We start from the raw sequence: 56,695 nt of genomic DNA on the forward strand, positions 1-56,695 counted from the left end.
GTTCAGTTGACCGGTACTAATAGGCCGAGGACTTGACTACTAAGCTGCTACGCGTCCACTGTGCAACTCTCGATAAACGAACAACAGACCACACGCGTGTGTGTGGTGTTGTTTGACATGTCGATAGAGTTACGGCGGTCATGGCGGAGGGGAAACGCCCGGTCACATTCCGAACCCGGAAGCTAAGCCCTCCAGCGCCGATGGTACTGCACTCGTGAGGGTGTGGGAGAGTAGGACACCGCCGGACAATCTTTCGTCAGGGCCACCCCCTCGGGGGTGGCCCTGACGCATTTCCCCCTACACGACGGGGCCACCCCTCGGGGCTGGCCCCGTTCTGCGTTCCCCACCTCAACCTGCGCTTGATCGACTCCATATCGCCGATCTGGCGGTGACCCCGCCACGGGATAGGCCCACATCGGCGATACGGAGCCGATCAACCAAATGGTGGCGCGACCGGTGATCCGGCGCCTGGGTCAGTCCCGCGACTGCATATCGGCGCGCAGATTGCGCAGCAGCCCGCCGGCGTCGCTGACCGACCGCCCCGGGAACATCGCCATCACCACGCTGCCGTGGTCGGCCCAGCCGCACACCGCGAAGTCCCCACCCTCGCCACTGGTGCTGCCGCACTTCATCACGCCGCCCAGATCGCCCGCGGGCACCTCACTCAGGCCAGTCACCGCACCAGTCTCGTCCGACATGAGACCAAAGAGGCTGTCCAGGTCCCGCTCCGGCTGCCAGAGCAGAGTGGTACCCCCGAAAATGAGCACCGAACGCTTGTCGTCGGCCGGGTCGCGGTAGACCGTGCCGAAGCTGCGATCCAGCTCAATGTCCGCAGCGAAGCCGCTACGCAGGTAGTCGGCCGTACTCTTCGCCCGCTCGCTGTCGTCCCGGGTCAGGCCCGCCACCTGCTCCGGCGAGGTGAGCTGTGTGTCCTTCTGCTGTGCCACCCGCCACCCACCGACACCCAGCACCCCGGCGCCGGCGAGGCCGACCACCAGCGCGACCGTCCAACCCACCTTGCGCCGTCGGGACCAGCCACCGGAACCCCCGTCGGGGTCGCCCCCGGAGTCCCGGGTGCTCAGCTGGATCGGCTCTTCGGTCAGCTCCACCGGCTCGCGACCGCCGTCGAGCGACCGCTCGGTGAGATGTGCGTCGGACATAGCCGACACCGTACGCGAACCACAGGTGGCGCACGTCCGGTCCGCGGAAGCCCTCCGTAGACTTGTGAGGTGACCGAGAGACTGGATGCCCGACGCCCCGACGCCCCCACCCTTGCCGGCCAGTACCAGCCCGGCGAGGTCGAGCAGCGACGGTACGAGCAGTGGGTAGCCGCCGGACACTTCCGGGCCTCCGCCGACAGCGACAAGCCCCCCTTCACCATCGTCATCCCGCCGCCGAACGTCACCGGCTCGCTGCACATGGGCCACGCGTTCGAGCACACGCTGATGGACGCGTTGACCCGGCGTAAGCGGATGCAGGGCTTCGAGGCGCTATGGCTGCCCGGCATGGACCACGCTGGCATCGCCACCCAGAACCTGGTGGAGCGTCAGCTCGCCGCCGAGGGCCTTTCGCGGCACGATCTCGGCCGGGAGAAGTTCGTCGAGCGGGTCTGGCAGTGGAAGGCCGAGTCCGGTGGGACGATCCTGGGGCAGATGCGGCGCCTCGGCGACTCCGTCGACTGGGACCGTGAGCGCTTCACCATGGACGAGGGGTTGACTCACGCCGTCCAGACGATCTTCAAGAAGCTCTTCGACGAGGGCCTCATCTACCGGGCCAACCGGATCATCAACTGGTGCCCGCGCTGCCTGACCGCGCTCTCCGACATCGAGGTCGAGCACACCGACGACGACGGTGAGCTGATCTCCATCCGGTACAGCGACGAGGTCGTGGTGGCCACCACCCGGGCCGAGACGATGCTGGGCGACACCGCCGTGGCGGTGCACCCGGACGACGAGCGCTACCAGCACCTGATCGGCACCGAGGTCGAGGTGCCGCTCACCGGCCGCCGCATCCCGATCGTCGCCGACCCGCACGTGGACCCGTCCTTCGGCACCGGCATGGTCAAGGTGACCCCTGCCCACGACCCGAACGACTTCGAAATCGGCCAGCGCCACGACCTGCCCGCGCTGACCGTGATGGATGAGCGCGGTGTCATCACCGTGCCCGGCCCGTTCGAAGGGCTCGACCGGTTCGAGGCGCGGCCCGCGATCGTGGCGGCGCTGCGCGAGCAGGGCCGGATCGTGGCCGAGAAGCGGCCGTACGTGCACGCGGTCGGGCACTGCTCGCGGTGCAAGACGACCGTCGAGCCTCGGCTGTCGCTGCAGTGGTTCGTCAACACCGCGCCCCTCGCCCAGGCTGCCGGCGACGCGGTGCGCGACGGTCGGGTCCGCATCGAGCCGGCCGAGCTGGCCAAGCGCTACTTCGCCTGGGTCGACAACATGCACGACTGGTGTATCTCCCGCCAGCTGTGGTGGGGGCACCGGATCCCGGTCTGGTACGGCCCGCAGGGCGAGATCGTCTGCGTCGGCCCCGGCGAGCAGCCGCCGACCGGCGAGGGCTGGCGGCAGGACGAGGACGTGCTGGACACCTGGTTTTCCAGCGCGCTGTGGCCGTTCTCCACCCTCGGCTGGCCGGAGCAGACCCCGGACCTGGCCAAGTTCTATCCGACCAGCGTCCTGGTCACCGGCTACGACATCCTTTTCTTCTGGGTCGCCCGGATGATGATGTTCGGCCTGTACGCGATGGACGGCAAGCAGCCGTTCGACGTGGTGGCCCTGCATGGCATGGTCCGCGACGAGCACGGCAAGAAGATGTCCAAGTCGTTCGGCAACGTGGTCGACCCGCTGGACTGGATCGACCGGTTCGGCGCGGACGCCACCCGGTTCACCCTGGCCCGGGGTGCGAACCCCGGCCAGGACGTGCCGGTCAGCGAGGAGTGGTGCCAGGGCTCGCGCAACTTCTGCAACAAGCTCTGGAACGCCACCCGGTTCGCCCTGATGAACGGTGCGCACACCACGGGCGACCTGCCCGCCGCCGAGCAGCTCTCGACCGTGGACCGGTGGATCCTGTCCCGGCTGGCGCACGTCACCGCGGAGGTCGACGAGCAGTTCGAGGCGTACGAGTTCGCCAAGGTGTGCGACCTGCTCTACCACTTCGCCTGGGACGACGTCTGCGACTGGTACGTCGAGCTGAGCAAGCCGGTGCTCGCCGAGGGCGGCGAACGGGCGGACGCCTCCCGCCGGGTGCTCGGGCACGTGCTCGACCAGCTGTTGCGGCTGCTGCACCCGGTCATCCCGTTCGTCACCGAGGAGCTGTGGCTCGCGTTGACCGGCGGCGAGACGGTGCAGCGTGCCGCCTGGCCGGTGGCCGACCGTTCGCTGGTCGACGACGCCGCCGAGGCCGAGCTGGTCAGTGTGCAGCGGGTGGTCACCGAGATCCGCCGGTTCCGTTCCGACCAGGGGCTGCGCCCGACGCAGCGGGTGGCGGCCCGACTGGACGGGCTGCCCGGTGCGGGCATCGCCGCCCACGAGCCGCTGATCCGTTCGCTGGTCCGGCTGGACCCGGCCGGCGACGACTTCCAGGCCAGCGCGACGCTGGCCATGCCCGGCGCGGTCGGTGTCGCGTTGGACACCCGGGGGTCGATCGACGTGGCCGCCGAGCGGGCCCGGCTGACGAAGGACCGCGCGGCGGCCGAGAAGGAGGTCGCGCAGGCCCGGGCGAAGCTCGACAACCCTGCCTTCATCGGCAAGGCCCCCGAGCCGGTGGTCGCGAAGATCCGCGACCGGCTCGCCACCGCCGAGACCGACCTGGTCCGGATCGACGCTGCTCTGGAGACGCTTTCCTCGTGACCGACCGTACCGATTTCGCCGCCGTCGAGGCTGAGCTGGCCGCCCGCGGTTTCACCCGCATGGTGTTCGAGCTGGACCGGATCGAGTCGCTGCTCGATCTGCTCGGCAGTCCACAGCGGGCGTATCCCGCGATCCACCTGACCGGCACCAACGGCAAGACCTCCACCGCGCGGATGATCGATTCGCTGCTGCGGGCGTTCGGGCTGCACACCGGGCGATACACCAGCCCGCACCTGGAGACCGTTCGGGAGCGGATCAGCCTGGACGGTGAGCCGGTCAGCGAGGAGCGGTTCGCGGCGGTGTACCGGGAGATCAAGCCGCTGGCGGAACTTGTCGACGCGCAGTCGGACGAGCCGCTGACGTACTTCGACATGACCACTGCGCTCGCGTTCGCCACGTTCGCCGACGCGCCGGTCGACATCGCGGTGGTCGAGGTGGGCCTCGGCGGTGCCGAGGACGCCACCAACGTCATCCAGGCCGGGGTCTGTGTGATCACCCCGATCGGGCTGGACCACACCGAGTGGCTGGGCGACACACTCCAGGACATCGCGCTGGCCAAGGCCGGCATCATCCACCCGGGCGCCACCGTGATCGCGGCGGCTCAGGAGGAGGAGGCGGCGCGGCCTCTCCTCGAACGCTGCGCGGAGGTCGGGGCCACCATCGCCCGGGAGGGCGCCGAGTTCGGCGTGCTGAGCCGGGCGGTCGCGGTCGGCGGCCAGGTGCTCAGCCTGCAGGGCCTGGGCGGCGTCTACGACGACGTGTTCATCCCGCTGCACGGTGCCCACCAGGCGCAGAACGCCGCGGTGGCGCTCGCCGCCGTGGAGTCGTTCCTGGGTGCCGGGACTCGACGGCAGCTCGACATCGAGGTGGTCCGGGAGGCCTTCGCCTCGACCAGCTCCCCAGGACGGCTGGAGCGGGTCCGCAACGCCCCGACCGTCCTGCTGGATGGCGCACACAACCCGCACGGCATGGCCGCCACCGTCACCGCCCTCCAGGAGGAGTTCGCGTTCAGCAAGCTGGTGGCGGTGATCGGCGTGCTCGCCGACAAGGACGCTGCCGGCCTGCTGGAGCTGCTGGAGCCGGTGGTCGACCAGGTGGTGGTCACCCGCAACAGCTCGCCACGGGCGATGCCGACGGCGGAACTCGCCGAGCTGGCCGCCGAGATCTTCGGCGAGGAGCGGGTGGACTCGGCCGAGGAGATGCCGGACGCGATCGAGCTGGCCGTGGCGCTGGCCGAGGAGAACGTCCCCGGTGAGCTCAGCGGGGTCGGGGTGCTGGTCACGGGTTCGGTGGTGACGGTGGCCGACGCACGTCGGCTGCTGAAGCGATGACCGGCCCGGAGCGGGACCCCCGCGCCACCGAGGACCTGACCGGCTCGCCGGCCGACCAGGGCGTAGTCGGCTCCCCGGCCGATCAGCCCACCGGGGAAGAGCCCGCCACCGAGCAGTCCGGGGCCGGGCAGCCGCGACGCTCCGGGTTGCGCAACCCGGAGCGGGCGGTACGCGGCCTGGGCGCTGGCACGCTCAGCCTGGAGGCGCTGGTGCTGCTGCTGGCGATCCAGCCGATCCGGGTGGTCGGCGGTGACCTGAGCGGCGCGGCGATCGGTGCCGTGGTGGCACTGGCGGTGGCCGCGGTCGTACTCGCCGGCATGATGCGCCGCGCCTGGGCCTGGCACGCCGGCACCGTGCTCCAGGGCCTGCTGCTACTGGGCGGCCTGCTGCACTGGTCGCTGTTCGGGCTGGGCATCATCTTCGCCCTGGTCTGGGCGTACGCGCTGCACGTCCGCCGGGTCATCCTCGGCTGACGCCCGACCCGGTTGGCGGCACCCCGAGGGGAGCGGGCCGGGTCAGGCGTCCGCGCGTTCGCGCCACTGGGTGAGCGCGATGCCGTGGCTGTCCGGGTCGCGGAACGCCGCCGCCCACACCTCCAGCTTGGTGCCCCGGTTGACCACCCGGGGCGCGTACGTGAAGCGGATGCCCGACTCGCGTAACCGCTCGTACGCCGCTTCGATGTCGTCCACCTCGAGGTTGACGTGCACCAGCCGGCGGCTGATCGGCGCCGCCCCGGTCACCTCGCGCAGGACGAGCCGGGTCGTGCCCGAGGCGAGTACGGCGTTGCGGGCGCCCTGGTCGACCTCGGTGAAGCCGAGCACGTCGCGGTAGAAGCCGAGCGAACGGGACAGGTCGGTCACCAGCAGGGTGAGGCCCACCCCGCTGATCGGGGCGGCCGGGTCCGCTGCCGCGCCCGCGTCGAACCCGAAGATCGCCTCGTCCAGTTGCTCATCGGTGACGGTCTCGCGCGCCGCCCCGGTCGGGGCGGGATCGTCGAGCGGAAGGTCGAGTGGATCCAGCGGGTCTGTCACGCCCGGGCCGGAGCGCTGTGCGGGCGGCTGGTCGAAGCGCTGCGCGCTGGGCTCGTCGAAGCTCTCCGCGCCGGGCGGGTCGAAGGAGTCCCCGGCGGACGGGGGCACCCGGTCGTCCTCCGGGAGGTCGAACCGGTCGGCGCCGGGCTCGTCGAAGCGCTCCTCGGCGGGCGGGCGCGGCGCCGGGGTGGCCCGCCGGGGCAGCCCGCCGCTGGCCTGCTGCTCGACGACGACGCCCTCCAACACCACCGGGCCGCCCGGGCTCTGGTGCATCACCACGGGCTCGCGCTCCTCGGGCACGACGCCCGGGTCGTCCCGCAGGGGGTCGTCCCGCAGGGCGTCGGTGCGCAAGTGGTCAGGGCGCAAGTGGTCGGGGCCGAGTGGGTCGCGGAACGGGTCACCGAGCGGGTCGCGGAAGTCGTCCCGGAAGTCGTCGTCCGGCGCGCGGTCGGCCCACGGCGGGGCGTCCTGCTGGATCAGCACCTCGTCCACGACGTCTACGTCGGCGAACTCCGGCGGGAGGTCGGCGACGGCGGCGGCGGTCTCGGCGTGGGTCGGCACCTCGTCCCAGAGGACCTTGACGTGCCGCTGGTCGTCCAACGCGACCCGGATCGGCAGGGTCTGGCCCAGTGACGGCCATTTGGAGACCGGCACCCGCGGCTCGATGATCTTCTTGGACCGGGGCGGCAGACCGGGCGCGTCGATCACCAGTTGCAGCTCGCAGCGGCCGAACGCGTACTGGGTGGGTGGTTCGGAGGCGCTGTGCACGTGCCCGACGCCGACCACCCAGGTGCGCCCGCCACCGCGTACGGTGGCCAGCGCGATCGCCAGCACCAGCAGGGCGACCCCGAGAGCCACGATGGCCCAACTGGTCATGCCCAGCCCGAAGAGGACGACGAACGTGGCCACGGTGCCCAGCACCGTGCCGATCAGCTTGCGTACCGGCGCGATGGGTCGGTTCCCGCCATTCGCCACAGTGGACCTCCCGGGGGTCAGGGCCAGGCTAGGCCGGATCGGCCACCGGGGGGAAGACCGGCCGCCGCGCCGGCGCCGGGACCGGGTCGCTAGGCTGACCGTACCGATCCCAAGCGTTCAGCGCGTACAGGAGGAACCCAGCGTGTCCAGCAACAGCCCGGATGAGCGCAGCCTCGTTCTGATCAAGCCGGACGCGGTTCGCCGCGGCCTGGTCGGCGAGGTCCTCTCCCGCTTCGAGCGCAAGGGGCTGCGGATCGACGCGATGGTGCACCGGACGATGGACGCCGCGCTCGCCGACGAGCACTACGCCGAGCACGTCGACAAGGCGTTCTACCCGCCGCTGAAGGACTTCATGACCGGCGGCCCGCTGGTCGCTCTGGTGCTCTCCGGCGACCAGGTCATCGACGTGGTCCGTGGGCTGGTCGGCGCGACCGACGGCCGCAAGGCCGCCGCCGGCACCATCCGGGGTGACCTGTCGCTGTCCAACCGGGAGAACCTCGTGCACGCCTCCGACTCGACGGACAGCGCCAAGCGCGAGATCGCGCTCTGGTTCCCCGAGCTGGGCTGACGCGACCGCACCGGCGTCAGTCGACCTGCGGCAGCTTCTCCGGGTTGCCGACCACGTAGACGCCGGTGATCCGGCCGTCGGCCGCGCTGACGGTCAAGGTGTACCGGCTGCCGTCCCCACCGGTCATCAGTGCGGCCGGTTCCCCGTTCAGCTCCACCCGCCGCATCGTCCACGGGCGGCTCGGGCCGTAGATTCCGGCGAAGAACCGGGCGATCCGGTCCGCGCCGGTGACGGGGTTGCGTGCGGCCTTTACCCGACCGCCACCGTCGTTCCACGCGGTGGCGTCGGCGGCGACCAGGCCGGTGAGCGTAGCCAGGTCACCGTCGCGGGCGGCGGCGAGGAACGCGTCGAGCAGCCGTTCCCGTTCGGCACGGCTGGCGGTGAAGCGGCGCTGCTCCTGGCGTACCCGGGCGGTCGCGCGGTGGTGGAGTTGGCGGCAGTCCTCCGGGGACCGGTCCAGGATGTCGGCGATCTCGGCGTACGGCAGATCGAAGGCCGTGTGCAGGACGTACACCGCCCGCTCCGGCGGGGTGAGCCGCTCCAGGACGTGCAACAACGCGGTGGAGAGCGAGTCGCGTAGCTCCGCGCGGTCCAACGGCCCGAACGGCGAGGGCGCGGTCGGCACCGGCTCGGGCAGCCAGGTGCCGACGTACGTCTCGCGGGCCGCCTGCCGGACCCGCAACCGGTCCAGAGCCAGCCGGGTGACGACCCGCGACAGGTAGCGGCGCGGCTCGGCCACCGTCGAGCGATCCACGCCCAACCAGCGCAGGTACGCCTCCTGGAGCACGTCCTCCGCGTCGTGCCGGCTGCCGAGCAGGCGGTACGCGAGCCCGAGCAGCATGGGCCGGTGCTCCTGTAGAGCACCGGCCGCCTCTGCTGCCTCGGTCGTCACGCCTGGGCGGGAGGCTCCAACCGCATCGTTACCCCAATCCGATTCCACACGTTGATTGTGGCAATCGCGATGACGAGGTCGGCCAGTTCCTTCTCCGACCAGACCTTCGCGGCGGCGTCCCACACCTCATCCGGCACCCCGTGCTCGCCGAGCCGGGTGACGGCGTCGGTGAGGTCCAGCGCGGTCCGCTCCCGCTCGTCGAAGAACGGTGACTCCCGCCAGGCGGCCACCGCGAACAGCCGCCGGCTCGACTCGCCGGCACCGAGCGCGTCCCGGCTGTGCATGTCCACGCAGTACGCGCACCCGTTGATCATCGACGCCCGTAGCTTCACCAGCTCAAGCACGGTGTGGTCGACGTTCGACTGGACGTACTTCTCCAGCCCCATGACGGCCTGGTACGCCTTCGGCGCCACTTCACCGGGATTCATTCGCTGCATGACTACCTCCCCTGATCGGTTCGACACCCGCACGACGGATTGGCCGGGGCGAGTCGTGACAGCCGAGGCTGTGACTCCGGTCATGCCGACCGGACAACCGGCGTTCCGGCCAGCGTCACCCGCATCGCCGATCACGGTCATCTCCGGCCGGTAGACCGATGGGGTCAACCCCGGGCCAACACCTCCCCGGCCGAAGGTTTCCAGCACTTCGGCGAGGTCTCCATCAACGGCGAGTCGGAGGCCCTGACGGTCCACCGGTTGACGCGCGCCATTACTCGGCGGCGGAGTGGTGGGCGGGTCTTGTATCGTTGAGCACCGTAAGGCGATGACCCGGCCATCACCGGTGAGCCTCCGGAAGAACAGCCGGGCAACCGGCCCAGTAGAACCGGACGGGTCCGGCCCGTCACAGCCGGCCAATGAGCGGGCGGTCGCACGTTGACCGCCAAGCGGGGTGGTACCGCGGACCACCCGGGAGCGCCGTTCCAGGCGTACCCCCGGAAGGTTCGTCCTCGCAGACCCACTGATGAGTGAGCTGCGCGAGGAGAGCGACCCCCGATGGCCTATCCGTTGCACGACCCGACCGCCGCCGGTGTGCCGGCGAGCCCGGACCTGCCCGCGGTCGAGCGCCGGGTGCTGGAGCACTGGACGGCCGACAAGACCTTCGAGGCCTCCATCGAGGCGAGGCCGACCTCCGGTCGGCAACCGGAGACGACGGGCTCCGCCGATGGCGGCGTCGCAGGCGACGCCGAGAACGAGTACGTCTTCTACGACGGCCCGCCGTTCGCCAACGGCCTCCCGCACTACGGCCACCTCTTCACCGGCTACGTCAAGGACGTGGTGCCGCGCTACCAGACCATGCGGGGTCGGCACGTCGAGCGGCGCTTCGGCTGGGACTGCCACGGCCTGCCCGCCGAGGTGGTGGCCGAGAAGCAGCTCGGCATCACCAGCAAGGCGGAGATCATCGACCTCGGTGTGGCCCGGTTCAACGATGCCTGCCGCGCGTCGGTGCTGGAGTTCACCCAGGACTGGGAGCGGTACATCAACCGGCAGGCCCGCTGGGTCGACTTCGACAACGACTACAAGACCCTCGACCTGGACTACATGGAAAGCGTCATGTGGGCCTTCAAGACCCTGCACGACAAGGGTCTCATCTACGAGGGCTTCCGGGTGCTCGCGTACTGCTGGCGGTGCGAGACGCCCCTGTCGAACACCGAGACCCGGATGGACGACGTCTACCGGGACCGGCACGACCCGACGTTGACCGTGTGGTTCGGGCTGACCGCCGACGAGTCCGCGCCGGAGCTGGTGCGCGGGCCGGTCAAGCTGGGCGTCTGGACCACCACGCCGTGGACCCTGCCGTCGAACCTGGCGCTCGCCGTCGGCCCGGACATCGAGTACGCCGTGCTGGAGCACGCGGGGGAACGCTACGTCGTCGGTGCGGCGCGGCTGGCCGCGTACGCCAAGGAGCTGGACGGGTTCGAGCAGGTCGGCACGGTGTACGGCCGTGACCTGGTCGGACGCCGCTACACCCCGCTGTACGACTTCCTCGTCGAGCAGGCCGGCGAGAACGCCTACCAGGTGCTCGGCGCGGAGTTCGTCACCACCGAGGACGGCACCGGGATCGTGCACCTGGCCCCGGCCTTCGGTGAGGACGACCAGAACGTCTGCAACGCCGCCGGCATCCCCACCATCGTCACGGTCGACGACCACACCCGGTTCACCGCGTTGGTCCCGCCGTACGAGGGTGAGCAGGTCTTCGACGTCAACAAGCCGGTGATCCGGGAGCTCAAGGAGCGGGGGGTGGTGCTCAAGCAGGACACCTACACCCACTCGTACCCGCACTGCTGGCGCTGCGACACCCCGCTGGTCTACAAGGCGGTGTCGTCGTGGTTCGTCGCGGTGACGCGGTTCCGGGACCGGATGGTCGAGCTGAACCAGGAGATCAACTGGACTCCGGGGCACATCAAGGACGGCTCCTTCGGCAAGTGGCTGGCCAACGCCCGCGACTGGTCGATCAGCCGGAACCGGTTCTGGGGTTCGCCGATCCCGGCCTGGAAGTCCGATGACCCGAACTACCCACGGCTGGACGTCTACGGCTCACTGGCCGACATCGAACGGGACTTCGGCGTACGCCTGACCGACCTGCACCGGCCGGCGGTGGACGACCTGGTCCGCCCCAACCCGGACGACCCGACCGGGCAGTCGATGATGCGCCGGGTGCCGGAGGTGCTGGACTGCTGGTTCGAGTCCGGGTCGATGCCGTTCGCCCAGGTGCACTACCCGTTCGAGAACGCGGACTGGTTCGAGCACCACTACCCGGGTGACTTCATCGTCGAGTACATCGGGCAGACCCGCGGCTGGTTCTACACCATGCACGTGCTGGCCACCGCGCTGTTCGACCGGCCGGCGTTCCGCAACTGCCTCAGCCACGGCATCCTGCTCGGCTCGGACGGGCGCAAGATGTCCAAGAGCCTGCGCAACTACCCGGACGTCTACCACGTCTTCGACGCGTACGGCTCCGACGCGATGCGCTGGATGCTGATGTCCTCGCCGGTGCTGCGCGGCGGTGACATGGCGGTCACCGAGTCGGGCATCCGGGACGCCGTCCGCCAGGTGATGCTGCCGCTCTGGAACGTCTGGTACTTCTTCTCGCTCTACGCCAACGCCGACGGGCACACCGCTCGTCGCCGCACCGACTCGACACACCTGCTCGACCGGTACGTGCTGGCGAAGACGAACGAGCTGGTGTCGACGGTCGGCGCGCAGATGGACGCGTACGACATCTCCGGCGCCTGCGCCACCGTCCGGTCCTTCCTGGACGCGCTGACCAACTGGTACGTGCGCCGGTCCCGGGACCGGTTCTGGTCCGGTGACGCCAACGCGTTCGACACGCTCTGGACGGTGCTGGAGACGCTCTGCCGGGTGGTGGCGCCGCTCGCGCCGCTGACCGCGGAGGAGATCTGGCGTGGGCTGACCGGGGAGCGGTCGGTGCACCTGACCGACTGGCCGGAGGCGACCGAGTTCCCGGCCGACCACGACCTCGTCGCCGCGATGGACGCCACCCGGGCGGTCGCCTCGGCGGCGCTGTCGCTGCGCAAGGCCAAGGGGCTGCGGGTGCGGCTGCCGCTGTCCAAGCTGGTCGTGGCCTCGCCGGCGGCGGAGCAGCTGCGCCCGTTCGCCGACCTGGTCGTCGACGAGGTCAACGTGAAGGCGGTGGAGTTCAGCGCGGAGCTGTCCGCGTACTGCGAGCAGGTCCTGACCGTGGTGCCCCGGGCGCTCGGCCCGCGGCTCGGCAAGCAGGTGCAGCAGGTGATCAAGGCGGTCAAGGCGGGCGAATGGGAGCTGGTCGACGGTGCCCCGGTGGCCGCTGGCGTCACCCTCGCCGAGGGTGAGTACGAGCTGCGCCTCGTCGCCGCCGACGCCGAGCACTCGGCGCCACTGCCCGGCGGTGAGGGTGTGGTGGTGCTGGACACCGAGGTCACCCCGGAGTTGGCAGCCGAGGGGCTGGCCCGCGACGTGGTGCGGGTGGTGCAGCAGGCCCGCCGGGACGCCGACCTGGACGTCTCGGACCGGATCGTGGTGTCGGTGTCGGCGTCCGAAGAGGTGCGCGCGGCGGTCTCCGCGTACCTCGATTTCGTCTCCGGGGAGGTGCTGGCCGACTCGGTGGACTTCGCCGAGGGCCTCGACGGATTCGCCGGCGAGGTCGGCGAGGGCGACCGGGTAACGGTGGTCGTCCGCCGCGTGTAAGGGACCACCGTCAGGGTGCGGACGCCTCGCCACCTCCGTCGGAGGGGGTGTGGAGGCGTCCGCTACCGTGACACCGCCTGTTCGCATCTGATCTGCCGGAGGACCAGTGCCCCTGCTCTACACCATCGGCAAGCTCACCGTGGCGCCCACGCTGCGGTTGGCGTTCCGCCCGACCGTGGAAGGGCTGGAGCACGTGCCGGAGACCGGCGGTGCGGTCTTCGCCGGCAACCATCTCTCGGTGGCCGACGAGTTGTTCCTCGGCACGGTCGTGCCCCGGCATCTGGCGTTCTGGGCGAAGTCGGAGTACTTCACGGGCGCCGGCGTGAAGGGCGCGATCTCCAAGTTCGTGCTCACCGGCCTGGGCGCCATTCCGGTCGAGCGGGCCGGCGGCCGGGCCGCGTTGTCCGCGTTCGACGCGGCGATCCCGGCGTTGAAGGGCGGGGACCTCGTGGTGGTCTACCCGGAGGGCACCCGCTCGCCGGACGGCAAGCTCTACCGGGGGCGGACCGGGGCGGCCCGGCTGGCGATCTCCGCCGGTGTGCCGATCATCCCGGTCGGCATGATCGGCACGGACAAGGCGCAGCCGATCGGTGCCCGGGTGCCCCGCCCCGGCACTGCCAAGATCACCGTTCGGTTCGGCAAGCCGCTGGACTTCACCGGCCGGCCCGACGACCGCACCTCGCTGCGGCAGATGACCGATGAGCTGATGAGTGAGATCCAGAAGCTCACCGGCCAGGAGTACGTACCCCGCTACGCCCCGCCGCGCGCCCACCCAAACCCAACCAGCAAACCCTGACCCACCCCACCCCACCCCACCCCGCCCGCCCGTGCCTCGCCCGTGTTGATCAAGAGGTTTGCGTCATTGGCGGGGCTGAAACTGACCGAAACCTCTTGATCAACCTCGGGTCGACGGCGTCGACGGCGGGATGGGGGTTGGGGTGGGTCAGGCCTTGGGTTGGACGATCTGGGTGCGCAGGGTGTTCAGCAGGGCGGCGCTGTCGGCGACGGAGAGTCGGGTGAACACCCCGGTGGCGATGCTGCCGTGGTCGACCGAGGTGCAGACCACCACGTCGCTGCCGTCAGCTTGACCCACCGCGCAGCGCTCGTGCCGGCCTCGTACACCGGTGTCCACGCTCTCGGCGGCCTTCAGCGCGTAGCGCTCGGTGAGCCGGCTGATCTCGGCCTCCGCGTCCGACTCCGGGCTCAGGCGGAAGCCGGTGCCGCCGAACAGCGTCACCTGCTTGCCCCCGGACGTGGAGTAGACGCCGGCGAACGTGTCCTCGGCCAGCCAGTGCTCCTGGCGTACCTCGCCCTCCAACTGTCGGGCGGCGTCCTCGCTGCGCTTGTCCTGACGCAGGCTCAGGTCGTCCACCTGCGTGGGCAGTGACACCTGGACCGGGTACTGGGCCGAGATCGGGAACCCGTAGTAGGCGGGGCAGCCGCAGCAGCAGGCCAGGGTGAGCAGCAGCAGCCACGGCCAGCGGCGACGCCGGCGGACCGGCACCGGCACGTACCCCTTGGGGGCCTGCCAACCCGGCGGCGGTGCTGGTGGTGGCGCCATGGGTGGCGTGGCGGACCGCCGGCCCCTGCGCTGCTTCGGCAGCCTGGGCGGCGCCGGGGGCGGTGCGGCCGGCGACATCGGCCGGGCCGGCATCGTGGGCCTGGCGGCCTGCGGCGGTCGGGGTGCGGCCTGTGGTGGCATCGGGGCAGCCGGCGGAGACACCGGGTGCGACCCGACCGGGGGAGCGGGCGGGGCAGACCACTGCCGGGTCACTGGCGGTGCCGGGTAGTGCATCGTCGATGGCAGCGGGGGCAGTTCGGCGGACGGCAGGTCCCATCCGCCGGTGTCCACGCCGGCCCACGGGTCGACCGGGGTCTGGTGCTCCGGCGGGCCGACGGGCACGGACGGTGGTGGGGTCGGCTCGGCCGACTCGCCCCAGGCGGGTCGGCGCGGCAGCGGAGGCGGCACCGGGGCGGAGCCGCTCCACCTGGGCGCGGGAGCCTGCGCGGTGGCGGGCTCGGGCTGGTCCGACGGCTCCGGTTGGTCCGCAGCCCTGGGCAGCGCCGCAGGTTCGGGCGGCGTCGCAGGTTCGGGCGGCGTCGCAGGTTCGGGCGGCGTCGCAGGTTCGGGCGGCGTCGCGGGTTCGGGCGGCGCCGCTGGTTCCGGCTGCGTCGCGGGTTCGGGCTGCGTCGCGGGTTCCGCCTGCGCCGCTGGTTCGGGCTGCGCCGATGGTTCCGGCTGGTCCGGGGGTACGGGTGGGGAGGTCGGCTCGTCGGCGGTCGCCGGATCCCGGTCCGGCTCCGCGCCCGGGGTGCTCCCGTCGGCGGGCCGTGCTCCCGGCTGGGGCTCGGGCATCGCGGCAATCTCCTCTCACGCCGGTCCGAGGTTAGTACCGCGCCGCCACCACCGCCGATTGGGCGTGCGCGCGGGTGCCGGAGGACGGGCGCGTACCCTTAGTCATCATGAGTGCCCCGTCCACGACGCCGCGCGCGGCCGCGACCAACTCTGGCGACGACTCCGTTTCAGCGCGTCTGACGCCGCGCCGCGACCTGGAGCCGTCCGTCTGGTCCCAGCTTGAGCCTCTGCTGCCCCAGGTCTCCAAGCCCATCCAGTACGTCGGTGGCGAACTGGGCGCGGTGACCAAGGATTGGGACGCGGCGACCGTGCGCTGGGCGCTGATGTATCCCGACGCGTACGAGGTGGGTCTGCCCAACCAGGGCGTGCAGATCCTCTACGAGGTGCTCAACGAGCTACCCGACACCCTCGCCGAGCGGACGTACGCGGTCTGGCCGGACCTGGAAGCCCTGATGCGCACGCACGGCGTGCCGCAGTTCACCGTCGACGCGCACCGAGCGGTCCGCAACTTCGACGTGTTCGGCATCTCCTTCTCCACCGAGCTGGGCTACACCAACATGCTCACCGCGATCGACCTGGCCGGCATTCCGATGCTGGCCGCCGACCGCACCGACGCCGACCCGGTGATCGTGGCCGGCGGGCACGCCGCGTTCAACCCGGAGCCCATCGCGGACTTCATCGACGCCGCGGTGCTCGGCGACGGTGAGGAGGCGGTCCTGGAGATCACCGCGATCGTCCGGGAGTGGAAGGCCGAAGGCTCCCCGGGCGGCCGCGACGAGCTGCTGCTGCGGCTGGCCCGCACCGAGAGCGTCTACGTGCCGCGCTTCTACGACGTCGACTACCTCCCGGACGGGCGGATCCAGCGGGTCGTGCCGAACCGGGCGGACGTGCCGTTCCGGGTGCACAAGCGCACGACGATGGACCTGGACGCCTGGCCGTACCCGAAGAAGCCCCTCGTCCCGCTCGCCGAGACGGTGCACGAGCGGTACGCGGTGGAGATCTTCCGGGGCTGCACCCGGGGCTGCCGGTTCTGCCAGGCGGGCATGATCACCCGTCCGGTGCGGGAGCGGTCGATCACCACGGTCGGGCAGATGGTCCGTGAGGGCCTGGAGTTCTCCGGCTTCAACGAGGTGGGTCTGCTGTCGCTCTCCTCAGCGGACCACTCCGAGATCGGTGACATGTGCTCTGGCCTCGCCGAGCAGTACGCGGGCACCAACGTCTCGTTGTCGCTGCCGTCGACGCGGGTGGACGCCTTCAACATCGACCTCGCGCAGGAGCTGTCCCGCAACGGGCGGCGTACCGGCCTGACCTTCGCCCCGGAGGGCGGGTCGGAACGGATCCGCAAGGTCATCAACAAGATGGTGTCGAAGGAAGACCTGATCCGCACCGTCGTCACCGCGTACAGCAACGGCTGGCGGCAGGTGAAGCTGTACTTCATGTGCGGCCTGCCCACCGAGACCGACGAGGACGTCCTCGAGATCGCGGACATGGCGCACGAGGTGATCAAGGCCGGTCGGGCCGCCACCGGCTCCAAGGACATCCGCTGCACCGTCTCCATCGGCGGTTTCGTGCCGAAGCCGCACACCCCGTTCCAGTGGGCCCCGATGGAACGTCCGGAGGTCATCGACCACCGGCTCAGGATCCTCAAGCAGGCGATCAACTCGGACCGCTCGCTGGGCCGGGCCATCGGCTACCGGTACCACGACGGCGAGCCGTCGCTGATCGAAGGGCTCCTCTCCAGGGGTGACCGCCGCGTCGGCTCGGTGATCCGCAAGGTGTGGGAGAACGGCGGCCGGTTCGACGGGTGGAGCGAGCACTTCTCGTACCAGCGTTGGGTGGACGCGGCGGCCGAGACGCTGCCCGCGTTCGGGGTGGATCTCGACTGGTACACCACCCGGCAGCGCGACGGGTTGGAGGTCCTGCCCTGGGACCACCTCGACTCGGGCCTGGACAAGGACTGGCTCTGGCAGGACTGGCAGGACTCGGTCAGCGAGTTCGAGCAGGACGACTGCCGCTGGACGCCCTGCTTCGACTGCGGCGTGTGCCCATCGATGGACACCGAGATCCAGATCGGCCCGACCGGCAAGAAGCTGCTGCCGCTCACCCCGCTGGGCGGCAACGGCATGAAGGTGCCGGCGAGCAACCCCTCCGTCTGACCGCCTGCCGCCAGGCGGCGCCGGGTGGCGGTGAACGCCACCCTCCACATCCGACATGTCACCCAACGGGCCCGCGTCTAGCGGGCCCGTTGGCGCTGGTCGGGCTTCGCAGCGCGCCAGCGACGCCACAGTGGCCTTCCCGCCATCGACGCCGGTCTGTGCGCCCTGGTGGTGGCTGGGGCTGCCCCGACTAGGTCAGACTCGATACGCTGCGTCTGACATGGACCGACCCCGCGGGTCGGGAACGGGGGAGGAAGCGCATGGGTGACATCCCGCCGCCGAGCGTCGGCGATCTGCACGTCAGTGTCGAGGACCTGGACGCCGCCGCCGCATACGTCGAGCGGCTGAAGCAGTACGTCGAGGACACCCTCAAGTACGAGATGGAGCGCATCAAGGAGCGGATGAAGGGCGACAGCAACAACGCCCAGACCGTCCCGAACGGCACCCCCTTCGGCGCGTACGAAGACGCCCGCATGCAGTGGCAGGCCCTGACCAGGTCCACGGGCAACATGGAGATGCACCTCACGACGCTCTCCCAGAAGCTGGCCGCGTTGAAGGAGGGCACCGAGGACATCGCCAAGGCGTTCCGCGACGCCGAGGCGCGCAACGCCGCCAACGGCAAGGAGATCGAGCGACTGCTCGAGTCGGCGGCTCCGCCGCCCGCTGCCGGCGGCCCGCCCACCTACCCGTACACGGCCTGAGGGGGACGTCATGGCTGGAGGAACTTGGGAGCGGTGCGTCCGCGAGGTGACGCTCTCCGCGGACCCGGAGACGGTCGGATCGGTCGGGATGGGGTGGAGCAACCTCTCTGCCGGCCTGCAACAGTTGCGGGACGCGCTCGTCGGCCGGTCCTTCGTCGGCCCGATCGCGACGGGTCAGGAGCGCCCGCACGTCGGCGGTCTGCCCGGGATGCTCGCCGGTTGGAAGGGCAGCGGCGGTGACGCGTACCGCGAGCACCTTGGCAAGATCGGCAAGCAGATCGAGGATCTGATCACCGACGCGAGCAACGTCAGTGGTGCGTTGACGCGGATCGAGGGCGACATCCGGAAGTCGGTCTCCACGATTCCGATCCCCCTGATGGACGACTTCGGTATCAACGAGTGGAGCCTGCCCAACGGCACCGAGCTCGACGATGCCCGGGACGGCGAGAGCTCGTCGGGGTTCCTCGCCGCGCTGCGCAAGGACTACCAGAGCAACCCCGGGTCGTACGCCGACGGCGCGTTCCGCGACAAGGCCGACGACCTGGAAGCGACCATGAAGGTCGACGGCCAGGCCGGCGACGACAAGCGCGGCGGCTGGTGGGACACCAAGTCCCACCTGGACAACTGGTACCGGGACAATCAGCAGGCGGCGAACACGGCGATGTCGCCACTACCCAAGGCGGTGTACACCGAGCGTCCCAAGCTGACCGTGACCGGGCCGGATGGACAGAACACCGCCGACGACATCCGTCGCGACCCCCGGGTTCCGCCGACGGGGCGGCCCGACATCGGTGGTGGCGGTGGACCCGGCGGGAACCCCGACATCGGTGGTGGCCCCTCGATCGGCAGCAGGCCACCGAGCATCGGCGAGACGGGGGTTCCCACGTCCAGCGTCGACCCGTTCTCACCGCCCTCATCCCGTGAGTTCGGTGAAGGGGCACCGCCCCTTGGCTCCGGCCAGCTCACGTCCCCACCGACCGGTTCCGGTTACGCCGGTTACCCGGATGGCGACGATGGCTACACCAGCGGTCTGGCCGGAGCCAGCCCGAGCGGCGTCGGTGGCGGGTACGGCGGCCTGGGTGGTGGCATCGGCGGCACCGGGGTCGGTAGCGCCGGTCTCGGTGGTGCCGGCGGTGGTTTCGGGGGTGGCCCCGGTGTCGGCGCGGCCGGCGGGATCGGTGCCGGCGGTGGCCTGGGCGCAGGCGCCGGAATGATGGGCGGCGGCATCCCCGGCATGGTGGGCGGCGGCAACGGAAAGGTGCCGCCGATGACGAGCGCGGCGAACGCGCTGCGCACCGCCGCCGGCGCGGGCGGCGGCGCCGGAATGGCCGGTGGCGCGCGTGGTGGTGCGGGCGCCGGGATGATGGGCGGCGGCATGATGGGCGGCGCGGGTGGCGCCGGACACGGCGGCGGCGGCACCGGCTCCGAGCACTCGTCGTGGTTGACTGAGGATGACGATCCGTGGGGCCCTGGTGACGGGGCGTCCCCGGGCGTCCTTCGATGAGGACGGACGGATGAGGGTGAACATTGGAGCGCTCCGGCCGGTGACCGCCTGCCTGCTGGCGGGGCTCCTGGTGGTGGGGGCCGCCCAACCGGCGGCAGCCGCTCCCCGGCGGGCCGAGCAGTGGTATCTGGACGAACTGCGGATCGACCAGGTGCACAAGATCTCGACCGGGCGGGGCGTGGTCGTGGCCGTGCTCGACAGTGGTGTCGAGGCCAGCCACCCGGACCTGCGGGGTCAGGTGCTGGCCGGTGGCCGCAGTTACGGCGCCTCCGGAGATGGCCGGGCCGACGAGGACGGGCACGGCACGCACATGGCCGGCATCATCGCGGCGAAGAGCGATGGCCGCGACGGCGTGGACGGCGTCGCCCCCGGTGCGAAGATCCTGCCGATCAAGTTGCGGAAGGGTGCCGGGACCAGCAGCGACGAGGCGTTGGCTCGCGGCATCCGGATGGCCGTCGACGGCGGCGCCAAGGTGATCAACATGTCCGTGGCGGGCGAAGGCTTCGCCAGCCCCGAGGAGGAGAGCGCGATCAAGTACGCGTTGGACCGCGACGTCGTCGTGGTCGCCTCCGCCGGCAACACCGCCAGGGGCAGCACCGCCGTGGGAAACCCCGCCAACACCCCCGGTGTGATCGCGGTGACCGGGACGACCCGGGGCGGCAGGTTCTGGTCCGGGTCGGTCCAGGGGCCGGAGGCGGTGGTCGCCGCACCGGGTGACGGCATCTACAACGTCGCGAACGAACAGGGGTACGGCTGGGGCGACGGGACCTCCGACTCCAGCGCGATCGTCTCCGGTCTCGCCGCGCTGATCCGGGCCAAGTATCCGGACCTCGACGCTCCCAACGTGATCAACCGGATCATCCGGACCTCCCGGGATGCCGGCCCATCCGGGCGGGACCCGCAGTACGGCTTTGGCGTGATCGACCCGATGAAGGCGCTGACCGCCAACGTGCCGTCGGTCACCGCCAACCCGCTGCTCGACCCGGCCGCCGCGACTGACCCGGACCCCGTCCGCACCGGGGGCCCGGATGAGGAATTCGACGTCACCCAGCACGGCGATCGGGGTGGCCCCACGGACCAGCAGGTCATGGTGGTGGTCATCGGTGTCGCCGTGGTGCTGGTGCTGTTGCTGGGGCTGGCGGTGTTCCTCATCTGGAACCGACGTCGCTACCGCCGTGAGGCGGCCCTGGCGGCCGACGTGCCGGACGAACGGTTTGACCAGCTGCCCCCCGTCGGGTATCCGTCACCCGACGCTGGTTACGCCCCGCCGCCCGGCTATCCGCCACCACCCGGGTACGCCCCGCCCTCCGGTTACGGCCCGCCCTCCGGTTACGGCCCACCTGGAGGGGCGCCGCCGCCCACCCCGCGACGGGAGCGGTAACCCGTCCTGATCGTGGTGGCCGGCTGGTGACCTGTGCGTCACCGGCCGGCCATCGGCATGTCCGGTGGGTGGTGACGACCCTACCGACCCATTTGAACCGGTCTGCCGGGGCGATTCGACCGCCCCGGCTGCGTACCGTCACGAGCCCTGCGCCAGGATGGGCGGATACGCAGGTCCACCCGAGGAGCCCACGATCGCCAGAAAGCCTCAACCCGAGGGCGGCCAGGCACCGGTCGTCCAGCGCGTCCGCATCCGGTACGCCAAGCGCGGGCCGTTGCGGTTCACCTCGCACCGGGACTTCGCCCGGGCGTTCGAGCGCGCGCTACGCCGGGCCGCTGTGCCGATTGCCTTCTCCCAGGGCTTCACCCCGCACCCGAAGATCTCCTACGCCAGCGCCGCGCCCACCGGGGTGGCGAGCGAGGCGGAGTACCTGGAGATCGGCCTCCAGGCTGCGGTCGACCCGGAGGCGTTGCGCGCCGCGTTGGACGCCGCGCTCTCGCCGGGGCTGGACGTCCTGGACGCCGTGATCGCCGAAGGGGGCAATCTGCCGGACAGGATTGAGGCGTCGCTCTGGCGCATCGAGTTGCCCGAGGTCGACACGGCGGTGCTCCGCGCCGCGGTGGACGCCTTCGTCGCGGCCGACGAGGTGCTGGTCGAGCGGATGACCAAGCAGGGCCGACGCACGTTCGACGCCCGCGCCGCCGTGATGTCGGTCGATGTCCTCGCGCCAACGCCGACGCCTTCCGGGGTGCCGGCCGTACCGTGTGCGATACTCGAACTGGTCGTGCGGCAGGTCACCCCGTCCGTACGGCCCGATGACGTCCTTTCCGGCCTCCGCGTGGTGGCCGACCTGGAGCCGCCGGTTTCGCCGAGGGTGACCCGGCTGGCTCAGGGCACGTTGACCGCGCAGGGTGCGATCGTGGATCCGTTGGATGCGGACCGCGACGGGGCAGCCATCGTTGGGCACTGACCGACGGTCGGTGCTCTGGCAGGCAGACTTCGGCGGTCGCGCACCACGCGCGCCCGGCGGAAACACTTTTGCGGCGACCCTGCGTGGCAGCGCTCACCCGCGCCCGGGCTAGCCAGAACTGGAGAACGTCCATGCTCGAGAACGAGCCCGAGGGCGGCGAACGGACCGGTTCACAGCCGGCCAGCGAGACCGCCGACCAGAGCGCCACCGCCGACGGTGCCGCCGTCGCGACCCCCACCACGGCCGTCGGTTCGGCCTCGGTGGAACCGGCTGGCGCGGAAAGCGCTGCCGGTGCGGAGAGCGCCGAGCCCGCCGCGCCGGTGCGGCGCACCCGGGCGACCCGGCGTCGGGCCGCCCCGCTCAACCAGCCGGAGCAGACCGACGTGCCGATCGAGGCCCCCACTGGCGGGGCCGGCAGTGCCGAGTCGCCGCAGGCGGAGGTCTTCGCCCCGGTCTCCGGCGATCTGGACGTCGCCCCGAAGACCCCCCGGCGCCGCCGCAAGGCGACCCCCGTCGAGACGACCGCCGAGGAGCCGCTGGTCGCGGCCTCCGCGGAGACGGCCTCGACCGAGGTGGTTCCGCCGGTCAAGGTGACCCGCACCCGGCGCAAGAAGGCCACACCCGCTGCCGTCGAGGAGCCGCCCGCCACCGAGCAGCCGGCTGCCGTCGAAGAGGTGCCTGCGGTCGCGGAACCGGTCGTCGCCGAGGAGCCGGCGGAGTCCGACCTGCGCGAGGCCGAGGCCGAGTTGAACGAGGCGGAGGCCACCCCGAGCGCGACCGCTGCCGAGCCGGCCTGGACCAGCGGCAGGCAGGAGCGCTCCGGTGAGGTGTCGCCGGGTGCCGCCGTGGCCGGTGTGACCGATGAACCGAACGAGCCGGCCGAGGTCGAGCCGGAGCAGCCGCGTACCCGTCGTCGGCGGGCCGCGCTCTCCGCGCCCACCGTGCTGTTCATGGCACCCCAGCCGGACGCTGTGCCGGTGACCCGCCCGGTGGAGCCCGCACCGGTCGCCGAGGAGCCGGTTGTCGAGGAGGCCGCCGAGCCGTCCCGCCGTCGCCGGCGCGGTCGCCGCGAGGTCGAGCCGGTCGAGGCGATCGAGGCCGAGGAGGAGCCGACCGAGGAGGCCGACGAGGCCGCCGAGGCGGATGAGGACGACGAGGACAGCGCCGCCGCGCGCCGCCGTCGCCGGCGTGGTCGCCGGGGTCGGGGCCGGGGCAAGGGCGGGGCCGACGACGCCGAGGACGACGAGTCCGAGGAGGCGGCGCAGGCCGAAGACGAAGAGACCGCCGAGGTCGAGGCCGAGGGTGACGAGGACGAGGAGGCCGAGGGCGGGGACGGCCTGACCCGTCGCCGCCGGCGTCGTCGTCGCCGTGGCGCTGGCGACACGGAGGGTGCCGCCGACGACGGCGTGCCGACCGTGGTGAAGATCCGCGAGCCGCGCCGGACCGTCGACGAGGTCCAGGGCGTGTCCGGCTCGACCCGGCTGGAGGCCAAGCGCCAGCGCCGCCGGGATGGCCGGGAGCAGAGGCGTACCCGGCCGCCGATCCTCAGCGAGTCGGAGTTCCTGGCGCGCCGGGAGGCGGTCGACCGGGTGATGGCGGTCCGCCAGCGCGGTGACCGCACCCAGATCGCCGTCCTGGAAGACGGTGTGCTGGTCGAGCACTACGTCACCCGCAACTCGTCCGGGACGATGGCCGGCAACGTGTACCTGGGCAAGGTGCAGAACGTGCTGCCGAGCATGGAGGCGGCGTTCGTCGACGTCGGCCGGGGCCGCAACGCGGTGCTGTACGCAGGTGAGGTCAACTGGGACACCTCCGGTCTGGAGGGGCGCGCCCGCTCGATCGAGCACGCGCTGCGCTCCGGCGACTCGGTGCTGGTCCAGGTCACCAAGGACCCGATCGGGCACAAGGGCGCGCGGCTGACCAGCCACATCGCGCTCTCCGGCCGGCACCTGGTCTACGTCCCCAACGGCAACGCCTCCGGGATCAGCCGGAAGCTGCCGGACAACGAGCGCAAGCGGCTGCGGGACGCGCTCAAGAAGCTGGTTCCGGACGGCGCGGGCGTGATTGTCCGTACGGCCGCCGAGGGCGCCAGCGAGGATGAGTTGGCCCGCGACGTCAAGCGGCTCCAGGCGCAGTGGGAGGACATCCAGGCCAAGGCCGCCGAGGGTGGCGGTCCGGCGCTGCTCTACGGGGAGCCCGACCTGGTCATCCGGGTGGTCCGGGACCTGTTCAACGAGGACTTCCGCGAGTTGGTGATCGAGGGCGAGCAGTCGTACGAGATGGTCGAGTCGTACCTGTCGCACGTCTCCCCGGATCTGGTCGACCGGATGCGCCGGCACGTCGGCACGAGTGACGTCTTCGCCGAGTACCGGATCGACGAGCAGATCATCAAGGGCCTGGACCGTAAGGTCTTCCTGCCCTCCGGTGGCTCGCTGGTGATTGACCGTACCGAGGCGATGACGGTCGTCGACGTCAACACCGGCAAGTACACCGGCTCCGGGGGCAACCTGGAGGAGACCGTCACCCGTAACAACCTGGAGGCGGCGGAGGAGATCGTCCGTCAGCTCCGGCTGCGGGACATCGGCGGCATCGTGGTGATCGACTTCATCGACATGGTGCTGGAGTCGAACCGCGAGCTGGTGCTGCGCCGACTCACCGAGTGCCTCGGTCGGGACCGCACCAAGCACCAGGTCACCGAGATCACCTCGCTCGGCCTGGTGCAGATGACCCGTAAGCGGATCGGCGCGGGCCTGCTGGAGGCGTTCAGCGAGACCTGCGAGTGCTGCAAGGGCCGGGGCGTCATCATCCACACCGAGCCGGTGCCGGAGAAGCCGCGCCCCGCCGGTGCGGGGGAGAAGGTCAAGGCGGTCGCCTCGTCGGTGGCCGCCGCCCCGGCCGCCGAGCAGGGCAGCACGTCGTCCCGTCGCCGGGCGCGCAAGAACGCCCCGGCCGAGCGGGCCGTGGTCGAGGTCGTCGACACCGACACCGGCGTCGAACCGGAGGTCGGCTACCAGGACACCATGGGCTACGACCTGTCCCGCTACGAGTCGGAGACGGCCGCCGCGCCGGCGATCTCCGACAGCCAGCAGGGAGAGTCGGCTCGGCTGGCCGCGGCGGACGACCCGGACGCGCTCGCCGACGGTGAGGGCGACGAGGAGAGCACCGAGGGGGGCGCCGGCCGTCGCCGTTCCCGCCGGGGCGGCACCCGTCGGCGTACGCGCCCCTGACCGCCTGACCGGCCACGTGTTTGACGAGGTCCCTTCCCCGGCAAAGTGACGGGGGAGGGACCTCGCCGTTCCGGCCACCCCCGGTCCAGGATCGGCCGCCCCGGGTCTGGAGAAGAAGATGCGTCGTCTGCTCGCTGTCACCGCGCTGGTCACCGTGCTCTCCGGCGCGGCCGGCTGCTCCACCGACCGGCCTGCGGGCGTTGCTCCGGGTTCGACCGGCGTGACCACCGGGGGCTCCGGCCCGGCGGCCGGTGGCACGTCCCCCGGGCCGACGGGCATGCCGAACAGCGGGGGTACGGCGGGCGGCAACGCCACGCAGGTCTGCGCCGCCGCCCAGCAGACCAGCACTACCGCCGTCGCGACGTATGTGGCGGAGCTGGGCCAGATGATCGCGGCGGTGGGCGCTGGGGACAGCAGCACGGCCGAGGCTGCCCGCGGGCGGGCCGAGGCGGCGTTGGCCGGCTGGCGGACCGAGCTGCGGGAGCAGTCAGCGCGGGCCACGGATCCGCAGCTCAAGACCCTGCTCACCGACATCGGCACGGAGGTGGCCGCGCTCGGCGCCGACGTCGAGTCCATCGACGAGACCGAACTCGACCGGCTCCAGCAGCGCCTCGACCAGCTCTGCGCGCGCTGACCAGGGCGGGCCGGTTTGGGGTCCGGGCCAGCAATGGCGTACTCTTGCCTGCGGCCCACCTTTGGTGTGCCGAGTTCCCGTGTGCCCGCGCCGCCGTGCACTGCTACCCGGCGAGCCGCTGCGGGGACGACCGCCAGCAGCCTCAACGACAGGGAGTCCGCCTCCGATGTACGCGATCGTCAAGACCGGCGGCAAGCAGTACAAGGTCGCCGAGGGCGACGTGATCGAGGTCGAGAAGCTCACCGGTGCCCCCGGTGACGCGGTGAAGCTCACCGCGGTGCTCCTCGTCGACGGTGACGACCTGGTGACCGACGCGGCGAAGCTTGCCGAGGTCGCGGTGTCCGGCGAAATCGCCGCGCACACCAAGGGCCCGAAGATCCGGATCCACAAGTTCAAGAACAAGACTGGCTACCACAAGCGCCAGGGTCACCGCCAGCCGTTGACCCAGGTCAAGGTGACCGGCATCTCCAGCGGGAAGTAGGTCGTCCTCCAATGGCTCACAAAAAGGGTGCGTCCAGCTCGCGTAACGGTCGTGACTCCGCGGCCCAGCGACTCGGCGTGAAGCGCTTCGGTGGTCAGGTCGTCAGCGCCGGTGAGATCATCATCCGGCAGCGTGGCACCAAGTTCCACCCCGGTGACCTGGTCGGCCGTGGTGGCGACGACACGCTGTTCGCGCTGTCCGCCGGTGCGGTCCTGTTCGGCACCAAGCGCGGTCGCAAGACCGTCAGCATCGTTCCGCAGCAGTAGTTCTCGGGCTAAGCGGGCCGCGGACCTCCGGGTCCCGGCCCGTTTGGCTTTTTTCGAAGTGCGGGGTCGGACCTCGCTGGAAGGATTGACGCCGTGGCAACGTTCGTTGACCGGGTCGTTCTGCATCTGCAGTCCGGCGATGGCGGGCACGGCTGTGCCTCGATCCACCGCGAGAAGTTCAAGCCCTTCGGTGGGCCGGACGGCGGTAACGGTGGCCACGGCGGCAGCGTGTCCCTGGTGGTCGACTCGCAGGTGACCACGCTGCTCGACTTCCACTTCCGCCCGCACATCAAGGCCGACAACGGCAAGGGTGGCGCGGGGTCGAACCGGGACGGGGCCAGCGGTCACGACCTGGTGCTCAAGGTGCCCAACGGCACCGTGGTGCAGACCGCCGACGGCACGGTGCTGGCCGACATGGTCGGCCACGGCACCACCTTCGAGGTGGCCCGCGGCGGGCGCGGCGGGCGGGGCAACGCCTCGCTGGCCAACGCCAAGCGCAAGGCGCCCGGCTTCGCTGAGCTGGGCGAGCCCGGCGAGCAACTGGACGTGGTGCTGGAGCTGAAGAGCGTCGCCGACGTGGGCCTGGTGGGTTTCCCGTCGGCCGGCAAGTCGTCGCTGATCTCGGTGATCTCCGCCGCGAAGCCGAAGATCGCGGACTACCCGTTCACCACCCTGGTGCCCAACCTCGGCGTGGTGCGGATGGACAACCACACCTTCACCGTCGCCGACGTGCCGGGCCTGATTCCCGGCGCGGCCACCGGCAAGGGGCTGGGCCTGGAGTTCCTGCGGCACATCGAGCGCTGCGCGGTGCTGGTGCACGTCATCGACTCCGCGACCCTGGAGCCCGGCCGCGACCCGGTCGCCGACATCGAGACGATCGAGGCCGAGCTGGCCGAGTACGGCGCCGGGCTCTCCGAGCGGCCCCGGCTGGTGGCCGTGAACAAGGTCGACGTGCCGGACGGCCGGGACCTCGCCGAGATCGTGCGCCCCGACCTGGAGGAGCGCGGCTACCGGGTGTTCGAGGTCTCCGCGGCCACCCGGGAGGGGCTCAAGGAGCTGACCTACGCGATGGCCGAGCTGGTCGAGGCGGAGCGTAAGGCCGCGCCGCCCGCAGACCCGACCCGGATCGTGATCCGTCCGATGGCCGTGGACGACGCCGGCTTCACCATCACGGCCGAGACCGACGGCTCGTTCACCGTTCGCGGTGGCCGGCCGGAGCGCTGGGTCAAGCAGACCAACTTCGACAACGACGAGGCCGTCGGCTACCTGGCCGACCGACTGGCCCGGCTCGGCGTGGAGGACAAGCTGGCCAAGGCCGGCGCGAAGCCCGGTGACCTGGTCCGGATCGGTCCGCGCGAGTTCGACTGGCGGCCGACGCTCTACGCCGGCGCGGACTTCGTACCCGGCAACCGGGGCACCGACGTCCGCTTGGAGGAGAAGTCGAACCGGGCCTCCGCGTCGGACCGGCTCGCCGCCCGGAAGGCCCGCCGCGTGCGGTCGGCGGACGAGGTGGGCGCGGACGCGTCCGATGACCTCGACGACCTCGACGACCTCGACGACGAGGACGACGCCGAGTAGTCCGTTGCGCTCCGTGATCGGGTTGATTTCCGGAAACCTTCGCGAAATCCACCTGTCCTAGCGTGGGGTGATGCTGATCGAGTCCCGCCCCGCCGCCGATCCGGAGATCGCCGCTTTGATCATCGCGCAGCAGCGTGAGCTGCGCGACGCTGATGGCGGGTTGGATGGGCAGGTCTTCGTCCCGCACGACGACGTCCGCTACCTGGCGGTGGTGGTGAACGGTCGGGCGGTCGCCTGCGGAGGGCTCCAGTCGATCGATGCCGAGACCGGCGAGGTCAAGCGGATGTACGTCCGGCCCGCGTACCGGGGGCGGGGCATCGCCCGTCAGTTGCTGGCCGCGCTGGAAGAGTGCGCGTTCAGGCAGGGGCACTCGGTGGTCTGCCTGGAGACCGGCACCTACCTGCCGGCGGCGATCGGGCTGTACACCTCGTGTGGCTACGACCGCATCCCGGTCTACGGCGAGTACGTGGACAACCCGTACAGCGTCTGTTTCGCCAAGCGGTTGCCGGTCGCGGCCTGACGGCTGGCGGCGGCGCTCAGGCGCCGGTGGTGGCGTGCGCGACGGTCACCGGCTTCGACTCGGCCGAGGCGTGCTGCAGCAGGTACGCGGTGAGCAGCACGTAACCGCCCATCTGGAGGAACTCCGACTCCCAGTTCTCGAAGACCGACAACGAGGCATGTCGCACCTCCTTCGCGGATCGGGTACCCCCGCAGGCGCGACCGCGAAACCCTGGACCGCCAGGTCAGTGCCGGTCGGCGGGATTGTCCAGGCGCCCTCCGGTGCCGGCCCGGTTCGACAGCAGCAGCCCGAGCGCGATCATCCCGAAGCCGAGCGCGAGGTGCAGCCAGTTGTCGGCGTCGTTGACCGGCAGGATGTTCGCCCCGCCCTCAGCGTCGATGGCCTCGATCGCCAGGCCGTACAGCCACAGAACGAGGTAGATGGCGCCCCCGCCGGCCAGGAAGAGTCGGGCGCCGGCGAGGCTCCGGGCCAGCACCAGGCCGGCCAGCCCGAACAGCAGGTGCACCGCGTTGTGCAGAACCGACACCTGGAACAGCCCGAGCAGCCGGGCGTCCGAGTGGTGCCCGGCGAACCTCAGCTCGTCGTAGTTGGTGGTGATGCCGGGGATGAAGCCGAGGACGCCGATCAGCAGGAAGGCCCCGGCCACGACCAACGCGGCCAGTTGGACCCGGGGTCGGGGCCCGGCCGGTCGGCCACCTCGCGCGTCTCGTGCCATCGCTGCCCCCTCCGTGGATCTACCAGCCCTCGCGAACCTCACTGTCCGCAGCGGCGACGTGACGCAGCCCGACGATCCCTCATTTTGAAGTCGATCCAGCGGCCGCGCAGAGAAATGCGGGAAGAGGCATGGAAGGCGAAACGCAGGGTAGGTCAATAGCCAGCGGCCGCGGCAACGCAGCCGCATCCCCCCAGCACAACCGCGACGACTTTCCGAGCGGAAGGGAAATCATGACTTACGATCTTTCACCTACGTCTTCCACCTACGGGCAGGAGTCGACCAACGGCGGTGGCGTCCGCGACCAGGCGCGCCAGGTCGGTTCAGAGGCCGCGAACGCCGGCGGCGCGGTCGCCCAGACCGCCAAGGAGCAGGGCACCGAGGTCGGCCGTGAGGCTGCCCGGCAGGCCCGCAACCTGTACGGCGAGGCCCGCACCCAGCTCGCCAGCCAGACCGGTGAGCAGCAGCGCCGGGCCGCCGGTGGGCTGCGCTCGCTGGCCGACGAGATGCGCTCGATGGCCGAGCAGGGTGGCCAGGCCGGCCCGGTGAGCGAGATGGCCCGCCAGGCCGCCGACCGGGTGCACGGCGTGGCCGGCTGGCTCGAGGAGCGCGAGCCCGGCGACCTGATCACCGAGGTACGCGACTACGCCCGGCGCAACCCGGGCACCTTCCTGGTCGGCGCGGCGGTTCTCGGCGTACTGGCTGGCCGGCTGACCCGCGGCATCTCCGCGGCTGGCGACGACTCCGGCAACGGGTCCTCGAACCACCGCGGCGCTGGGGCGTACGACCCCGAGCAGACCGCCGTGATCCCGACGCCGGCGCCCCGCGTGGCGCAGGACACTGTCCCGGCGGCCGGCTACCTCGACCCGACCCCCGGCACGTACACCGAGCCGACCCCGGGTGGGTACGCCGACCCGGTGCCCGGCGACTACGCCGACCCGAGGCGGGGCGACTACCCGGAGCAGACCGGCACCGCCCAGCCGTTGCCGCCGGTGACCCAGACCGACCCGCTGCCGGGCGTGCCGTCCAGCGGCACCATCCGCCCGTGACCCACCGAGCCATCCGAAGGGAGGCGACGGCATGAGCATGCCGACGCAGGGGTCCGGTCTGGACTCCGGTCACCACCCCGACGCGGGTGCACCGCACACCGCGGCGGAGGTGAAGGGCAGTTCCATTGGTGAGCTGCTGCGCCAGGTCACCACCGACATGTCGACGCTGATGCGCCAGGAGGTCGAGCTGGCCAAGGCCGAGATCCGCCAGGAGGGCAAGAAGGCCGGCAAGGCGGCCGGGCTCTTCGGCGGCGCCGGCTTCGGCGGCTACATGGTGGCGCTCTTCGTGTCCATCGCCGTGTGGCAGTTCCTGGACAACGTCATGGACTCCGGCCTGGCCGCGCTGATCGTGGCCGTGATCTGGGCCGTGGTCGCCGCGGTCCTCTACTCCATGGCCAAGAAGAACGCCCAGCACGTACGCGGGCTCAAGCAGACCAACGACAGCGTGCAGCGGATCCCCGACGCGCTCAAGCCACACCCGGAGGGAGTCACCCGATGAGCACCGATCCCGATCAGATCCGCCGGGAGATCGAAGCCACCCGTAACAGCCTCAGCTCCGATGTGGACGCGTTGGCGTACAAGGTCAACCCCAGCCGCATCGTCGACGACCGCAAGCAGCGGGCCCGTTCCGCTCTGCAGAATGTGAGGGACAAGGTCATGGGAACCGCGTCTGACCTCGGCCACGGCACCGGCCACGCCGCCCACTCGGTGGGCGACCGCGCCTCCTCGGCGGCCTCCAGCGTCAGCGACGCCGCGCAGTCGGCCGCCTCTACCGTCAGCGACGCCGCCCACAGCGCGCCGCGGGTGATCCGGCAGAAGTCCCAGGGCAACCCTCTCGCCGCCGGTCTGATCGCGTTCGGGGTCGGCTGGCTGGCCTCGTCGCTGATCCCGGCCTCCCGCCGTGAGCAGGAGGCCGCGACCCAGATCAAGGAGAAGGTCAGCGAGCACAGCGGGGTGGTGAAGGAGAAGCTGGGCGAGGTGGCCAGCGAGCTCAAGGAGGAGCTGCGCGAGCCGGCTCAGCACGCCGCCGAGTCGGTGAAGTCCACCGCCCAGGGCGCCGTGGACACCGTCAAGGGCGACACCAGGTCCGCCGCGCAGGACGTCAAGGACCAGGCCCAGCAGTCCCGGCACCAGGTCAGCTCCTGACCTCGCGTCACTGCAATCGCGACAGCTCGCGGACACCTCGGTGTCCGCGAGCTGTCGCGTTTCCGTACGGCGATCTTGCAGTTTCGGTCTCACTTTTGCCGGCCGGTAACCGTTTTGTCCAGACCGAAAGTGCAAGATCGCGGGAAGGGTGCCGTTAGCGGGGACGGGGGCGGGTTTGCAGGGTGTGAGGCCGGTGGGCGGCTCGGGTGATTCGGGTGTCGCCGTAGCGGACGCCGCCGAGCAGGAACCTCTGGGCGACCGCGAGCCAGCCGCACACACCGCGCTCCAGCAGCCAGACCGGGGCCGCCAGCGCCGTTGTCGGCGGGAAGACCGCGGTGCCGCCCGCACGACGGCGTCCCAGCTCGGCAAGGGCGACGGTGCCGGCCGCCGCGCCCAGCACCAGCGCGGGCCGCCGGGCCGCGACCGCCGCGGCCAGCGCCGGCAGCACCGCGAGCGCGGTCAGCAGGCGGGCCGGCTGGGCCAGATCGTCGTACGCCTGACGGACACGTTGGCCGCGGAAGTGGGCGGCGTTCGGAGGCAGTCGGCGTACGTACAGCCAGGCCGGGGCGGCCTCGGTGCCGTCGTACGCGCGCATGGTGCGAATCAGCTCCAGGTTCTCGAAGAGCACGTCCGGGTCGTACCCGCCCATGGCGAGGAAGGTGCTACGACGCAGGGCGAGGGTGCCCGGGTAGTCCGCTCCGAGCGCCCGGTTGAGCAACGTCCGGCCGGTGTCCCACCAGGCGTGCCAGGGCAGCGGGTCGAAGTAGTTCTGCGGTCGTACCAGATCGACCCGGCCCAGCAGCCGGTGCGCAGCGGTCAGCCCGGCCTCGTCGTACCGGACGTCGTCGTCGGCGATCACCACGTGCTCGTGGCCCGCCGCGCGGACGCCGGTGAGCACGCCGATCACCTTGCCGTTGAGCCCACGCTCGGCGGTGTCGGGTGGGAGGTGCCGGATCACCCCTCGCCACGCTTCGGCGTGCCGCGCGAAGAGTTCCGGTGCCGAGCCGTCGACAACGAGCACCTCGACCCTGTCAGCCAACCAGCGCAGGTAGCCGGTCAGCTCGGCCAGGCCGGTGTCGGTGTGCCAGCGCAGCGGCAGCACGTACGTCATCGGCAGGCGGGCCGGCGACGTGCTGGCGCCGTCGTGTCCGACGTCCCACCGGCGCCCCGCGCGGCGGGCGTCACCGGTGGGGCTGGCCAAGGACATTGCTGCCTCCTGGGCAGGACGGGGATGGCGCCGGTGGCTCGCCGTCGGCACCGCACCCGCCTCGCTACGGTCGCCCGAATGATCGGCAGGTGGGGTCAGGCGGTACGGCGGATGGTGGTGAGGGTCAGGCCGATGGGCGGCAGCGCGGGCATCCGGTGCAGGTCCAGGGCCAGGTTCTGGGCGGGGATGTCGTACCGCATGGTGGTGGTCAGGTTGGCGACCGCCCGTTTCATCAGGTCGATGGTGATCCATTCGCCCGCGCAGCGGTGCCCGGCCCAGTGGTCACCGCCGCCCTGCGGGATCAGCTCGAACGGGTCCACGTGGCGGCCGGCGAACCGCTCCGGGCGGAACAGCTCCGGTTGTGGCCAGAGTGTCGGGTGGTGGTTGGTGCCGTAGAGGTCGAGCAGCACCCGCCGGCCACGGGGGAAGTGGTGGCCCTGCCAGTCGAAGGAACGCCGGACCCGGGCCGCCGCGATCGAAAAGAACGGGTAGTAGCGGCGTACCTCCTGGACGAAGTGCTCGGTGGCCTCGTCGTCGTCGCGGACCCGCTGCCGCCAGGCCGGATGGTCGTGCAGGGCGAGCGCGGCGAAGGCCATGTACTGGTCCACGGCGACCACCGGCCGCAGCACGTTGAGCAGTTCCACTGCCGCGATCCGCCGGGGGAGGAGCCTGCCCCGCGCGTCCCGGTGCTCGGCGATCACCGCAAGGGCGCTGCCGGCCGGCGCTGGCGAGCGGCCCACCCGGGTCCGCTCGACGAGGTCGGCGAGCCAGCGTTCGGCACGGTGCCGGGCGAGCCGGCCCCGCCAGTGTCGGGGGCCGGCCACCGCCGAAGCCTCGATCATGGCGTGCAGCTCGACGGCGCGGCGGTCGACCTGCGACGCGGGCAGGGGCACCCCGGCCCAGGCGCAGACCACCCGGGTCAGCAGCCGGCCCAGCTCGTCGTAGAGAATCACCGGCCCGGCGGCCTCCCAGGCGGGGAGCCGGGCCCGCCACTCGTCGTCGAAGAGCTGGCCGAGCTGCCGGATGGCGGTCGGCGTCATGATCGACATGAACATGGCCTTGCGGTCGGAGTGCTCCGGCCCGTCCAGCCCCTGCACGCCGCCCCGACCGGTGAGGGTCCGCTGCACCCGCAACGGCATCGCGTTTCCCCGTTGGAAGCGTTCGTTGTCGTAGAACAGCACCGCCGCCGGCCGGCCGCGGAGGCAGATGGTCGGGGTGAGCAGGATCCGGGTCTGGAAGACGTCACTGCCGTACCGCTCGCAGCGTTCGCCGATGAACCGGTAGCCGGCGCGGAGCAACGCGAGGGTGCTGTCCGGGCTGCGGTCGGCCGGCATGGTCGCCATCGGGTCTCCTCACACGCAGGTGCGGCCGGTCACCGCCGGCCGGCTGCGTGTACCCCTGTCACCGCGGCTGAATCCCCGAGCCGACGCCGCGCCGGCTGGCCCCTCCCAGGGGCGTCGGAACCTGGTTTGCTGCTGGTGGGGCAACCACGGGGAGGGCGGATGCGAGACAACAGATCACCGTTCTGGCGGCAGCGGCGAGCGGTCGGGGCACTGGGAGGAGGCCGCGACGCGCGGTCATTGATCGGGCCGCCCCGGCGACCCACCCGGCCGCACCGGTTCTTCACCGTGCACCTGGGCTTCACCGCGCCCGATGCGGCCGACGCCCGCGAGCAGGCAGTGGCGTACGCGGAGGCGCTGAACCTGCTCCGCCCGGAGGTGGCGCTCGGTGCGGCGGCCCTGTCGCCGGCCGACGCCTGGCACCGGGCCGAGCGGTTGTTCTGCGGGGCGGTCGGCCCGGACGGAGAACGCTGCGTCGACGTGGCCGACCACCCCGGCTTCCACCACGCCCCGGGCCCCGGTGGCCTCGGCTGGGGTGACGGCTGACCGAGCTGTCCCACAGGGGTCGGGCAGCCGCCCGGCCGGAGCGTGATGACTCTGCGGTATCACGATGCCGCAGAGTCATCACGCTCGCGGGCTGCGCCGTCCGACGGTCAGTCCAGGTCGAACTCGCCGTCCTGCGCGCCGGCCACGAACGCGTCCCACTCGGCCTGGGTGAAGACCAGCACCGGGCCCGCCGGCTCGGCCGAGTTGCGCATCCCGATCAGATCGTCGACGAAGGCGACCTCAACGGCGCTGTCGGAGGTGTCCCCCTCGGCCCGCTGCCAGACCGCCCGAGAGAGGTCGAAGTCGCCCTTGGGGTGCTGCGCCATGGTTCTTTCCTCCAGTGCCGAGGGTCGTGTGGTGACCGGGTGCCGATCCCCATCGGGCAGGATAAGCGGATGCCGAGCCTGACCCGTGTAGAGGCGACCGCGCGTGGCGCGGCGATTACTGTCGAGTCCTATCAGGTGGACCTCGACCTGACCGGTGGCACGGAGCTGTTCCACTCCCGCGTCGAGATCCGGTTCCGGGCGACCCCCGGCGCCTCGACCTTCGCCGAGGTCAAGCCCGCCCAACTGCTGGGTGTACGCCTCAACGACCTCGACCTCGACCCCGACCTGTTGACCGACAACCGGCTGCCGTTGAGTGACCTGGCCGCGGAGAACACGCTGGTCGTCGAGGCGGAGATGGCCTACTCCAACAGTGGGGAGGGGATGCACCGCTTCGTCGACCCGGCCGACGGTGAGACCTACCTCTACGCAATGACCTTCCTCGACAGCGTGCAGCGCATCTTCGCAGCCTTCGACCAGCCCGACCTGAAGGCGTCGTTCACCCTCGCGGTCAGCGCTCCGCCGGAGTGGACGGTCGCCAGCAACGCCGAGGTGGCCGCCAACCCCGCTCCCGGTCGCTGGGAATTCGCCCCGACCGCGCCGCTGGCGACCTACTTCTTCTCACTGATCGCCGGGCCGTACCACGTGCGGCGGGCCGAGCACGACGGCGTGCCGCTGGGCATCTACTGCCGCCGGTCGCTCGCCGAGCACCTGGACGCCGATGCCGACGAAATCTTCACCATCACCCGGCAGTGCCTGGACCGGTTCCACCAGCTCTTCACCGAGCGCTACCCGTTCGGCAAGTACGACCAGGCGTTCGTGCCCGAATTCAACGCCGGCGCGATGGAGAACCCGGGCCTCGTGACCTTCCGCGACGACTACGTGTTCCGCTCGGCGGTCACCGACACCCAGCGCGAGCAGCGGGCCACCACCATCGCCCACGAGATGGCACACATGTGGTTCGGTGATCTGGTCACCATGCGCTGGTGGGACGACCTGTGGTTGAACGAGTCCTTCGCGGAATATCTGGGCACCCGGGTCACCGCCGAGGCGACCCGCTTCGACCAGGCGTGGACCACCTTCGCCATGCGTCGCAAGGCGTGGGGCTACGCCGCCGACCAGCGCCCCTCCACCCACCCGGTCGCCCCGGAGGAGGTGGCCGACGCCGACGAGGGCCTGCTCAACTTCGACGGCATCTCGTACGCCAAGGGGGCCAGCGTGCTGCGGCAGCTGGTCGCGTGGCTCGGTGACGACGCGTTCCTCGCCGGCCTGAACGCGCACTTCGCCGCACACCGCTTCGGCAACGCCACCCTCGCCGACCTGTTGGCCAGTCTCACCACCGCGAGCGGCCGGGACCTGTCCGGCTGGGCCGATGTGTGGTTGCGCCGGCCGCAGGTCAACACGCTGCGCGCCGAGGTCGCCGTCGACGCCGACGGCCGCTACACCGAGGTGGCCGTGGTGCAGACCGCGCCCGAGTCGTACCCGGTGCTGCGCCCGCACCGGATCGGCGTGGGCCGTTACTCGGCCGACGGCACCGCGCAGCGCGACGAGGTGGATCTCGATCCGGGCGCCGACGGCGGCCGGGTCGTTCTCGGCGAACTGACCGGCCAGCCGGCGGCCCAGCTGCTGCTGCTCAACGACGGTGACCTCACCTTCGCCAAGGTGCGCCTCGACCCGGCGTCGGCGGACGCCGTGCCGCTGGTGCTGCCCGGGCTGGCCGACCCCCTCACCCGGGCGGTTCTCTGGGGCGAGGCGCTGGACGCGGTGACCGACGGGGAGCGCCCAGTCACCGGCCTGGTCGGCCTGATGGTCGCCGCGCTACCCGCCGAGACCGAGGTGATCATCGCCGAGGACGTGCTCACCCTCAGCCGGTCGCTGGTCGACCGCTACCTCGACCCGCTGACCCGGTCGGCGGCGCTGGCCCGGGTCGCCGGGGCGTGCCGGCAGTTGCTCGACGGCGCGGCGGCGGGGGAGTCGTTGCAACTCGCCGCAGCGCGGGGCTGGATCGCCGCGACCACGGACGCGGACCTGCTCATCGGCTGGCTCGCCGGCCGGGACGTGCCGGCGGGGCTGAAGGTCGACGCCGAGTTGCGCTGGGCGGTGCTACGTCGGCTGGTGGTCCTGGGTGCCGCCGGCGAGGCGGAGATCGCCGTCGAGGCCGCCGCCGACCCCAGCGCCATCGGCGTGGAGCGGGCCGCCCGCTGCCGGGCCGCCCTGCCCGACCCGGTCGCCAAGCAGGCCGCATGGGACATCATCGTCCGGGACACCGAGCTGTCCAACCGGCTGCTGGAGGCGACCGCCGAGGGGTTCTGGCAGCCCGAGCAGGCCGAGTTGACCGCCGCGTACGTCGAGCGGTATTTCGCGGACATGCCGGCCGCCGCTCGGGGTCGTACCCCGTGGACGGCCGACCGGGTGGCAGCCCTGGCGTTTCCCCGCTACGCCGTGGCACAGCCGACCCGGGAGGCGGCCGCGGCGCTGCTGGCCCGCGACGACCTGACCCCGGGCCTGCGCCGCGTGGTCACCGACGCCGACGACGACCTGCGCCGCGCGCTGGTCGCCCGGACGGCGGTGGCCGCCGCTGCGGCCTGAGACCGGTCGGGCGCGGGGTGGCTGGTCGGCCACCCCGCGCCCGTGTTCAGCGCAGCGCGGGCTCCGCCGTGACCGGCGCGTCCCAGTCGATGACGTAGCGCTGCTCGTGGGCGACCGTTTTCTCCGGGTCCATCGCGGTACGCGTCAGCAGGGGCATCAGCAGTGGCATCAGCGTCCGGGCGACCGGCCCGGGCGCCTTGGCATGGTTGATTCGCGCCGCGCGGGCGGCGACCTTCTCCACCCGGGCGCGGCGCAGCCGCTCGTACGCGGCGAACGCCGATGCCACGTCCGGCAGGTCGCGCAGGCAGCGGGCGAGCTGCACGGCGCTCTCGATGGCCAGCGACGCGCCCTGCCCGGAGCTGTTCGACGGTGCGTGCACCGCGTCGCCGACCAGCACCATCCGGCCCCGGTGCCAGTGCGGCACGGGCGGCATGATCTGCAGCGACCCGACCACCTGCAGCTCGTCGGCGTTGCTGGTCGCCATCAACTCCCGCCCCGGGTCGTCGTCGCCGTAACTGGCGCGCAGCGTCTCCAGCCACTGCGCCGCCGGCACCGCGCGGGCCTCGACCATGCTCATCGGCCGCTGCTGCGGCAGATTGGCCCCCCACCGGGTGCCGCCGCCGGGCTCCGGCCAGTAGAGGTAGTAGCCGCGTCGGCCGAACGCGAAGGTCATCGTGCCCGGCTCGACGTCCACCTCGTGCCGGGCCACCGCCTCGAAGCTGAGCAGCCCGGTGAACCGGGGGCCGGGCGCGGCCGGGTCGATGAGGCCCCGGACCGTCGACCGGATGCCGTCCGCGCCGATCAGGATGTCGGCGGTGGCGGTGCTGCCGTCCTCGAACCGGGCCGTCACGCCACTCTCGGTCTGCTCGGCGTCGACCAGCCGCCTGCCGTACGCGAACGGGACGCCCTCGGCGACCGCCCGGTCGTGCAGCACCCGGTGCAGCTCGGCTCGGTGCACCACGCGCAGCGGCGGCACTCCGGCGAGCGTGGGCAGGTCGATGCGGCGTCGACCGACGGCCATGACGCTGCGCTCGATCGGGGTGGCGATCGCCGTCACCGCTTCGGCCGCACCGACCGTGCGCAGCGCCGCCACCCCGTTGGGCGCGAGGGCGAGGGTGCCGCCGATGCCGCTGGTGGTGGTCGGGTACGCCTCGTGGACGGTTGCGGTGATGCCGGCGCGGCGCAGCGCGAGTGCCGTCACCGGCCCGGCGATGCCGCCGCCGATGACGATCGCGGTTCGTACCGTGGTCATGCTCTCTCCCTGGGTGTCGTCGGTCCGTGCGCGGGCGAACCGACCTGGGAGGGAACCCGGTTATCCTCGTGTTGCCGCTTCGGGCCGGGTGCCCTTCCAGGTGTCGGTTCGAGGTAAGGGCTCCGGCGGGGTGTTGGCGCACCCCGCCGGGGCCGTCCGTCAGTCGGGTGTGCCGGGGTCCGGAGTGCTGGTCCTCTGCGCCAGCTCGGTCAGCTCCGCCGGCACCTCGCCGGTCTCGTGGAAGGCCCGCCACATGGCGAGCCCTGGGTAGCTGCCCGAGGTCAGCTCGGCGAGCAGCGCCCGCAGCCAGGCCGCCTCGGCGGCTCGCATGGCCAGGTCGTACTCCGACTCCACCAGGAACAGCCGCGGGATCTCCCGCAGGTACGCGTCGAGCGTTTCGCGGTCCTGGCGGATCGCGTCCTCCAGTTGGTCGAGGCGCTGCCGCAGCAGGTCGGTGGCCTCGTCGGGATGCAGTGCGGCGAGCACGGACAGGCCGGCGCGGAAGCGGGGATGCTCGGGCATCGGGGTGGAGACCAGCTCGCGGGCCCAGTCGACCAGCTCGGCCCGCCCGGCGTCGGTGATCCGGTAGACGGTGCGTTCCGGGCGTCGGCCTTCACGGAGGCTCTCCACGGCCTCGATCATGTGGTGTTTGTCCATGTTGCGGATCACCGTGTAGAAGGACCCCCACTTGACCTCCATGTCCTGGTCCTTGCCCCAGGCGCGCAGTGTCGTGGCGATCTCGTACGGGTGCATGGGCCGCTGGACCAGGGCGGACAACACGGCCAGCGCCAGCAGGTTGCCGACCTTGCGCCGCTTCGGCACGACGCCCTCCAATTCCTTGTATCCGATTACTTGTCCGCGAGTATATGCGCACGAGTGCTCGGAACGCGACCCCTCGACCCGGGCCGCAACGGTGCGCCGCGACGTCCGGCCTACGATCACGGGGTGGAGGAAGATATCCGGCGGATCGGGATCATGGGTGGCACCTTCGACCCGATCCACCACGGGCACCTCGTCGCGGCCAGCGAGGTAGCGGACCGGTTCGGCCTGGACGAGGTGGTCTTCGTCCCCACCGGGCAGCCGTGGCAGAAGGCCGACGAGCCGGTCAGCCCTGCCGAGGACCGGTACCTGATGACGGTCATCGCCACCGCCTCCAATCCCCGCTTCCAGGTCAGCAGAGTCGACATCGACCGCAGCGGGCCGACCTTCACGGTCGACACCCTGCGCGACCTGCAAGCTGAGTACGGCGCCAAGGTGCAGCTGTTCTTCATCACCGGCGCGGACGCGCTGCAACGCATCCTGTCCTGGAAGGACCTGGACGAGATCTTCGAGCTGGCCCACTTCATCGGGGTGACCCGGCCCGGCTTCCCGCTGACCGACAAGCACCTTCCGGCCGACACCGTCAGCCTGATCCAGGTGCCCGCGATGTCCATCTCGTCGACCGACTGCCGCGCCCGGGTCGCCCGGGGCGAGCCAGTCTGGTATCTGGTGCCCGACGGTGTGGTGCAGTACATCGCCAAGCGGAGCCTCTATCAACGCTGACCACGCCCGGTATGGCCCTTTCTGTGCGCCTAACCGACCAGAACTGACCGGTCGAGGCGTCGGCGGGTATGAGACGCTTGGAGGATCGCACGCTTGATCGAAGGAGAACGGTGACAGTTTCCGAACGCGCTCACGAGCTGGCTATCGCGGCTGCCCAGGCCGCCGCCGACAAGAAGGCGCAGGACATCGCGATCATCGACGTCGGCGACCAGCTCGCCATCACCGACGCGTTCGTGCTCGCTGCGGCCCCCAACGAGCGTCAGGTGCTGGCCATCGTCGACGCCATCGAGGAGAGCCTGCTGGAGCTACCGGAGAAGGCCAAGCCGGTGCGGCGCGAGGGCGAGCGGGGTGGCCGCTGGGTGCTGCTCGACTACGTCGACATCGTGGTGCACGTCCAGCACACCGAGGAGCGCGAGTTCTACGGGCTCGACCGCCTCTGGAAGGACTGCCCCACCATCCCGTTCGTCGACCGGGACCTGGTCGAGGCCGACGCCAGCGGGCCCGCCGCAGCCGAATGACCCGACTGATCGTCTGGCGGCACGGCAACACCGACTGGAACGCCGCCAACCGCGTCCAGGGGCAGACCGACGTACCCCTCAACGCGCTGGGTCGCGACCAGGCCCGCGCCGCCGCGCCGCTGCTCGCGGCGCTGCGGCCCGACGCCATCGTGGCCAGCGACCTGAGCCGCGCAGCGGAGACGGCCGCCGCGCTCGCCGCGCTGACGGGGCTGCCGGTACGCACCGACGCCCGGCTGCGCGAGCGGCACTTCGGCCAGTGGCAGGGTCTGCACCTCACCGAGGTCGCCGAGCGCTTCCCCGAGGAGTACGCCCGCTGGCGGGCCGGCGACCCCGCCCCGGGCGCCGACCTGGAACCGCTGCACGACCTCGGCGAGCGGGTGGCCGCCGCGCTACTGGAGGCCGCTGACACGGCACCCGGCGGCACCGTGGTGATCGCCACCCACGGTGGCGGCTCCCGGCAGGGCGTCGGTCACCTGCTCGGCTGGGACTCCAGCGTGCTGCGCAGCATCGGCTCCCTGGCCAACTGCCACTGGACCGAGCTGCGCCACGACGACGTCCGGGGTTGGCAGTTGCGGGCCCACAACGTCGGCCTGATCACCGCCCCGATCACCGTCGACGCCGTCTGAGCACGGCGCTCGCCCCGGCTCGGTGCGCTCGCGCTTCGGCGTTCGGGGCCTCGATCGGCTAGCGTGCCGAGCATGCCAGTCGCGGTCGTCATCGACTCCACCGCCTATCTTCCGCCCGAGCTGGTGCAGGCACACCGGCTGACCGTCGTCCCGTTGACCGTCGTGCTCAACGGCGCGGAAGGGCTGGAGGGGGTGGAGACCCAGCCGGCCGACGCCACCCTGGCGCTGAGTGGTCGCCGGGTCACGGCGACCACCTCCCGCCCGGCGCCCGAGCAGTTCGCCCGGACGTACCGCCAACTGCTCGACGCCGGCGCCGACGGGATCGTCTCCGTACACATCTCCGCCGCGCTGTCCGGCACGGTCGAGGCCGCCCGCCTGGCCGCCGCCGACCTGGACGGCCGCGTCGAGGTCGTGGACAGCCGTTCGGCCGGCATGGGACTGGGGTTCCCGGCCATCGCGGCCGCCACGGCCGCCGCTGGTGGCGCCGACCTGTCCGGGGTACGCGACGCGGCGCTCACCGCCGTCGAGCGGACCACCGTCTGGTTTTACGTCGACACGCTGGAGTTCCTTCGCCGGGGTGGCCGGATCAACGCGGCCGAGGCACTGCTCGGCACCGCCCTGTCGGTCAAGCCGATCATGCACATGCCGGACGGGGCGATCGTGCTGCGGGAGAAGGTCCGTACCGCCAGCCGGGGAGTGGCCCGACTCGTCGAGCTGGCCGTCGAGGCGGCCGGGGACGACGACGTGGACCTCGGGGTGCACCACCTTGCCGCGCCGCAACGGGCCGAGGTGCTGCTCGCCGCGCTGACCGAGCGGCTCGGTGACCGGCTGCACGACACGTACGTCTCCGAGGCGGGCGCGGTCGTCGCCGCGCACGCCGGCCCGGGCCTGGCCTGCGTGGTCGTCCACCGCCGACCGGAGGGCTGAGCAGTGCCCACGTCGTGCGTGGTGGTGACCGGGGGCGGCCGTGGTGTCGGGCGGGCCGTGGTGGAGCGCCTGGTGGCGACCGGTGCCACCGTCGTCGTGCTGGAGCGGGACGCGGACGCGGTCGACTGGCTCGCCGGGCACCCGGCCGCCGACCGGCTCGTCGCCGTTATCGGCGACGCCGCCGACGAGCGGGTGGCCGAGCACGCCGCCGAGCTGGCCGAACGCGCCGCGCCCCTGACCGGCTGGGTGAACAACGCGGCGGTGTTCCGCGACGCCGCGCTGCACTCCGCGTCGGCCGACACGGTGCTGGACCTGATCGGGCTGAACCTGCGCCCGGCCGTGGTGGGCGCCGCGGTGGCCGTCCGCCGCTTCCTGGCCCGCGCCGCCGGCGGCGCGATCGTCAACGTCTCGTCGCACCAGGCCCGCCGGCCCGTGTCGGGCGCCCTGCCGTACGCGACGGCGAAGGCCGCCGTGGAGGGGCTGACCCGGGCGCTGGCTGTCGAGTACGGGCGGCACGGCATCCGCGCCAACGCCGTCGCGCTCGGCTCCATCGCCACCGAGCGGCACACCGACTTCCTGGCCGCGCAGGATCCCACCCAGGCCGAGTGGATCGACGCCGAGCTGACCCGGCTGCACCCGGTGGGCCGGATCGGGCGGGCCGACGAGGTGGCATCGGCCGTCGCGTACCTGCTGTCGCCTGCGGCGAGCTTCATCAACGGGGTGACGCTGCCGGTGGACGGAGGACGGGCAGTGCTCGGCCTCGACCCGGAGGCCCGCTGACCCGCTCTGGCCGCAAAGCTGACCCTGCTCGCCGTGTTAGCGTTTCTCCGCGCCCCAGATGGGCCTACCCCCCGGAGGTTCTGGCTACTTCAGCCACCACGCCGAGATCGACGCGACACACGCGTCTCTCGCGCGGGATCCGGGGCGACGGCGCCCTCGGGGCTTCGTCATCGGTGTGGCTGGGTGAACGCTGGGGGCTTCCGGTCGGGTCATGGGATCGACCGGGAAGACGGTACGCATGACAGTCACGTTCAACCACACCATCATCGCCACCAAGGACAAGCACGCCTCGGCCGCGTTCTATCGGGAGCTCTTCGAGCTGCCGGAGACGCCCTCGTGGGGGCCGTTCGTCAACATCCAGCTGGACGAGGGCGTACTGCTGCAGTTCGCCGAGCCTCCAGTGGACATCCAGATGCAGCACTACGCGTTCCTGGTCGACGACGAGCTGTTCCCGAGGTGCCTGGCGTTCGTCGAGGGGCGCGGCATCACGTACTGGGCCGACCCGCAGATGAAGCGCGAGGGGGAGACCAACACCGAGCACGGTGGGCGGGGCTTCTATTTCATGGACCCGGCAGGGCACGCGATCGAGATCATCACGCGGCCGTACCTGCCCTGACCCCCGGAGGTGCCGCCGCCGCAGACCTCGCGACGGCGGCAGGACGACCGGGTGCCGCTGCGCGATCAGCTACGGAGGTTCCACTGCTGGTTCTGCTGCCCGTTGCACGACCACAGGATGAGCTTGGTGCCGTTCGCCGTGGCGGCGCCGTTGGCGTCCAGGCACAGCCCGGACTGCGCGCCGGTGATGGTGCCGTTGGCGTTGACGTTCCACTGCTGGTTGGTGCCGCCGTGGCAGTCCCAGATGATCGCCTGGGTGCCGTTGCTGGTGCCGGCGCCGTTGGCGTCGAGGCACTTGGTGCCGTACACCTGAAGTTGTCCCTGCGCGGTGTAGGTCCAGCGCTGGGGGGTGCCGCCGGTGCAGTCCCACAGTTGCGTCTGGGTGCCGTTCGTGGTGTTGCCGTTCGGGACGTCGACGCAGCGGCCGGACTGGCCGCCCACGACCTGGACGTTCTGCTGCGGATTGCCGCCGCTGGCCGGCGCATATCCGGCGGCGGTGATGTTGGCCTGTACGGCGTTCTCGGTGGCCGCCGACGGATAGCCGGAGGTCAGCACACCCTCAAAGAAGGTGCCGCGACCGGTGACGCTGTTGTCCCCGCCGATGCCGAGCAGGATCGCCCCCTGCTTCTTCATCGGGTGATAGCCGTTGGGGCGGGGCCCGTCGAACATGGTCGACAGACCACCTGACTGCGCGTTTCCGCCCCGGATCGCCCAGTGATTCGGCTCGCCCTTGACCATGGCCGTCACGAACCGGTGGTTGATGGACGGGATGTTGTTGTATCCGGCGTTCACCCCGGAGAACAAGCCCCACTCCAGATCGGCCATGATCCAGGGGCCGTTCCCGGCCCCGTAACCCCACTGCTTGTTGGCCCCGAAGTAGACGGTCTCCATGATCGCGGGTGAATCCGCCCGGTTGTTCGTCTGCGCGTTGCCGTAGTCGAAGCAGCACCACTGGTTGTAGTGCGTGCCGTCGACGACGGCGTAGATGCCCTCGGGCTGGTCTCCGGTCGCGACGCCGTTGGTGTTGTTGTTGCGGTAGCCGGTGCCCGGCGAGATGTAGACGCCGTACGCCTTCTGACCACCGATGGTGATCGGCGCCGCCTTCGCATCGGCGAGGTTGTCCCAGCCACCGGGGGCGGGGCCGGAGAAGCCGCCGGGCGGCGCCTGGGTAAGGCGGTTGTTCCGACCGGACTGGTCGTAGATGACGGTGATGAGGCAGCTCGTGTTGGCGCAGAACGAGTCCTGTGCGGCGGCGTCGGCGTACCCGCCCACGCTGAGCACGCCGACGTCCCGGGTGGCGTTGTCCGACGAGCGCCGGACCTGGTAGAGCGGGCCGTTGTACGCGCCGTACAGCGCCCGGGTGGTGCTGTGCGCCGCCACGCACGGCGTGCCACCCGAGGCGTAGATGTCACACGGGCCCGAGACGGCGGCCCGCGCGCCCGACGGATCCGAGATCACGTAGATGCCAACGCCGATGACGAGAACCAACAGGGTCCCCGCAGCGGCCAGGAAGCGACTCAGTCTCCTCGGTAGGTTCATCAGGACCTCTTTACGGTGGTGGGGGTGGTGGCACCTGTGCCCTGCTCGGTGCCGGATCGTGCCGCCGACTGCCGGCTCTCGTCGACGTGACACGTTATACCTATGACATTAATGTCTGTCCATTCCCGCACGCCACCTCCCGCCGCGTCGGGGTTGCGGCCCTACCCCCGTTGATCGCCGACTCCATAGCAGACCGAGGCATGATCAGGGCTTTGTCCACAGCGGCACCGACTGTCCACAGGGCGGTACCGGCGCGCCCTGCCGCGCCGTCCGTCGCCATAGCGTCGCGTCGTGTCGGACCACGAGGAGACAGAGGTACGCCAGCGCCTGCGCCGGCTGACGGACCCGCCGGTCGGGGGGCCGCCCCCGTGGGCTGAGGCGCTTGCGGGCGTGCCTGCGGTCGGCGGGCTGCCGGCGCGGGCTGAGGCACCGCTCGCGGGCGTGCCGCCGGTCGGGCCGCCGCTGTGGGCTGAGGCGCTCGCCGGTGTTCCTGCGGTCGGCGGGTCGTCGGCGCGGGCTGAGGCGCTCGCGGGTGTTCCTCCGGTCGGCGGAGTGCCGGCGCGGGCCGAGGCGCTCGCGGGTGTTCCTCCGGTCGGCGGAGTGCCGGCGCGGGCCGAGGCGTTGCTCGCGGAGCCGGCGGCGGACGTACCCACTGCGCTGGACGGCCCTGCGGTCGCGCGGCTGCCCGGGCCCGGTGCGTTCGACCCAGGGCGACGCGGTGTGCGGGCGCTGGCGGTTGTCGCCGTGGTGGTGGTGCTGGCCGCGGCTGGTTGGGCCTGGCGGGCCCGCCCGCAGTCAGAGCCGGTCACCCCGCTGGACGGTGCCGCCGCCCCGGCCATCTCAGCGGGCGACCCCAGCGCGTCCGGCTCGGGCGAGCTGGTGGTGGCGGTCGCGGGCAAGGTCCGCAGGCCCGGGTTGGTGCGATTGCCCGCTGGGGCCCGACTCGCCGACGCGGTGCAGGCCGCCGGTGGCCCGCTGCCCGGTGTCGACGTGGCGCTGCTCAACCCGGCCCGCAAGGTCACCGACGGCGAGCTGATCGTGGTGGGGGTGACACCACCGCCGGTGCCGAACGGGGCGGTCGACCCGGCCGGTGGAGCACCGGCCGCCGGCGGGCCGCTGAACCTCAACACCGCCACGCTGGCCCAGCTCGACGCTCTGCCCGGGGTCGGGCCGGTGCTCGCCCAGCGGATCCTCACCTACCGGGATCAGCATGGCGGCTTCAAGGGCGTTGGCGACCTGCGCCAGGTCGACGGCATCGGCGACGCGCGCTATGAGCAACTGAAGGACCTGGTGACGGTGTGAGTGTCCAACCCGTCGTCGGTGACCCGGCCCCGCCGGACCTCCGGCTGGCCGGGCTGGCCGTGGCCGCCTGGCTCACCGCGCTCGCCGGCCTGCACGTCGGCACCCGTTCACTCCTGCTGGTGTCCGCAGCGGCGGCCGGCCTGACGACGGTGAGCACCCTGCACCTCCTCGGTCACCTCGGCCGCCCCGGGACCGTGGCTCGCCGCTATGGCTGGATCGCCGTCGCGGTGGGCCTCGGCGTGGTCTGCGGCGCGGCGGCCACCGCCGCCCGGCTGGCCGTTCGTGATGCGCCGCCGATCCGCGCCCTGGCCGAGGCCCGCGCTCCAGTCACCGCCGATTTGGTCATCCGCGACGATCCGCGCCCGATCCGGTCCGTCGGGCGTCCCGGCATGCTGCTGGTGTCGACCGAGCTGGTCCGGCTCACCGGCCCGGACGGCCAGCGAGTCCGTGCGTCGGTGCGGGTGCTGATCCTGGCCACCGACCCGGCCTGGCGAGGGCTGCTACCGGGGCAACGCGTCACCGCTGAGGGTCGGCTCGGGATGCCGCGCGGCGGCGATCTCACCGCGGCGGTGCTCAGCACCACCGGCTCGCCGGAGCGACACGGTGCCCCATCCTGGGCACAGCGGGCCGCCGGCACGCTGCGCGCCGGGCTGCAGCGGGCCTGCGCACCGCTCCCGGACGACCCGGGTGGCCTGCTGCCCGGGCTGGTCGTGGGGGACACCAGTCGGTTGCCTCCCGCCGTCGAGGCAGATTTCCAGGCGACCGGCATGACACATCTCAATGCCGTTTCAGGCAGCAATGTGGCAATTGTGGTGGGCGCGGTGTTGCTGCTGGCCCGGTGGGCACGGGCCGGCCCGTGGCTCGCTGTTGGTCTCTGCGGGGTGGCGCTGGTGGGTTTCGTCATCCTGGTCCGCCCGTCGCCGAGCGTCGTACGGGCCGCCACGATGGGGGCGATCGGGCTCGCCGCCCTGGCCGCCGGTCGTCCCCGGGCCGCACTGCCCGCGCTGGCTGCCGCCGTCACCGTGCTGGTGCTGGTCGACCCGGAGTTGGCCGGCGACGCCGGGTTCGCGCTCTCGGTGCTGGCCACCGGTGGTCTGCTGCTGCTCGCGCCCGGCATGCGGGACGGGCTGCGTCGGCGAGGGGTGCCGGCGGGGCTGGCCGAGGCGTTGGCCGTGCCGGCGGCCGCGCAACTGGCCTGCGGGCCGGTCGTCGCCGGGATCTCCGGCACGGTCAGCCTGGTGGCGGTTCCGGCCAACCTGCTGGCGGTGCCGGCCATCGCGCCAGCGACCATGCTGGGCGTGACGGCGGCCATGGCCTCGCCGATCTGGCCGGCCGGCGCCGAGTTCGCCGCGTGGCTGGCGAGTTGGCCGGCCTGGTGGCTGGTCGTCATCGCCCACCAGGGCGCTCGGCTGCCGGCGGGCAACCTGCCCTGGCCGGGCGGGGCGTTGGGGGCACTGCTGCTGGCTGGGCTGACCGTGGCGCTGCTGATCGCGGTGCGCCGGCCACTGGTACGTCGGCTGGTAGCGGTGGTTGGTGTCGGCGCGCTGCTGGGGGCTCTTCCGGTCCGGCTGGTGGCCTCCGGCTGGCCACCCGCTGGCTGGGTGGTGGTGGTCTGCGCGGTGGGCCAGGGCGACGCCGTGGTGTTGCCGGTCGCCCCCGGGCGGGCGGTGGTGGTGGACGCCGGGCCGGAGCCGGCGGCGGTGGACGGCTGCCTGCGTCGGCTCGGCGTAAGGGAGGTGCCGCTGCTGGTGATCAGCCACTTCCACGCCGACCACGTGGGTGGGGTGGCCGGCGTGTTCCGGGGACGACGGGTGGACGCCGTGCTGATGCCGCCGTCAACGGATCCGGAGAGCGGCCGGGACCTGGTCCGGTCGGCGGCGACCGGCGGCAGGGCGGCGCTGCTGACCACCGTGGCCGGTGCGCGACATCCGATCGGTGGAGTCGATCTGCTGGTGCTCGGTCCGCCGTACCCGCTGGCCGGCACGAGATCCGATCCGAACAACAACTCGCTGGTGCTGCGCGCCACGGTGGCCGGGGTGCGGATCCTGCTGCCTGGCGACGCGGAGACCGACGAGCAGCACGCGATGGTGGCGCGGACGGCATCCGGCCAGTTACGGGCGGACGTGTTGAAGGTCGCCCACCACGGTTCGGCGTACCAGGACCCGGGTTTCCTTGACGCCGTGCGGCCGGCAGTCGCGTTCGTGCCGGTGGGCACCGGCAACGCCTACGGGCATCCGAACCCAGGGCTGCTCGCACGGTTGAGCAGGGGCGGCGCCCGGGTGCTGCGTACCGACACCGACGGCGACCTGGCGGCGATTCGGACGAGCGACGGCCTGGCGGTGGCCCGCCGAGGCGTGCCACCCGGCCAACACCCCTGATGAGGCAGAGCAACGGCGACAAGGACCTAAATCGGCACAAGGAGGTGCACCGAGCCAAGGCCCCGGTGATCAAGAGGTTTGCGTCATTTCCGGCCCGTCCCGTGACGCAAACCTCTTGATCACCGGGGCGGGGCGGGGCGGGGCGGGGCGGGGCTGGGCGGGGTGGGTCGGGGTGGGGTGGTTGGTGGAGCTGATCGACTCGGGGTCGCCGAGGTGGGGGTATCAGTGGCGGTTCGACAGCGCTATATCGCTGATCTCGTGTGGATCAAGCGAGGGGCTTTCATGCGGTGGTCGGTGGGGCGTCGAGCCATCATGCGTTGAGGCCGAACCAGTGGGTGAATTGCTAATTGAATGGTGAAGTGGGATTAATGTCTGGATTTGCACTGAGTGCGGGCTGCGCCGACCAAGTAGCGAATGAGCAGGCACGATCCCGCCATGGGCCGTGCGAATATGGGCGGCGTGACCCCCGCCAGCCTCGCCCCCATTCTGCTCGTCCTCGGTGACGAGGAACTGCTCGCCACGCGCGCGGTCACCGAAGCTGTCGCGAAGGTTCGCAGCGTCGACCCCGAGGTGGACGTCCGCGAGTACCAGGCCGGTGCGCTCACCGTCGGCGAGATCGCCGAGATGCTCAGCCCCTCGCTGTTCGGCGGGCGACGGCTGCTCATCCTGCGCTCCGGCCAGGACGCCCGCAAAGACCTGGTCGCCGCGCTGCTGGCGTACGCGAAGAACCCCGACCCGGAGGTTCAGCTGCTGGTGCTGCACCTGGGCGCTGCCAAGGGCAAGGCGTTCGCCGACGGGTTGCGGGCGGCCGGCGCGACGGTGGTCCCGGCGGCCAAGCTCAAGGGGCACCGCGACCGGGTGGCCTTCGTCCGCGACGAGGTCCGACGAGCTGGCGGAAAGTGCTCGGACGACGCCGCCGAGGCGCTGATCGCGGCAGTCGGCAACGACCTGCGCGAGCTGGCCGCCGCCTGTTCCCAGCTGATCGCCGACACCGACGGGCGGATCGGCGCCGACACGGTCAGCCGTTACTACCGGGGCCGGGTCGAGGTGACCGGCTTCACGGTGGCGGACGCCACCATGGTCGGGGACGTGCCGGCGGCGCTGGAGGCGCTGCGCTGGGCCCTGCACGTCGGGGTCGACCCGGTGCCCATCGCCGACGCACTGGCCGACGGGGTGCGCACGGTGGCACGGGTGGCGTCGGCCGGGCGGGGTAACGCGTACCAGCTCGCCAGCAGCCTCGGCATGCCCGCCTGGAAGATCGAGCGGGCGCAGCGACAGGGACGCGGCTGGACGCCGGAGGGCCTGGTCCGGGCCATGCAGGTCGCCGCCGAGTGCAACGCGGCCGTCAAGGGCGGCTCCGACGACCGGGCGTACGCCCTGGAACGCGCGGTCTTCTCGGTCGTGGCGGCCCGGCAGGGCAGCGCCAGGTGACGGGGGCGAACCGTCCGGCGTGGGCCACCATCGGAGTCGACGAGGAGCGTTACCGGCCGCTCTACGCCCGATTCCTCGGCCTGCGGTTCGTCAACCCCGGCGGGGTGCTGTGCTTCCTGTTCTTCGAGGGCACCATCGCCCTCGCGGTGCTGCTCGCCCTCGCCGAGCTGGTCACCTGGTGGGCGGTGCTGGTGCTGCCCGTTGTGGTGGCGGCGATGGTCAAGCTCAACGACATGGTGGCCGCGATCGTGGTTCGTTCCGCCGCGCTCGTGCCCGAGCAGGAACGCGACCGTTTTCGCCGGCAGATGGAGCCGGTGGTCGGCCGAGCCCGGGTGGAGTGGATCTCGCACAGCGTCACCGGTGTGGTGATCACTGCCGATCCGGTGCCACCCAGCCGCCGTTCCGACCCGTCAGACTGAGCGTCGACCGGCCGACCTGCGGACACACGGAAGCCCCGGACCGAGGCCCGGGGCTTTCCGAATCAATCTGACGGTGAAGTCGTCAGACGGAGAGCGCCACCACGCGCTTCGCGATCGCGGACTTGCGGTTCGCGGCCTGGTTGGAGTGGATCACGCCCTTGCTGACGGCCTTGTCCAGCTTGCGAGAGGCGTCCTGCATGAGCGCGGTGGCCTTCTCGACGTCACCGGCCTCAGCAGCCTCGTTGAACTTCCGGACGGCGGTCTTCAGCGACGACTTGACCGACTTGTTGCGCAGCCGGGCCTTCTCGTTCTGCCGGTTGCGCTTGATCTGGGACTTGATGTTCGCCACGCGACAGCCTCGTCTTGATAGCTCGGGTTGGTCAGCTTATGCGCGGGATGACGAACATGCGTCATCGCTGCGCGAAGAGCCAGGTTATCAGGTCGCCCCGGCCGAGCCAAAACGGCTCGACCATCGTGCGGACGGACCCGGCCCGTCGGGGACCAGATTACCCGGCCGTTCCGACCGGTCGCCGTCAGCCTCGGCGGCGGGTCAGCCCGCGTGACTACCAGCCCTGGCAGAGGGTCAGCCCGCGTGACTACCAGCCCTGGCGGCGGGCCAGCCATTCGAGCGACTGCTCGCCGCTCCACCGCTGATGGGCGGGTAGGTGCGGCGAGGCCGTCGGCGGTGCCGCAGCGGCGCCGGTGAGGTAGTACCCGGCCAACGCCGCCAGGGTCGCGTCCAGCGCGTCCGGGGGAGCGCCCGCGGTCGCCGGGTGCGCGGCGAAGATCCGGTCCGCGTCCAGCCCGCTGGCGTACGCGGTGAGCAGCAGGCCGGCCAGGTCGAACCAGGCCGGCCCGGAACAGACCCAGGTCCAGTCGCAGAACCAGGCTCGACCGTCCGCGTCGATCAGCACGTTGTCGATCCGCAGGTCGCCGTGGATCAGGCCGGTCGCCCCGGCGGCGTACCGGGGGAGGCGGGACTCCAGCGCCACCAGCTCGGGGAGTCGGCCCCGGACGGGTGCGGGCAGCGACGGAGTGGGCTCCCGACCGGCGGCGACCTCCTCCCACCAGAGGATGTCCGACCGGGCCAGGTCGGCCAGGTGCGGCAGGCCGAGTGCGGTCAGCTCGACCGGGGGTTCGGCCAGGGCGGCGGCGAGGTCGGCGTACCCGGTGAGGGTGGCGTCCAACTCGGCGGGCACCCAGGGCAGGCGCGGGGTGTGGCCGTCGACGGCGTCGGTGCAGAGCACGAACCAGCCAGCTTCGTACAGGGTCCACCGGGGGCGGGGCGCCGGCAGGTCGGCCGGCAGCCGGTCCAGGATCGCTGCCTCTCGGGCGTACCAGTCGACCAGGTGCGGTTGCTCGGCGGCGGGTGCCGCCTTGACGAAGGCCCGGCCACCGTCGGCGGTGCGGAGCACGGCGGCGAAGCCCCGGGTGAAGCCCGCGCCCGCGACCTGGGCGGTGACCACCGGCGCGCCGAGCCGCTCGGCGACCGCGGCCCGCAGCGCCTCCGGCAGCGTCGGCCACGACGGTCGCAGCGCGCTCGCGTGGTACGGCACCGGCGGCAGCATGGGAGGGGACACCCCACCATGCTGCCCCGGGGTACGTGCGCGACGCACGGCGACACTGCCAGACTGCCAAGCCATGAGGACCGAGGACTTCTGGCAGCTGATCGACCAGGCTCGGGCCGGCGGTGGGGGAGAGCCCGGCCCGGTCGCCGCGCGGGCCGTCGCGCTGCTCGCCGAGCGCGACCCGGAGGACATCGTCGGGTACGCCCGGCACCAGACGCGGGTGCTGGCGGCCTCGCACAAGGCAGATCTGTGGGGTGCGGCGTACCTGATCAACGGCGGCGCCTCGGCGGACGGCTTCGAGCACTTCCGGGGCTGGCTGATGACGCAGGGACGGGCGATCTTCGCCCGCGCGGTCGCCGAACCGGACTCGCTGGCCGAGTTGCCCCAGGTGCGGGCGGCCTCGCTCAGCGGCGAGGAGTTCTCCGCCGAGCGGATGCTGTCGGTGCCGTGGGACGCGTACCGCAAGGCCACCGCGACCGAGTTGCCGGCGGACCGGGATCCGGTGCGGACGCCGGACCTCAACGACTTCTGGGACTTCGACGACGAGGAGGAGGCGCGTCGTCGGCTGCCCCGGCTGGCCGCGCTCTTCGTCGAGCCGCCGATGGAGTGAGGGCCCCCGGGCCGATCCGTCGCCCGCGCAGCGAACGCACCCCGGCGGCGTGGGAACATAGAGGGGGTCGGCGGCGCGCCGGCCTGTTCACGTCAGCCGACCAGAACGGACCGCTGTGCCACCGAAGCTCGATCCCGGCGCGAACGCTCCCGGTGCCACCGACCCCGGTCGCATCCGGAACTTCGGCATCATCGCCCACATCGACCACGGAAAGTCGACCCTGGCCGACCGGATGCTGCAGCTCACCGGCGTGGTCGACCCCCGGCAGATGCGCGCCCAGTACCTGGACCGGATGGACATCGAGCGCGAGCGCGGCATCACCATCAAGAGCCAGGCCGTCCGCATGCCGTGGACCATCCGCGAGGGTGAGCGGGCCGGCGAGCACGCGGTGCTCAACATGATCGACACCCCTGGTCACGTCGACTTCACCTACGAGGTGTCCCGGTCGCTGGCCGCCTGCGAGGGCGCCGTTCTGCTGGTCGACGCCGCGCAGGGCATCGAGGCGCAGACCCTGGCCAACCTTTACCTGGCGCTCGAGAACGACCTGCGCATCATCCCGGTGCTCAACAAGATCGACCTGCCGGCCGCCCAGCCGGAGAAGTACGCCGAGGAATTGGCCCACCTGATCGGCGGCGACCCCGCCGACTGCATCCGGGTCTCCGGCAAGACCGGCGAAGGCGTTCCGTACCTGCTCGACGAGATCGTCCGGCAGTTCATCCCGCCGGTCGGCGACGCCGCGGCGCCCGCCCGAGCGATGATCTTCGACTCGGTGTACGACGTCTACCGGGGTGTCGTCACGTACGTGCGGGTCATCGACGGCCGGATCAGCGCCCGGGACCGGATCAAGATGATGTCCACCGGGGCGGTGCACGAGCTGCTGGAGATCGGCGTCATCTCGCCGGAGATGGTGAAGGCCGAGGCGCTCGGCGTCGGCGAGGTCGGTTACCTCATTACCGGTGTGAAGGATGTTCGACAGTCCCGGGTCGGTGACACGGTCACCATCAACAGCCGGCCGGCGACCGAGGCCTTGGGCGGTTACAAGGACCCGAAGCCGATGGTCTACTCCGGCCTCTACCCGATCGACGGGTCGGACTACCCCAACCTGCGTGAGGCGCTGGACAAGCTCAAGCTCAACGACGCCGCGCTGGACTACGAGCCGGAGACCTCCGGCGCGCTCGGCTTCGGCTTCCGCTGCGGCTTCCTCGGCCTGCTCCACCTGGAGATCATTCAGGAGCGGCTGGAGCGCGAGTACAACCTCGACCTGATCTCCACCGCGCCGAACGTGGTCTACCGGGCGATCACCGACGACGGCGAGGAGATCGTCGTCACCAACCCCAGCGAGTACCCGACCGGCAAGATCGCCGAGGTGTACGAGCCGGTGGTGCGGGCCACCGTGCTCACGCCCAACGACTATGTGGGCGCGGTGATGGAGCTGTGCCAGGGTCGGCGGGGCACCCTGCTGGGCATGGACTACCTCTCCGCCGACCGGGTGGAGCTGCGCTACACGCTGCCCCTCGCCGAGATCATCTACGACTTCTTCGACCAGTTGAAGAGCCGTACCAAGGGTTACGCCTCCCTCGATTACGAGCCCTCGGACGAGCAGGCATCGGACCTGGTGAAGGTGGACATCCTGCTGCACGGTGAGCCGGTGGACGCGTTCAGCGCCATCGTGCACAAGGACAAGGCGTACAACTACGGCGTCACCATCGCCGCCAAGCTGCGCACCCTGATTCCGCGTCAGCAGTTCGAGGTGCCGATCCAGGCGGCCATCGGCAGCCGGGTCATCGCCCGGGAGACGATCCGGGCGATCCGCAAGGACGTGCTCGCCAAGTGCTACGGCGGTGACATCAGCCGTAAGCGCAAGCTGCTGGAGAAGCAGAAGGAAGGCAAGAAGCGGATGAAGATGGTCGGCCGGGTGGAGGTGCCGCAGGAGGCCTTCATCGCCGCCCTCTCCTCCGATTCCGGCGACGGCAAGGCCGCCGGGAAGAAGTGAGCCCGCTGCCGGTGCCCCGGCGCTGAAGTGACGAAGACGGCCGGCGCCCCGGCCGGACCGGTCGCGACGACCGGTCGTACGGCGGGGCACCGGCCGTCACCGTGTCCGGGTACGGCACCGGCGTCTCTACGTGCCCGCCTGCCGGGGGTCTCTGCGTGCCTGCCTGCCCGGGATCTCTGCGTGCCTGCCTGCCGGGGGTCTCTGCGTGCCTGCCTGCCGGGGGTCTCTGCGTGCCTGCCTGCCGGGGGTCTCTGCGTGCCAGCCTGCCCGGGATCTCTGCGTGCCAGCCTGCCCGGCGTGGCCAGCTTGGCGGAAGAAATTTTCTGGGCGTTGTTGTCGGGCCGACGATCCGACGAGATGGGCTTCTACCTGTGTGGACGCGCTCCCACGCCAACCGACGCATCCGGTGGGCATTGACGCCCGGCGTTTTCATCTGCGGTGAGTCGGTTTGGTTTTTCCGCGGGTCGGGCACTTAGCGGTCACGACAGGAAGCACACACATCGTGTGTCGGACATTCTTTGAAGGAGGGCGACCGTGGAACTCACCGTGTGGGGCATCATCACCGCCATCGTTGTTGGTCTCATCGTCGGCGCGCTCGGCCGCCTGGTCGTTCCGGGCCGGCAGAACATGCCGATCTGGCTGCACATGCTGATCGGTATCGGCGCGGCCCTGCTGGGCACCGTGCTGGCCCGGGCCATCGGCATCGCCACCGAGACGAACGGCGTCGACTGGGGCGAGCTGCTGGTGCAGGTCGTGCTGGCCGCGATCGCGGTCGCGCTGGTGGCCGGTGTGGGTGGCCGCCGCCGCGTCACCCGGTAACGCAGGCACCACCCCGTACAACCGCACCTTTCCGATGGGCGCCCGACCGGCAGGTCGGGCGCCCATCGGCGTTCTCCCTGGCGCGTGAAGTCGGGCGCGCGGCGTCGCTGTGCGGCCTCGCCAGACGACCGGGGCGGGCGTGATCGACTCCAGATCGCCGATGTCGCGGTATCCCGTGGGGGTGATACCCCCAGATCGCCGATGTCGCGGTATTCCATGGCGGTGATACCCCGACATCGGCGATGTTGAGTCGATCATCACCCGAGTGGCCGGCCCGGCCCGGCGATCCCCTGCCGGCGCGCGGGGGGCCGGGGGAACACGCCCATGTATGCCTGATCGTGATCCTCTGGGCCGCGAAGTCGGTTTGGATTTTCGGCGGGTCGGGCATTTAGCGGTCACGACAGGAAGCACACAACGTGTGTCAGACATTCTTTGAAGGAGGGTGACCGTGGAGCTCACCGTGTGGGGCATCATCACCGCGATCGTTGTTGGTCTCATCGTCGGGGCCCTGGGCCGCCTGGTCGTTCCGGGCCGGCAGAACATGCCGATCTGGCTGCACCTGCTGATCGGTGTCGGCGCGGCCCTGCTGGGCACCGTGCTGGCCCGTGCCATCGGCATCGCCACCGAGACCAACGGGGTCGACTGGGGCGAGCTGCTGGTGCAGGTCGTGGTGGCCGCGATCGCGGTCGCGCTGGTGGCCGGCGTGGGTCGCCGCCGCAGCGTCACCCGATAACGACCCGGCATCACCTGGCAGGACAGCATTACTGGAAAAAGCGCCCGGCCATCGGCCGGGCGCTTTTTCGTGCTGAAGTGCCCGACTTCGGCCCGAGGCCACAGCGTCTCTCGTCGGCCCTCTGCGGT

General features: G+C 71.5%; 51 protein-coding genes and 1 rRNA gene. 37 read left to right on the top strand and 15 right to left on the bottom strand.

From position 1 onward, the window contains the following. Positions 1-130 precede the first annotated feature (130 nt). Positions 131-247 (top strand): 5S ribosomal RNA (gene rrf / locus ABZS37_RS26070). Positions 248-473: 226 nt separating this feature from the next. On the opposite strand, the gene ABZS37_RS26075 is transcribed toward rrf, so the two are convergent. Next, positions 474-1,160: a hypothetical protein gene (locus tag ABZS37_RS26075; protein ID WP_355173090.1), complete on the bottom strand. Its 687-nt coding sequence runs from the start codon at positions 1,158-1,160 to the stop codon at positions 474-476. A 69-nt stretch (positions 1,161-1,229) separates the two neighbouring features. On the opposite strand from ABZS37_RS26075, the gene ABZS37_RS26080 reads away from it, so the two are divergent. Genes ABZS37_RS26080 through ABZS37_RS26090 form a run of 3 tightly spaced genes read left to right on the top strand, consistent with a single transcriptional unit; the run spans position 1,230 to position 5,652 of the window. Beyond that, positions 1,230-3,848 carry a valine--tRNA ligase gene (locus tag ABZS37_RS26080; protein WP_355173092.1) on the top strand — a complete coding sequence of 873 codons (2,619 nt, stop codon included), beginning with the start codon at positions 1,230-1,232 and terminating at the stop codon, positions 3,846-3,848. Next, positions 3,845-5,179 (top strand): folylpolyglutamate synthase/dihydrofolate synthase family protein, encoded by a 1,335-nt coding sequence (locus tag ABZS37_RS26085; RefSeq protein WP_355173094.1) that lies wholly within the window; start codon positions 3,845-3,847, stop codon positions 5,177-5,179. The genes ABZS37_RS26080 and ABZS37_RS26085 overlap by 4 nt, the downstream gene beginning before the upstream one ends. Continuing rightward, a complete protein-coding gene (locus ABZS37_RS26090; RefSeq protein WP_355173096.1) occupies positions 5,176-5,652 on the top strand; it encodes a DUF4233 domain-containing protein in 477 nt (158 codons plus the stop codon). The genes ABZS37_RS26085 and ABZS37_RS26090 overlap by 4 nt, the downstream gene beginning before the upstream one ends. 42 nt (positions 5,653-5,694) lie before the next feature. Here the strand turns inward: ABZS37_RS26090 and ABZS37_RS26095 are convergent, their stop codons facing one another. Beyond that, entirely contained in the window at positions 5,695-7,185 is a 1,491-nt protein-coding gene (locus ABZS37_RS26095; RefSeq protein WP_355173099.1) for a VOC family protein, read from the bottom strand. A 142-nt stretch (positions 7,186-7,327) separates the two neighbouring features. On the opposite strand from ABZS37_RS26095, the gene ndk reads away from it, so the two are divergent. Then, positions 7,328-7,753, top strand: coding sequence for a nucleoside-diphosphate kinase (gene ndk / locus ABZS37_RS26100; RefSeq protein WP_091409968.1), 426 nt, complete (start codon positions 7,328-7,330; stop codon positions 7,751-7,753). 16 nt (positions 7,754-7,769) lie between these two features. On the opposite strand, the gene sigJ is transcribed toward ndk, so the two are convergent. Both sigJ and ABZS37_RS26110 read right to left on the bottom strand, forming a co-directional pair. Next, positions 7,770-8,645, bottom strand: a complete 876-nt coding sequence (gene sigJ, locus ABZS37_RS26105) for an RNA polymerase sigma factor SigJ (RefSeq protein WP_355173101.1) — start codon at positions 8,643-8,645, stop codon at positions 7,770-7,772. Then, entirely contained in the window at positions 8,642-9,082 is a 441-nt protein-coding gene (locus ABZS37_RS26110) for a carboxymuconolactone decarboxylase family protein (protein ID WP_355173103.1), read from the bottom strand. Before ABZS37_RS26110 ends, sigJ begins: the two co-directional genes overlap by 4 nt. Positions 9,083-9,637: 555 nt before the next feature. On the opposite strand from ABZS37_RS26110, the gene ileS reads away from it, so the two are divergent. Then, entirely contained in the window at positions 9,638-12,829 is a 3,192-nt protein-coding gene (gene ileS, locus ABZS37_RS26115; RefSeq protein ID WP_355173105.1) for an isoleucine--tRNA ligase, read from the top strand. Between the two features lie 106 nt (positions 12,830-12,935). Then, positions 12,936-13,625, top strand: coding sequence for a lysophospholipid acyltransferase family protein (locus ABZS37_RS26120; protein WP_355173107.1), 690 nt, complete (start codon positions 12,936-12,938; stop codon positions 13,623-13,625). A gap of 147 nt (positions 13,626-13,772) precedes the next feature. Here ABZS37_RS26120 and ABZS37_RS26125 read toward each other — a convergent pair whose 3' ends face one another. Next, positions 13,773-15,185 (bottom strand): hypothetical protein, encoded by a 1,413-nt coding sequence (locus ABZS37_RS26125; protein WP_355173109.1) that lies wholly within the window; start codon positions 15,183-15,185, stop codon positions 13,773-13,775. A 107-nt stretch (positions 15,186-15,292) separates the two neighbouring features. On the opposite strand from ABZS37_RS26125, the gene ABZS37_RS26130 reads away from it, so the two are divergent. The 11 genes from ABZS37_RS26130 to ABZS37_RS26180 all read left to right on the top strand — a co-directional run bounded on the left by ABZS37_RS26130 (position 15,293) and on the right by ABZS37_RS26180 (position 28,603). Then, positions 15,293-17,341, top strand: coding sequence for a TIGR03960 family B12-binding radical SAM protein (locus ABZS37_RS26130; RefSeq protein ID WP_355173111.1), 2,049 nt, complete (start codon positions 15,293-15,295; stop codon positions 17,339-17,341). 260 nt (positions 17,342-17,601) lie between these two features. Next, positions 17,602-18,042, top strand: a complete 441-nt coding sequence (locus ABZS37_RS26135) for a hypothetical protein (RefSeq protein ID WP_355173113.1) — start codon at positions 17,602-17,604, stop codon at positions 18,040-18,042. Positions 18,043-18,052: 10 nt separating this feature from the next. Beyond that, positions 18,053-19,546, top strand: coding sequence for a hypothetical protein (locus ABZS37_RS26140; RefSeq protein ID WP_355173115.1), 1,494 nt, complete (start codon positions 18,053-18,055; stop codon positions 19,544-19,546). A gap of 10 nt (positions 19,547-19,556) precedes the next feature. Then, positions 19,557-20,927, top strand: a complete 1,371-nt coding sequence (gene mycP, locus ABZS37_RS26145) for a type VII secretion-associated serine protease mycosin (protein ID WP_355173117.1) — start codon at positions 19,557-19,559, stop codon at positions 20,925-20,927. A 157-nt stretch (positions 20,928-21,084) separates the two neighbouring features. Then, entirely contained in the window at positions 21,085-21,897 is an 813-nt protein-coding gene (locus tag ABZS37_RS26150; RefSeq protein ID WP_354997225.1) for a TIGR03936 family radical SAM-associated protein, read from the top strand. A gap of 131 nt (positions 21,898-22,028) precedes the next feature. After that, positions 22,029-25,124 (top strand): Rne/Rng family ribonuclease, encoded by a 3,096-nt coding sequence (locus ABZS37_RS26155; protein ID WP_355173119.1) that lies wholly within the window; start codon positions 22,029-22,031, stop codon positions 25,122-25,124. 118 nt (positions 25,125-25,242) lie between these two features. After that, positions 25,243-25,758: a hypothetical protein gene (locus ABZS37_RS26160; RefSeq protein WP_355173121.1), complete on the top strand. Its 516-nt coding sequence runs from the start codon at positions 25,243-25,245 to the stop codon at positions 25,756-25,758. A 166-nt stretch (positions 25,759-25,924) separates the two neighbouring features. Next, complete coding sequence (rplU, locus tag ABZS37_RS26165) at positions 25,925-26,239, top strand: 50S ribosomal protein L21 (protein ID WP_007464063.1); 315 nt, start codon at positions 25,925-25,927, stop codon at positions 26,237-26,239. A gap of 11 nt (positions 26,240-26,250) precedes the next feature. Further along, positions 26,251-26,505: a 50S ribosomal protein L27 gene (rpmA, locus tag ABZS37_RS26170; RefSeq protein WP_007464062.1), complete on the top strand. Its 255-nt coding sequence runs from the start codon at positions 26,251-26,253 to the stop codon at positions 26,503-26,505. 93 nt (positions 26,506-26,598) lie between these two features. Then, on the top strand, positions 26,599-28,083 hold the full coding sequence (gene obgE, locus ABZS37_RS26175; protein WP_355173123.1) for a GTPase ObgE: 1,485 nt from the start codon (positions 26,599-26,601) through the stop codon (positions 28,081-28,083). Between the two features lie 70 nt (positions 28,084-28,153). Continuing rightward, positions 28,154-28,603, top strand: a complete 450-nt coding sequence (locus ABZS37_RS26180; protein ID WP_355173125.1) for a GNAT family N-acetyltransferase — start codon at positions 28,154-28,156, stop codon at positions 28,601-28,603. Positions 28,604-28,619: 16 nt separating this feature from the next. Here the strand turns inward: ABZS37_RS26180 and ABZS37_RS26185 are convergent, their stop codons facing one another. Then, positions 28,620-28,769 carry a DUF6766 family protein gene (locus ABZS37_RS26185; protein ID WP_355173127.1) on the bottom strand — a complete coding sequence of 50 codons (150 nt, stop codon included), beginning with the start codon at positions 28,767-28,769 and terminating at the stop codon, positions 28,620-28,622. Between the two features lie 57 nt (positions 28,770-28,826). Beyond that, entirely contained in the window at positions 28,827-29,318 is a 492-nt protein-coding gene (locus ABZS37_RS26190; RefSeq protein ID WP_355173129.1) for a DUF4383 domain-containing protein, read from the bottom strand. A 230-nt stretch (positions 29,319-29,548) separates the two neighbouring features. On the opposite strand from ABZS37_RS26190, the gene ABZS37_RS26195 reads away from it, so the two are divergent. Genes ABZS37_RS26195 through ABZS37_RS26205 form a run of 3 tightly spaced genes read left to right on the top strand, consistent with a single transcriptional unit; the run spans position 29,549 to position 31,510 of the window. Beyond that, complete coding sequence (locus ABZS37_RS26195; RefSeq protein ID WP_355173131.1) at positions 29,549-30,364, top strand: hypothetical protein; 816 nt, start codon at positions 29,549-29,551, stop codon at positions 30,362-30,364. Positions 30,365-30,395: 31 nt separating this feature from the next. Further along, positions 30,396-30,863 carry a phage holin family protein gene (locus ABZS37_RS26200; protein ID WP_355173133.1) on the top strand — a complete coding sequence of 156 codons (468 nt, stop codon included), beginning with the start codon at positions 30,396-30,398 and terminating at the stop codon, positions 30,861-30,863. Beyond that, positions 30,860-31,510, top strand: a complete 651-nt coding sequence (locus ABZS37_RS26205) for a DUF3618 domain-containing protein (protein WP_355173135.1) — start codon at positions 30,860-30,862, stop codon at positions 31,508-31,510. The genes ABZS37_RS26200 and ABZS37_RS26205 overlap by 4 nt, the downstream gene beginning before the upstream one ends. Positions 31,511-31,664: 154 nt before the next feature. On the opposite strand, the gene ABZS37_RS26210 is transcribed toward ABZS37_RS26205, so the two are convergent. Both ABZS37_RS26210 and ABZS37_RS26215 read right to left on the bottom strand, forming a co-directional pair. Continuing rightward, positions 31,665-32,717, bottom strand: coding sequence for a glycosyltransferase family 2 protein (locus ABZS37_RS26210; protein ID WP_355173137.1), 1,053 nt, complete (start codon positions 32,715-32,717; stop codon positions 31,665-31,667). A 95-nt stretch (positions 32,718-32,812) separates the two neighbouring features. Next, a complete protein-coding gene (locus tag ABZS37_RS26215) occupies positions 32,813-34,060 on the bottom strand; it encodes a cytochrome P450 (protein WP_355173139.1) in 1,248 nt (415 codons plus the stop codon). Between the two features lie 159 nt (positions 34,061-34,219). Between ABZS37_RS26215 and ABZS37_RS26220 the strand changes: the two genes are divergently transcribed. Next, entirely contained in the window at positions 34,220-34,603 is a 384-nt protein-coding gene (locus tag ABZS37_RS26220; protein WP_355173141.1) for a hypothetical protein, read from the top strand. A 107-nt stretch (positions 34,604-34,710) separates the two neighbouring features. Here the strand turns inward: ABZS37_RS26220 and ABZS37_RS26225 are convergent, their stop codons facing one another. Beyond that, positions 34,711-34,929, bottom strand: coding sequence for a DUF397 domain-containing protein (locus tag ABZS37_RS26225; RefSeq protein ID WP_354997211.1), 219 nt, complete (start codon positions 34,927-34,929; stop codon positions 34,711-34,713). Between the two features lie 69 nt (positions 34,930-34,998). Here ABZS37_RS26225 and pepN point away from each other — a divergent pair, with 69 nt between their 5' ends. Continuing rightward, on the top strand, positions 34,999-37,515 hold the full coding sequence (gene pepN, locus ABZS37_RS26230; protein ID WP_355173143.1) for an aminopeptidase N: 2,517 nt from the start codon (positions 34,999-35,001) through the stop codon (positions 37,513-37,515). Between the two features lie 46 nt (positions 37,516-37,561). On the opposite strand, the gene ABZS37_RS26235 is transcribed toward pepN, so the two are convergent. Together ABZS37_RS26235 and ABZS37_RS26240 are read right to left on the bottom strand one after the other, a co-directional pair. Then, positions 37,562-38,767, bottom strand: a complete 1,206-nt coding sequence (locus tag ABZS37_RS26235; RefSeq protein WP_355173145.1) for an FAD-dependent monooxygenase — start codon at positions 38,765-38,767, stop codon at positions 37,562-37,564. 159 nt (positions 38,768-38,926) lie between these two features. Further along, a complete protein-coding gene (locus ABZS37_RS26240; RefSeq protein ID WP_355173147.1) occupies positions 38,927-39,589 on the bottom strand; it encodes a PadR family transcriptional regulator in 663 nt (220 codons plus the stop codon). A gap of 123 nt (positions 39,590-39,712) precedes the next feature. Between ABZS37_RS26240 and nadD the strand changes: the two genes are divergently transcribed. The 6 genes from nadD (at position 39,713) to ABZS37_RS26270 (ending at position 43,776) form a co-directional block, all read left to right on the top strand. Beyond that, on the top strand, positions 39,713-40,309 hold the full coding sequence (gene nadD, locus ABZS37_RS26245; protein WP_355173149.1) for a nicotinate-nucleotide adenylyltransferase: 597 nt from the start codon (positions 39,713-39,715) through the stop codon (positions 40,307-40,309). A 110-nt stretch (positions 40,310-40,419) separates the two neighbouring features. Beyond that, positions 40,420-40,827, top strand: coding sequence for a ribosome silencing factor (gene rsfS, locus ABZS37_RS26250; protein ID WP_354997206.1), 408 nt, complete (start codon positions 40,420-40,422; stop codon positions 40,825-40,827). After that, the gene (locus ABZS37_RS26255) at positions 40,824-41,453 is read left to right on the top strand and encodes a histidine phosphatase family protein (protein WP_355173151.1); all 630 of its coding nucleotides are present in this window, start codon (positions 40,824-40,826) and stop codon (positions 41,451-41,453) included. Before rsfS ends, ABZS37_RS26255 begins: the two co-directional genes overlap by 4 nt. Positions 41,454-41,525: 72 nt before the next feature. Continuing rightward, positions 41,526-42,380, top strand: coding sequence for a DegV family protein (locus ABZS37_RS26260; protein WP_355173153.1), 855 nt, complete (start codon positions 41,526-41,528; stop codon positions 42,378-42,380). Between the two features lie 3 nt (positions 42,381-42,383). Continuing rightward, entirely contained in the window at positions 42,384-43,160 is a 777-nt protein-coding gene (locus tag ABZS37_RS26265; protein WP_355173155.1) for an SDR family oxidoreductase, read from the top strand. A 238-nt stretch (positions 43,161-43,398) separates the two neighbouring features. Continuing rightward, complete coding sequence (locus ABZS37_RS26270) at positions 43,399-43,776, top strand: VOC family protein (RefSeq protein ID WP_355173157.1); 378 nt, start codon at positions 43,399-43,401, stop codon at positions 43,774-43,776. 65 nt (positions 43,777-43,841) lie between these two features. Here the strand turns inward: ABZS37_RS26270 and ABZS37_RS26275 are convergent, their stop codons facing one another. Continuing rightward, entirely contained in the window at positions 43,842-45,314 is a 1,473-nt protein-coding gene (locus ABZS37_RS26275; RefSeq protein ID WP_355173159.1) for an arabinofuranosidase catalytic domain-containing protein, read from the bottom strand. Between the two features lie 291 nt (positions 45,315-45,605). Between ABZS37_RS26275 and ABZS37_RS26280 the strand changes: the two genes are divergently transcribed. The 4 genes from ABZS37_RS26280 to ABZS37_RS26295 all read left to right on the top strand — a co-directional run bounded on the left by ABZS37_RS26280 (position 45,606) and on the right by ABZS37_RS26295 (position 50,844). Beyond that, positions 45,606-46,616: a helix-hairpin-helix domain-containing protein gene (locus ABZS37_RS26280; protein ID WP_355173161.1), complete on the top strand. Its 1,011-nt coding sequence runs from the start codon at positions 45,606-45,608 to the stop codon at positions 46,614-46,616. Then, positions 46,613-48,994, top strand: coding sequence for a ComEC/Rec2 family competence protein (locus ABZS37_RS26285; protein ID WP_355173163.1), 2,382 nt, complete (start codon positions 46,613-46,615; stop codon positions 48,992-48,994). Before ABZS37_RS26280 ends, ABZS37_RS26285 begins: the two co-directional genes overlap by 4 nt. A gap of 450 nt (positions 48,995-49,444) precedes the next feature. Then, positions 49,445-50,425, top strand: a complete 981-nt coding sequence (holA, locus tag ABZS37_RS26290; RefSeq protein WP_355173211.1) for a DNA polymerase III subunit delta — start codon at positions 49,445-49,447, stop codon at positions 50,423-50,425. After that, positions 50,422-50,844 carry a hypothetical protein gene (locus ABZS37_RS26295; RefSeq protein WP_355173165.1) on the top strand — a complete coding sequence of 141 codons (423 nt, stop codon included), beginning with the start codon at positions 50,422-50,424 and terminating at the stop codon, positions 50,842-50,844. Before holA ends, ABZS37_RS26295 begins: the two co-directional genes overlap by 4 nt. An 82-nt stretch (positions 50,845-50,926) precedes the next feature. Here ABZS37_RS26295 and rpsT read toward each other — a convergent pair whose 3' ends face one another. Next, positions 50,927-51,193: a 30S ribosomal protein S20 gene (rpsT, locus tag ABZS37_RS26300; RefSeq protein ID WP_354997199.1), complete on the bottom strand. Its 267-nt coding sequence runs from the start codon at positions 51,191-51,193 to the stop codon at positions 50,927-50,929. 247 nt (positions 51,194-51,440) lie between these two features. Next, entirely contained in the window at positions 51,441-52,412 is a 972-nt protein-coding gene (locus tag ABZS37_RS26305; protein ID WP_355173213.1) for an aminoglycoside phosphotransferase family protein, read from the bottom strand. A 73-nt stretch (positions 52,413-52,485) separates the two neighbouring features. On the opposite strand from ABZS37_RS26305, the gene ABZS37_RS26310 reads away from it, so the two are divergent. The 4 genes from ABZS37_RS26310 to ABZS37_RS26325 all read left to right on the top strand — a co-directional run bounded on the left by ABZS37_RS26310 (position 52,486) and on the right by ABZS37_RS26325 (position 56,567). After that, the gene (locus ABZS37_RS26310) at positions 52,486-53,022 is read left to right on the top strand and encodes a DUF4240 domain-containing protein (protein ID WP_355173166.1); all 537 of its coding nucleotides are present in this window, start codon (positions 52,486-52,488) and stop codon (positions 53,020-53,022) included. A 115-nt stretch (positions 53,023-53,137) separates the two neighbouring features. Further along, positions 53,138-55,015, top strand: coding sequence for a translation elongation factor 4 (gene lepA, locus ABZS37_RS26315; protein WP_355173167.1), 1,878 nt, complete (start codon positions 53,138-53,140; stop codon positions 55,013-55,015). Between the two features lie 534 nt (positions 55,016-55,549). After that, entirely contained in the window at positions 55,550-55,834 is a 285-nt protein-coding gene (locus ABZS37_RS26320; RefSeq protein ID WP_354857968.1) for a GlsB/YeaQ/YmgE family stress response membrane protein, read from the top strand. A 448-nt stretch (positions 55,835-56,282) separates the two neighbouring features. Continuing rightward, complete coding sequence (locus ABZS37_RS26325) at positions 56,283-56,567, top strand: GlsB/YeaQ/YmgE family stress response membrane protein (protein ID WP_179780540.1); 285 nt, start codon at positions 56,283-56,285, stop codon at positions 56,565-56,567. The last annotated feature ends 128 nt before the right edge of the window (positions 56,568-56,695 follow it).

Source organism: Micromonospora sp. NPDC005413, from assembly GCF_040606435.1.
Classification (GTDB): Bacteria; Actinomycetota; Actinomycetes; order Mycobacteriales; family Micromonosporaceae; genus Micromonospora.

Coding starts and splice junctions, on each gene's coding strand:
- ABZS37_RS26075 (WP_355173090.1), bottom strand. CDS start 1,160: ATGTCCGACGCACATCTCACCGAGCGGTCGCTCGACGGCGGTCGCGAG.
- ABZS37_RS26090 (WP_355173096.1), top strand. CDS start 5,176: ATGACCGGCCCGGAGCGGGACCCCCGCGCCACCGAGGACCTGACCGGC.
- ABZS37_RS26110 (WP_355173103.1), bottom strand. CDS start 9,082: ATGCAGCGAATGAATCCCGGTGAAGTGGCGCCGAAGGCGTACCAGGCC.
- ileS (WP_355173105.1), top strand. CDS start 9,638: ATGGCCTATCCGTTGCACGACCCGACCGCCGCCGGTGTGCCGGCGAGC.
- ABZS37_RS26125 (WP_355173109.1), bottom strand. CDS start 15,185: ATGCCCGAGCCCCAGCCGGGAGCACGGCCCGCCGACGGGAGCACCCCG.
- ABZS37_RS26130 (WP_355173111.1), top strand. CDS start 15,293: ATGAGTGCCCCGTCCACGACGCCGCGCGCGGCCGCGACCAACTCTGGC.
- ABZS37_RS26135 (WP_355173113.1), top strand. CDS start 17,602: ATGGGTGACATCCCGCCGCCGAGCGTCGGCGATCTGCACGTCAGTGTC.
- ABZS37_RS26140 (WP_355173115.1), top strand. CDS start 18,053: ATGGCTGGAGGAACTTGGGAGCGGTGCGTCCGCGAGGTGACGCTCTCC.
- mycP (WP_355173117.1), top strand. CDS start 19,557: ATGAGGGTGAACATTGGAGCGCTCCGGCCGGTGACCGCCTGCCTGCTG.
- ABZS37_RS26150 (WP_354997225.1), top strand. CDS start 21,085: ATGGGCGGATACGCAGGTCCACCCGAGGAGCCCACGATCGCCAGAAAG.
- ABZS37_RS26155 (WP_355173119.1), top strand. CDS start 22,029: ATGCTCGAGAACGAGCCCGAGGGCGGCGAACGGACCGGTTCACAGCCG.
- ABZS37_RS26160 (WP_355173121.1), top strand. CDS start 25,243: ATGCGTCGTCTGCTCGCTGTCACCGCGCTGGTCACCGTGCTCTCCGGC.
- rplU (WP_007464063.1), top strand. CDS start 25,925: ATGTACGCGATCGTCAAGACCGGCGGCAAGCAGTACAAGGTCGCCGAG.
- rpmA (WP_007464062.1), top strand. CDS start 26,251: ATGGCTCACAAAAAGGGTGCGTCCAGCTCGCGTAACGGTCGTGACTCC.
- ABZS37_RS26180 (WP_355173125.1), top strand. CDS start 28,154: ATGCTGATCGAGTCCCGCCCCGCCGCCGATCCGGAGATCGCCGCTTTG.
- ABZS37_RS26190 (WP_355173129.1), bottom strand. CDS start 29,318: ATGGCACGAGACGCGCGAGGTGGCCGACCGGCCGGGCCCCGACCCCGG.
- ABZS37_RS26195 (WP_355173131.1), top strand. CDS start 29,549: ATGACTTACGATCTTTCACCTACGTCTTCCACCTACGGGCAGGAGTCG.
- ABZS37_RS26200 (WP_355173133.1), top strand. CDS start 30,396: ATGAGCATGCCGACGCAGGGGTCCGGTCTGGACTCCGGTCACCACCCC.
- ABZS37_RS26205 (WP_355173135.1), top strand. CDS start 30,860: ATGAGCACCGATCCCGATCAGATCCGCCGGGAGATCGAAGCCACCCGT.
- ABZS37_RS26210 (WP_355173137.1), bottom strand. CDS start 32,717: ATGTCCTTGGCCAGCCCCACCGGTGACGCCCGCCGCGCGGGGCGCCGG.
- ABZS37_RS26215 (WP_355173139.1), bottom strand. CDS start 34,060: ATGGCGACCATGCCGGCCGACCGCAGCCCGGACAGCACCCTCGCGTTG.
- ABZS37_RS26220 (WP_355173141.1), top strand. CDS start 34,220: ATGCGAGACAACAGATCACCGTTCTGGCGGCAGCGGCGAGCGGTCGGG.
- ABZS37_RS26225 (WP_354997211.1), bottom strand. CDS start 34,929: ATGGCGCAGCACCCCAAGGGCGACTTCGACCTCTCTCGGGCGGTCTGG.
- pepN (WP_355173143.1), top strand. CDS start 34,999: ATGCCGAGCCTGACCCGTGTAGAGGCGACCGCGCGTGGCGCGGCGATT.
- ABZS37_RS26235 (WP_355173145.1), bottom strand. CDS start 38,767: ATGACCACGGTACGAACCGCGATCGTCATCGGCGGCGGCATCGCCGGG.
- ABZS37_RS26255 (WP_355173151.1), top strand. CDS start 40,824: ATGACCCGACTGATCGTCTGGCGGCACGGCAACACCGACTGGAACGCC.
- ABZS37_RS26260 (WP_355173153.1), top strand. CDS start 41,526: ATGCCAGTCGCGGTCGTCATCGACTCCACCGCCTATCTTCCGCCCGAG.
- ABZS37_RS26270 (WP_355173157.1), top strand. CDS start 43,399: ATGACAGTCACGTTCAACCACACCATCATCGCCACCAAGGACAAGCAC.
- ABZS37_RS26275 (WP_355173159.1), bottom strand. CDS start 45,314: ATGAACCTACCGAGGAGACTGAGTCGCTTCCTGGCCGCTGCGGGGACC.
- holA (WP_355173211.1), top strand. CDS start 49,445: ATGGGCGGCGTGACCCCCGCCAGCCTCGCCCCCATTCTGCTCGTCCTC.
- ABZS37_RS26305 (WP_355173213.1), bottom strand. CDS start 52,412: ATGCTGCCGCCGGTGCCGTACCACGCGAGCGCGCTGCGACCGTCGTGG.
- ABZS37_RS26310 (WP_355173166.1), top strand. CDS start 52,486: ATGAGGACCGAGGACTTCTGGCAGCTGATCGACCAGGCTCGGGCCGGC.